A 57671-nucleotide genomic window follows, 5' to 3' on the forward strand; every position below is an offset into this window, starting at 1 on the left:
TGCAACGTTGTGTACCAGTTCCTTCTCAAGACGCTCAAGGATGTTACGTGACGTTACGAACTTACCTTCTTTACCCGCGAATGGGGACGTGTTTACTTGGAACGTCATCGTTACTGTTGGTTCATCAACAGACAATGGTGGTAATGCTTCTACTGCGTTTTGTGCACAGATAGTGTCAGAAATTTTCAGCTCGCCAAGACCAGTGATTGCGATGATATCACCCGCGTTAGCTTGTTCCACTTCGTGACGCTCTAGGCCAAGGTAGCCCATTACTGTACCCACTTTACCGTTGCGAGTTTTACCGTCAGCACCAATAATGGTTACCTGCTGGTTTGGTTTAACGCTACCACGAGTTACGCGAGCCACGCCGATAACACCAACGTAAGAGCTGTAGTCTAGCTGAGAAACTTGCATCTGTAGTGGACCATCAAGGTCAACATTTGGCGCGTCAACAACATCAACGATAGTTTGGAATAGTGGTTCCATGTTCTCGCCAGTTTCGCCTTCTTCTAGAGAAGCCCAACCGTTAAGTGCTGATGCGTAAACTACTTTAAAGTCTAGCTGGTCATCAGTTGCACCTAGGTTGTCGAACAGGTCGAACACTTGGTCCATAACCCAATCAGGACGTGCGCCAGGGCGGTCAATCTTGTTGATTACAACGATTGGTTTTAGACCGTGAGCAAACGCTTTTTGTGTTACGAAACGCGTTTGAGGCATTGGACCATCAACTGCGTCAACGATAAGTAGTACAGAGTCTACCATCGACATGATACGCTCAACTTCACCACCGAAGTCCGCGTGTCCCGGAGTATCTACGATGTTGATACGGTAATCGTTCCAGTCGATTGCTGTGTTTTTAGCAAGAATGGTAATACCGCGCTCTTTCTCGATGTCGTTCGAGTCCATGACTCGCTCTTCAGCTTCACCGCGAGACTCAAGCGTGCCTGATTGTTGTAGCAGCTTGTCAACCAACGTGGTTTTACCGTGGTCAACGTGCGCGATGATCGCGATATTTCTTAATTTATCAATCTGTGGAGTAGCCATGGATATTGATTCACTTAGATAGATGAAATGCCCCCACGCTGAGAACGGGTGCTCTCTGGCGACATTTGCTGATTAAAAAAACGGCCATAATGTACCAGATTTTAGCAAAAAGCCTAGAAATATGTGATCTACTCCCGAGCATTTCTGCGATTTTTACGCTTAATGCCCATTTTCTTCCTCAGAACGAATTGATTAAACGCAACTTTATTCCAATCGATGCATAATTCAAATTGACTCTTGCTCAAAAACTGGGCTGAATACGCAATGTACCTGTCACATTATGGTGCAACAATGATTTTTGGCACCATAATAGTGCAAGCAAAGATCATTTTGGTGCAAGCAAGTGCACCAAACTAGCATTCAAAAACACAATTGCTTGAAATTAATGGAATATTTTTTTTGGCACGGTTTTGGCTTTAGTTAAAACAGCATCGATTAATGAAAAGTCAAATTGATTAATCAATGCCAGGTTTCATGAATAATTCATAAATCGAGCTTTTACCGCTTATTAACACTGGAGGTTATCCAAGATGTCAGTAGAAAACGTTCTATCGCTGATCCAAGAAAACGAAGTTAAGTTTGTTGACCTACGCTTCACTGATACAAAAGGTAAAGAGCAGCACATTTCGATCCCTGCTCACCAAATCGACGCAGACTTCTTCGAAGAAGGTAAAATGTTCGATGGTTCATCAGTTGCTGGCTGGAAAGGTATCAACGAATCAGACATGGTAATGATGCCTGACGCATCTTCTGCTGTGCTTGACCCATTCACGGAAGACGCAACACTAAATATCCGTTGTGACATCTTAGAGCCTGCAACAATGCAAGGCTACGACCGTGACCCACGCTCTATCGCAAAACGCGCTGAAGACTTCATGCGTTCTACTGGTGTTGCAGATACTGTACTTATCGGTCCTGAGCCAGAATTCTTCCTATTTGATGACGTGAAGTTCTCGACAGACATGTCAGGCTCTTTCTTCAAGATCGACGACGTAGAAGCGGCATGGAACACAGGTTCTGACTACGAAGAAGGTAACAAAGGTCACCGTCCAGGCGTTAAAGGTGGTTACTTCCCAGTAGCTCCAGTAGATTCATCTCAAGACATCCGTTCTGCTATGTGTCTAGTAATGGAAGAAATGGGTCTTGTTGTTGAAGCGCACCACCACGAAGTGGCAACGGCGGGTCAAAACGAAATCGCAACTCGTTTCAACACGCTAACAACCAAAGCTGACGAAATCCAAATCTACAAGTACGTTGTACACAACGTTGCTCACGCGTTTGGTAAAACAGCGACGTTTATGCCTAAACCACTTGTTGGCGACAACGGCAGCGGTATGCACGTTCACCAGTCTCTAGCAAAAGATGGCGTAAACCTATTTGCTGGTGACAAGTACGGCGGTCTATCTGAAATGGCGCTTTACTACATCGGTGGTATCATCAAACACGCTCGTGCAATCAACGCATTCGCTAACCCATCAACAAACTCGTACAAACGTCTTGTACCAGGCTTCGAAGCACCAGTAATGCTAGCTTACTCAGCGCGTAACCGCTCTGCTTCAATCCGTATCCCAGTGGTACCAAGCCCGAAAGCACGTCGTATCGAAGTTCGTTTCGGTGACCCAGCGGCGAACCCATACCTATGTTTCGCAGCAATGCTTATGGCTGGTCTTGACGGTATCAAGAATAAGATCCACCCAGGCGAAGCGATGGATAAAGACCTTTACGATCTTCCAGCTGAAGAAGCAGCAGAAATCCCAACTGTTGCATACTCACTAAAAGACGCGCTAGCAGAGCTAGATGCTGATCGTGAGTTCTTAACAGCGGGCGGCGTATTCTCTGACGACTTCATCGATTCATACATCGACCTTAAGTCTCAGGACGTAGAACGTGTGAACATGACAACTCACCCTGTTGAGTTCGAACTTTACTACTCTGTGTAAGGTCGACACTGTGTAAAATGTAAACACAGCAATAAAATATTAGGCTCGCCTCGCAGGCGGGCCTTTTTTGTATTCGCCAGTCAAGCTTCGACGTTTAACATGAGGGGATAATAAAAATACACTTAGAATTTTTCCTTACAGGTCAAAGAGCTAAGCCATTAAAACGTGAAATCATCGAACAAGAGAAGGTGAGCAATGAAAGTTCAGCTTATTCCATCACTGTGTGCCCTCAGCGGATTGTTAATCGCCTCTATCGCCTTCGCGCAGGTCGCGTATACGTGGGTAGATGAAAATGGCGTGGTTCACTTTAGTGATACGCCAAACAAAGGAGCAAAAGCGATCGCACTGCCAAACCTTGAAGCCAGCGCACCAGCTCCTGAGGTAGAAAGTACTGAATCGCTCGCACCTCAGACTACGCCATCTACTGCATCACAAAACAAGCCAGATAAAACAACCGAGAAACCTCTCCCATTACAACTCTCGATGCTGACTCCCAAGCACAACGAGACCATCCGCAGTAATCGAGGCATCATCAATATTCAATTAGAAACCAATCGCAAGCTTGGTATCGGTGAGCAATTGCAATTGTTACTCGATGGAAAACCTTATGGTGCACCACAAAACCATATAGTGTGGCAGTTAAACAATATTGACCGAGGCACTCACACACTTGCTGTGCACGCGAAAAGAAGCGGCAAGCTTATTGCATCTACTAGCCCTATAACGGTGCATTTACATAGAGCAAGTGTTAAGCCGACCGTAAAAGGGGCAAAATAGAATATCTGGTGAAAAAAATCACATCACAGCGATGCTTTTCACTTTTTCTTCTAAGATTTATTCGCCATACTTAACGTTCAATTGCACCATTATTGTGCATCGCACAATCTTAAAGCAAAACAAGGACGTAATGTGGATACCAGTCTTCCTAGTGCCATTCTCAACAATATGGTGACAGCAACGCTGATTCTTGATGATGGATTGGCCATCCGTTATGCCAATCCGGCTGCCGAATTGCTGTTTTCTCAAAGCGCCAAACGAATTATTGAACAATCACTTTCTCAATTGATTCAGCATGCGTCGCTGGATCTCGCGCTGCTCACTCAACCGTTGCAAAGTGGCCAAAGCATCACCGACAGTGACGTCACTTTCGTTGTTGATGGCCGCCCTTTAATGCTAGAGGTGACGGTTAGCCCTATCACTTGGCAAAAGCAGTTAATGCTTCTGGTCGAGATGCGCAAAATTGATCAGCAGCGCCGACTCTCTCAAGAACTGAACCAACACGCCCAACAACAAGCGGCGAAGCTGTTAGTCCGAGGGCTTGCACATGAGATCAAAAATCCGCTTGGCGGCTTACGCGGTGCGGCGCAATTGTTAGAAAAAATGCTGCCAGAGCCCTCTCTCACCGAATATACACACATCATCATTGAGCAAGCAGACCGTTTAAGGGCGCTCGTGGATCGATTACTAGGACCTCAGAAGCCAGGTAAGAAGACACAAGAGAATCTGCACCAAATTCTTGAAAAGGTTCGCCAACTGGTTGAATTAGAGTCACAACGCTCAATCATCATTGAACGAGATTATGACCCAAGCTTGCCAGAGATTTTGATGGATACAGACCAAATCGAGCAGGCAATGCTTAATATCGTCAGCAACGCCGCACAAATTCTTAGCCATCAAGAACACGGGAAAATAACCATTCGCACCAGAACGGTGCATCAAGCCAATATTCACGGCAAACGCTGTAAACTCGCTGCTCGTGTCGAAATCACAGACAACGGCCCAGGTATTCCACCGGAACTACAAGACACGCTGTTCTATCCCATGGTCAGTGGCCGCGAGGGAGGAACTGGATTAGGGCTATCTATTTCGCAAAATTTGATCGACCAGCACAATGGAAAAATAGACGTAGAAAGCTGGCCTGGTCACACAACATTTACTATTTATCTGCCGATCTGAGTGCGCTAATGGACTTCAAGTCGCGTCAGTTTTTCGGTTTGCTGCAAGGATTACTACATGAGTAAAGGATATGTTTGGGTCGTTGATGACGACAGTTCAATTCGCTGGGTAATGGAGAAAACGCTCTCCTCTGCCAACATCAAATGTGAAACCTATGCCGATGGAGAAAGCGTGTTAATGGCGCTCGAACGCGAAGTGCCGGATGTTCTAGTATCAGACATTCGCATGCCAGGTATTGATGGGTTGGAGCTACTAAAGCAAGTACAGCGCGATTACCCAGACCTTCCCGTGATTATCATGACCGCGCATTCAGATTTAGATGCGGCAGTGAATGCGTACCAAAAAGGTGCTTTTGAATATTTACCAAAACCTTTTGATATTGATGAAACTTTAACTCTGGTTGAACGAGCCATTGCACACAGCCACGAACACAAACGCGAGCAGCTCTCTCCAGAAGACATTCCAGCAGAAACGCCTGAAATTATCGGTGAAGCACCAGCGATGCAAGAGGTGTTTCGCGCCATTGGTCGTCTTTCTCGCTCCTCTATTTCAGTCTTGATTAACGGTGAATCGGGCACGGGTAAAGAACTCGTTGCTCATGCACTGCACCGTCACAGTCCACGTGCTAACAAACCTTTCATTGCGCTCAATATGGCGGCGATTCCCAAAGACTTGATTGAATCGGAACTGTTTGGCCACGAAAAAGGCGCGTTTACGGGGGCAAACAATGTTCGTCAAGGACGATTCGAACAAGCCAATGGCGGCACTCTATTTTTAGACGAAATCGGCGACATGCCATTGGACATTCAAACTCGTTTACTACGCGTTCTAGCTGACGGGCAGTTTTATCGAGTGGGCGGTCACTCTCCGATCAGTGTCGATGTACGAATTGTCGCGGCAACACACCAGAACTTAGAAAAGCTGGTGCACGAAGGTGACTTCCGTGAGGACCTATTTCATCGCTTAAACGTGATTCGCGTTCAGATCCCGGCACTGCGTGAGCGTAAGCAAGACATTGAAAAGCTTACACAGCATTTTCTTATCCGTGCGGCTGATGAGCTTGGTGTGGAAACAAAAACTCTCCACCCGTCGACCGTGGAGATTCTTAACCGCCTTGATTGGCCTGGCAACGTTCGTCAATTAGAGAATATTTGCCGTTGGTTAACCGTTATGGCCAGTGGTAGCGAAGTGTTACCAAATGACTTGCCAAGCGAACTACTCGAAGAGAAAAAATCCATTTCAGACTCTGCACATGGTAGTTGGCAAGAACAATTGGCGGATTGGGCACGGCATTCACTCGCAGCAGGAGATAAAGAACTACTTTCTTACGCTTTACCAGAATTTGAACGCATTTTATTAGAAGCAGCCTTAGAGCACACTAAAGGTCATAAGCAAGATGCCGCTAAAGTATTAGGCTGGGGGCGAAATACACTCACCAGAAAATTAAAAGAATTGTACTGACAATCACTTACGTGGTGCGTTAACAACGAGCGTCGTTTGTCACTCGATATTAATAAAAACATCAGTACAATTGTGGCGCACCACCATCTATGTGATTAGGCGATGTCTACTGCTACGACTCAAATTACACTGCGTACTGCTGTTCTGATTCCATTTGTCATGATCTTCTTACTGGCGATCGGTGTCATTGTCTACGTCCAAAAACAAAGTTACGAAGAAGTGGTCACGGATATCAGTGACAAGCAACTTTCCGTGTTAACCGAAAGCGTCCACGACCACCTCAATAGCTATCTACGTAAGCCTTTTACTGCGGTTATGGCTCTCGCGCACAACGTCAGCTATCACAACCTTTATCGCCCTCACGATACCTCAGACATTCAAAACTACCTGCTGAGTGCATTCAAAAATCTTTACCAATCGATACCGCAGTTGGATGTAATCGCATTTGGTTCAGAAAACGGCGACTTTGCAGGCTTTCGCCGCGAGCTTTCCGACGATTACACCTTAATGGTGCAAGATCGCCACACCGATGGTGATCTGGTTATTTATGGAACCAACCATGTGAGTAACAACATTCGAACGGTTATCTCCCAATACGATCCTCGCACTCGCCCATGGTATAAGCCCGTTGCAGATAGCCAAAACGCCACTTGGTCTGAAATTTATACCAACGCTGATGAACGCCAGGATATTACGCTATCAGCCATGACGCCGGTGTACAAACACGACCAATTTGCTGGTGTTTTGGTGACAGACATTCGTATCAATACATTCAACGAGTTCCTGCGCGAGTTAAAATACAACACTAAAGCGTCGGTCTACATCATGGACCCAGATCATCGTTTAATCGCTCACTCAGGCCCGGGAAGCGTCATCTCATGGGGCACAAAATTTTCGGATAAAGGGCAGCGTTTGCTTGCCGCTGAAAACGCAGACCCGATCATCAAAATCAGTGCGAGCCGCGTCCGGTCTTTCGATCTCAACAACACCAAGCAACCTTATACTTTTTCATTTGAACATGATGGCCAACGTATTTTCAGTCGGCTAACCCCGTATCGAGACCAAGATGGCTTAACATGGTTTATTGGCACCTCCATTTCGGAGTCCGAGCTTCTCGGCCTGTTACCGAAAAGCCAGCAAGAGAGTTGGCTCGTTGGCATTATTGTAAGCCTATTTGGGATCGCCATCAGTTGGATCATTTTCAACCGAGTTACTAGACCAATTAACGCGACGGCCGCCGCCGCTCAGCACCTGGCAAATGGGGATTGGGATAGCGGCATGCCAAAGCCTGGTTATGTATATGAGACAACCGTACTGGTTCATGCTTTTAATGAAATGGCGAACAATCTAAGAGCGTCATTCAAAGCATTGCGTGAACAGTTGGTTTATGACTCTCTGACACGCTTATATAGTCGTCAGGGTTTGGTCGAAATCTGTGAAAATCAGTCTCATCTTTGTCACGGCAGTTTATTTTTACTTGGCATCAACAAATTTAGAGATATCAACGACAGTGTGGGTCATCACAACGGCGACCAGTTGTTGGTCAGCATCGCTAAAAGGTTAAAACAGCAGTTTCGTGACAACGCATTATTGGCTCGGATTGGTGGTGACGAATTCGCGGTGTTTCTCTCAAATGTCGACACGGAAACCAAAATTAAACAAACCGAGCGTCGATTACAGCAACTCTTTTCCACCCCATTTATGGTGGAAGGCGAGAATGTAGTGATGAAGATTTCACTTGGTATTGTACAAACCCAGCCAAACGAAACCATGCCTTTATGGTTACGCAACGCCAGCATCGCATTAAGTTACGCCAAACAAGACTCACTGACTGGTGTTTGTCACTACAGCCCAGAACTAGCGAGCGCTTCAAAGTTTCGTACACAAATGCTGACCAAGATCCAAACTGGCATTGAAAACCGAGAGTTTATTCCTCATTACCAACCGATTGTGGATCTCGACAGTGGCACAGTGTGTGGCGCCGAAGCACTTGCGCGTTGGCATAGCGACTCAGGTATGGTGTCACCATTAGATTTTATCCCAATCGCGGAAGAAAGCGGCATGATCAAAGCCATCGGCCAACAGATTCTGTTACAAGCTTGTCGCGACACTTACCAAGCGATCGAAAGCAAACAGTGGCCGTCGGACTTCCAACTGCATGTGAATATCTCCGTTAATCAACTATCTTGCCCAAGTTTTGTTGATACGGTGACAAGCGTATTGGATATCACGAAATTACCAGCAAGTAACCTCACACTAGAGATCACAGAATCACGCATCATTGATAGCGCACCGACCACACTAGAAAACATGACTAAACTGCGTGAAATGGGTATTGGTATCGCGATAGATGACTTTGGCACCGGCTACTCATCACTGGGTTACCTCCACTCTCTGCCGTTTACCTGCTTGAAGATTGATCGCACCTTCATCAATCAACTCACACAAGAAAACTTAAACAGTTCAGTCGTCGCTGCCGTCATCAATATCACAGCAGGTCTCAAAACTAATGTCGTCGCGGAAGGTGTCGAGGATAGCAATCAAGCACAATTACTGCGCTCTTTAGGCTGTAATCAGGTGCAAGGCTTCTACTACAGCCGCCCTATGCCACTAGAAGAATGGCCAACACATTTGGTGAACATGAAGTAGAAAAGAGCGAGAATCGTTGATTTCCTAGTCATCCTCTACTGACAATCTACCCAACTGTTATTTATACTTAACTGCAAATCTTACCCATGTATTGTCACAGATGATGTTTGGGCCCTGTTCCAGTTCATAACTATCCGGATCGACAAAATGATAACGAAGAACCTTCCTCTTACTGATTTGCACCGTCACCTCGACGGTAACATTCGTACTAAAACGATTCTTGAGCTAGGCCAAAAGTTTGGCATTGCCCTACCAGCGTACGATATTGAGTCTCTCACTCCTCACGTTCAAATTGTCGAAGCGGAACCCTCTCTTGTTGCTTTCCTTTCTAAGCTCGACTGGGGTGTTGCTGTACTGGGCGATCTAGATGCATGTCGTCGTGTCGCGTACGAAAACGTAGAAGACGCGCTAAACGCGCAAATCGATTACGCTGAGCTGCGTTTCTCTCCTTACTACATGGCGATGAAACACAAGCTACCAGTAGCGGGGGTTGTTGAAGCCGTCGTGGACGGTGTGCAAGCAGGTATGCGCGATTTTGGCGTGAAAGCCAACCTGATCGGTATCATGAGTCGCACATTTGGCACTGACGCATGTCAACAAGAACTGGACGGCATTCTGAGCCAGAAAGATCACATCGTTGCCGTCGACCTTGCGGGTGACGAGCTAGGCCAACCGGGTGATCGTTTTGTGTCTCACTTCAAGCAAGTACGCGATGCTGGCCTTGGGGTAACGGTCCATGCTGGTGAAGCAGCAGGTGCAGAGAGCATGTGGCAAGCAATCAATGAGCTGGGCGCAACTCGTATCGGTCACGGCGTAAAAGCGATTCACGATCCAAAACTGATGGATTACCTAGCAGAAAACCGCATTGGTATTGAATCTTGCCTGACGTCAAACTACCAAACAAGTACGGTAGAAACGCTAGAAAACCACCCTCTCAAGCAGTTCCTAGAGCATGGCGTTCTTGCGTGTTTGAACACTGACGATCCAGCGGTTGAAGGCATCGAACTGCCATACGAATACGAAGTAGCGGCACCAGCCGCTGGCCTGAGCCAAGACCAGATTCGCCAAGCGCAAATCAATGGCCTTGAGATTGCGTTCCTTTCAGAAGCAGAAAAATCGGAACTGAGAGAAAAAGTAAAAGATCGCGCTTAAATCCAGCGAAAACATAAAAAAATGCCAGCATCTGCTGGCATTTTTTATATCTTGAATCTGTATCTCTGATTAAATAACACGAGAGAACTGTTGCTGACGTGCCTTTGCTCGTAGGTATTTATCGAAGCTCATACAAATATTACGGATCAACAAACGACCTCGCAGCGTCACACGAATTTCATTATCATCCACTTCCACCAGCTCATCGTTAATAAAGGTCTGAAGTAGCTGCAAATCTTCTTTAAAGTACTGTTCAAACCTCACTTTAAACTCAGACTCAATGGCTTTCTTGTCTAACTTGAAGTTACAAATCAGCTGCTTAATCACTTCGCGACGGAGCAAATCATCAGAGTCCAGCGAGACCCCTTTCCATAGAGCGTGACGAAGTTCGTTGACTTGAGCGTAGTATTTCTTCAGCTCTTTCTGGTTTTGCGCGTACGCATCGCCGATCATCGAGATTGCAGAAACACCAAAGCCAACCAAGTCACATTCACCTTGTGTGGTGTAGCCTTGGAAATTGCGATGCAAAATACCTTCGCGCTGGGCAACAGCAAGTTCATCGTCCGGCAAAGCAAAGTGGTCCATACCGATAAATTGGTAGCCAGCACCAGTCAGTGTCGCGATGGTGTCTTGCAGAATCGCCATCTTCTCCTCTGCTTTTGGCAGGTCTTCGTCTTTAATCTTACGCTGCGCTGCAAATAGCTGTGGCATGTGCGCGTAGTTAAACACGGATAGACGGCCCGGCTGCATCTCTAGCACTTGTTCTAGAGTCTTGGCAAAAGATTCTTTGGTCTGCTTCGGTAAACCGTAAATCAAATCTAGGTTCGTCGAACGAAAGCCTAACTCTTTTGCGCGCGCAACCATCGCAACGATGAACTCTTCATCTTGCTCACGATTCACCAGTTTTTGCACTTCTTTGTTGAAGTCCTGCACACCGATGCTCAAGCGATTGAAGCCTTCACTACGCAGATGATCCAGCATGGTCAGCTCGATTTCACGCGGGTCAACCTCGATACTGATTTCAGCATCGCTACTAAAAGTAAACTCTTGGCGTAGCAGGCTCATTACACGCGTGATTTGCTTTTCAGAGAGAAACGTCGGTGTACCACCACCAAAATGCAATTGCGTCACGGTGCGACCCACAAGTAATGCAGCACGTTGACGAATTTCGTGTTCAAGCACGTCGAGGTATTCATCCGCTTTGTGCGAGTGGCGCGTAATGACTTTATTACATCCACAGTAGTAACAAAGCTTGTGACAGAACGGAATGTGTACGTACAGCGATAATGGGCGTTCTGGGTATTGAGTGCATGCCATATCATAATCAGAAATGGTGAACGCTTCATGAAACTCCAGCGCCGTTGGGTACGACGTATAACGAGGCCCGGAATAGTTGTACTTATCCAATACCGCTTGATCCCAGACGATTTGCTGTTTCGATTCAGTGTGTTGATTCGACATGGTGGTACTTTCCGTTAAATGCTAGGGCAACGAAAGCCGTCACCCGATATTCAGAGCCGCTATTTTGCCATACGACGATGACAAGCGTGGCAACGCCGACTGGCTTTTTAAGTATAAAACTAAAGAAGTGCTAGCGTGATCACGATACCCCCATTAGCCATAAGGAGACTATTGGAGGTCGCGCTTAAATCATCTGAATATTGATTTGATTATTCAGTGGCTGGACGTTTTTCTGCAACACTTTGAGCTCCTCAATAATCGCATCAGTGAGGCGGCTTTCCGCTTTATGACGCGTCAAGTTCTGTTGCATACGCTCTTTCTTGGCAAGTTGTTGGCGTTCTTCGCCACGCGCCATATCTTTCACGATGTGGTAAAGCTCAGAAATCGCAGGGTACGTTTTATCGAAATCAACGCGGTCTTCACCTTGTACATAATCCATGATGTTATACACACGGATACTGATTTCAGATAAATCGCACTGGCCTTGAATGCCCGCCTGACACAAGGTATGCACATTCTCAAAAATGTTGGCGTTACGTTTGTCTATCGCCAATTTTTGATGCTTCAGCTGCAATTCCTTTTGCTTTTTCAACTGAAGCAGAAGGTAACCTGCATAAGAAGCGAGTGCGATGATAATCACAACACCAGCAATAGCTAATAAGGTTACATTCATAGCTTAATTATCCTTTATAGTCGTCGAAATTAATGTCGTCGAAATCTGCCAGCAAGTCATCATCGTTGCGCGTGCTTTTCTTAGCAGGTGCAGTGAAATCTTCCTCTTCTTCAGGTTCCAACAAGCCTAGTTGGTCCATTAGCTTCTCAATGCGATCGAGTTTCTCATCGACGAATTTCTGTAGACCTGTGCCCAGGTTTTCACCCGCTTCAATACGGTCTAGCAACACGTTCAATTGCGCGTCATTTTCTAGCATCTCTAGTTCTTGCTCTGCCGACAAACGACGCTCTTGCTTCGTCATTTTCTTCGCAGGTTCAACAATCAGAGGTATTTTCTTTTTGCTGCCTAAGCGCGGGTCGCGATTTTGTGCAGCAGCTTGCTTTTTCTGCTCGTTAACTTCTGAGTTACGGTTACCCGTTTTCAGACCTTTACGCTTTTTAGCACGCTTGCGTAAGCGGCCTTCCACATCAGATTCTGTACGGTTACGAGTTACAACAAACTCAGGTGCACCAGCGGCACCCGGTTTTCTAGATTTTTTACTACGGCTCATTACTGGGGTTTCCTCAGTAAAATTACATCATTACCAATAAATTCGAGTTCGAGCTTATCCCGCTCTGCTAGGAACTGGAACGTGTCACGACTAAAGAACACTACGTGAGTGAGATCGTTCTTATAATGCCATGATTTGAAAGCCTCCACGTCGATGACCATTTTCGTCATCAGGCCTATCCAGCCCCCTGGCTTAACTAAATTCAACCATTGCTTCCACACCAAATCTGGGTGGTAGAGGTGCTCTATCACCTCTGTTGCTGTCATGAAGTCGTACGTTTTTTCTAAAACCGACGTATCAGGGTGGTAGTAGAGATCGTACAACGCCATGTTGTGCCCCGCCTCTTCCAGCATCAAGGAGAGCGTTGGGCCAGGACCACAACCAAAGTCAATACCATTTGATTGTGGAGAAATTCGCTCTGTGATCGGGTCAGCAATACGCGACAAAAAGCGTCGGTAACCCAAATCATCGGGGTTGTTCTCATGCAAATCATAGTGAGCTTTTTCGCTTTCCGCATCCAAACGTTGGTCTGGATTTACGAATACCAAGCTGCACTGCTCACATTGAAGATATTCACGACGCTTATCTTCAAAATAATGGTGAGTGCGCTGATTTTGGCATAAAGGACAGGTATGCATGCTGACTTCCTCAAACAGGGATGCGAAACATACCAGAAAGTGAACTCGGATTGGAGTGTTGTTGAGTATTTTTTCAGCAATTTTTGTTAAAAAACTTTGTTTACAACCTATAAAGCTAAATAAGTGCAGTAATATCAATTCAAGTTACGACTGAGCAAGTCAACGGATATAAAAAAAGCGACAGTCAGACTGTCGCTTTCTAAGTGCCATCAATTGGCGAAACTGTGTTGCACACATTTGGTGCACCAATGATCCCTTTGTTTTTAGAGCTTTCCCTGCCAAAAAGAGTTGTTTTTCATCTTCCTGATGAATTTTGGCTATCCGTTTACTTCCTGTCTACTGAGCAACTTCCTGTGCCTGATCCGTTTCACTGTCTTAACCGTCAGACGAGATGACCATCCTTATCTGATAGGCTCCCTACCTATCTAAATCCCTTTCTAAATCACCAAGCATCCGAGCTACATCCTTGGAGACCTAAACCGTGGTCTTAAATCCTTACATTCACCCCCTGTGAACGACTTCTACTTTACGCCATCCCGTTATACTCACAAGTAATGGGTTGAAAAAAAATCCGCCTATTTTTCTAAAAAATCAAAATTATCATTTAATCAAAAACTTAAAAACACTAACAAGAAAAAGTCAACATCAAGTATGGCAAATGTCTCACAAACTGCCGAGCCAACTATCGCTTTCGTATCCACACTCGACTGTGATATCTATCACGAACAAAAATGCCCTAGTGGATTTACTAGGGCATTTTTGTACAAGTTGCTCGAACGATGTAGGGACATCTACCCAACCAGCTCAAGATGCAGGATCTTGAGCGATTTAGGTATATTAGTGCAGACCGCCAACGTATTTAGACAGCACTTCGATATCTTCGTCTGTCATTTTCTTCGCGATGTCGCGCATCATGGCATTCATATCATTACCACGGTCGCCATCACGGAATTTTTCTAGCTGAGCTTTGATGTAGTCAGCATGCTGACCAGAAATTTTCGGGAAACCTGAAAGCTCAGTACCATTGCCACGAGGACCATGACATGCAATACATGCGGTTAGGCCACGCTCGGCATCACCAGCGGTATAAAGCGTTTTGCCTTTTGCTACTACATCTTCAGGTGTTGAGTTTTCTGAAACTGGTAGCGAAGCGTAGTAAGCAGATAGGTCTGCGATATCTTCATCGCTCAGTGGCATTGCCATACCACTCATTACAGGATCGTAACGACCTTGTTTACCACCACTTGTCATGCCTAGCTTAAGTTCTTTTAACTGCTTCTCAAGATACTTAGCGTGTTGGCCTGCGAGTTTCGGGTACGTTGTTATTGCACTGTTGCCATCTGCTCCGTGACAGGCGACACAGGTTTGTGATTTTGCTTTACCAGCCTCAATATTACCTTGGGCCCATACTGAGCAACTGGCTAAAAGACTCAAAATTAGCGCTAATTTCTTCATGACATTCCATTATAATTATCAAGCTTCCAGTACCACGGAATGTGAACATACCGCGTACACTCATGGTACAATAGGCGACCTTATGCCGAGCACGGTTATTTTACACATTTTCACAAAAAAGTAATCAATCGACTACACAAAGTCGAGATGGAGTTAACAGTGAGCGTAAAAATTCATTACCAAAATACGCATTTCATCACCAGCGCACCCGATATTCGTCACCTGCCGGAAGACGAAGGTGTCGAAATTGCGTTTGCAGGACGCTCAAACGCTGGTAAATCGAGTGCACTTAACCGTCTAACTAATCAAAAAAGCTTAGCCAAGACATCAAAGACACCTGGTCGTACGCAATTAATCAACCTTTTCAAAGTAGAAGAAGGTTGTCACATTGTCGATCTACCTGGATACGGTTTTGCTCAAGTACCGGTAGAGATGAAAAACAAATGGCAGAAATCTTTGGGTGAATACCTACAGAAACGCGAGTGCCTAAAAGGCTTAGTGGTTCTAATGGACATTCGTCATCCAATGAAAGATCTCGACCAACAAATGATTTTCTGGGCCATCGATAGCCACATTCCTGTGCAGGTTTTGCTAACCAAAGCAGATAAACTAAAAAGTGGTGCACGCAAACAAACTCTACTGAAAGTTCGTAAGCAAGTAGAAACTTTCGGTGGTGACGTTTCTGTTGATGTGTTCTCTTCACTGAAAGGATTAGGTGTCGATCAGCTACGTGCAAAACTGGATACCTGGTTTGCACCAGCACTAGCGCACCTGATAGAAGAAGACGAACAAGAGATACCAGCGAGCGATGAAGAATAATTAACAATATTTGTTAAATTTCTTCGACACGGCCCTGCCATTTGGTGGGGCTTTTGTTTATCTGAACTAAATAACAGGCAATAAAAATCCCCGCCTTCCTGGCAGGGATAACGGGAGAGAAAAATTGGTAATTATTGTTATGTGACGAAGCATTGCTGAACTGAGATTCGATTTCAATAGGTTAAAAAGCGCTCTTGTTTCCTGTGCATCACCAAACATTCACTCGAAAAACACCCAATAGCTTTACAATTCAGACAGTTAAGCCAAGCAAAGCTTCAAAAAAGATGTAACTTAGTTTCCTTCAAGAAAAAATAATAGTGTGACTGGCGTAAATTTACAGGATGAATAACGCGATAAATTTGAAGGAAAAATCGAGATTTTGCAGTGATTTAGAAAGGTCAAAAAAGAAGGTTTCTGAAGGATTACTTTAAGCTACTGATCCAAAAGAATAATTTTCTTTCGTCCAATAAAAAACGCCCCAGTCAAAAACTGACTGGGGCGGCTGAATCAGCCTAATCCAATAACGTGAAACAAAAGGTCTGAAAGATAGAACATCTTACCTCTGTACCCTACGAGTATTAATGTACAACAATTGGTCAGAATTGCAAAGAATTTTTGTAGTTTTTTTTCATGAAATTTTTATTAAGCAACATCAAAGTTAACTTTGCGCTAGCTTTTTTAATCTCAAAAAAAAGCCAGCGTTTGTGCGCTGGCTCATAATTAATTGGTTATTTTGGTCTAAAAGTGACTAATGAGCTTGATCCCAGTTATCACCGTGACCTGCTTCTGCAACCAACGGTACTTTTAGCTCTGCTGCAGATTCCATCAATTTCTGTACTTTACTTTCAATTTCGGACAATGATGACTCTTCAACTTCAAAGACCAATTCATCGTGTACTTGCATTAATAACTTCACACGACCATTGCCTTCTTCCTGAATCCACTGATCAACCAACAGCATCGCTTTCTTAATGATGTCCGCAGCCGTACCTTGCATTGGTGCGTTGATTGCCGCACGTTCAGCAGCTTTACGACGCATCCCGTTGCGCGATTTGATTTCTGGTAAATGCAAACGTCGACCAAAAATCGTTTCAACATACCCTTTATCTGCTGCCGTGCTGCGTGTGTCTTCCATGTACTGCATCACGCCTGGGTAACGTTCAAAGTATGTATCCATGTACGCTTGAGCCTCACCACGAGGAATGCCTAATTGCTTCGCCAAACCAAACGCACTCATGCCGTAAATAAGACCGAAATTAACCGCTTTCGCACGACGACGTTGCTCACTTGAAACGTCTTCAATAGAAACACCCATGATTTCTGCTGCGGTTGCCGCGTGGATATCTTTGCCATCACGGAATGCATCCAATAACGCTTGGTCACCAGAAAGGTGCGCCATGATACGAAGTTCGATTTGCGAGTAGTCGACCGCTAAGATTTTATGCCCTGATGGCGCGACAAACGCTTGACGAATACGACGGCCAGCTTCGTTACGAATTGGAATGTTCTGTAAGTTCGGATCAGTAGAAGATAGACGACCCGTTGCAGTCACTGCTTGGTGGTAAGAAGTATGCACGCGCCCCGTTGATGGGTTGATCATCTTCGGCAGTTTGTCGGTGTAAGTTGATTTTAGCTTCGCCAAACCACGGTATTCCAAAATCAGTTTTGGTAGTGGGTAGTCTAGCGCGAGTTCTTGCAGAACTTCTTCATTCGTCGATGGTGTGCCTGATGGCGTTTTCTTCACAACCGGTAAACCCATTTTTTCAAATAGGATGGCTTGTAATTGCTTTGGCGAGTTCATGTTAAACTCTTGCTCTGCAATTTCGTACGCTTTCTTTTCAAGCTCATCAAGGCGAGCGGTAATCTCGACCGACTGCGCACTCAGCTTCATTTCATCGATAAAGACCCCAGTGCGTTCAATGCGCGAAAGAACTGGCACCAACGGCATTTCAATCTCTTCGTAAACTGTCTTCAGGCTTTCATCCTGCTCGATATTAGCAAACAAGCGATTGTGCAGACGAAGGGTCACATCCGCATCTTCTGCCGCGTATGGCGATGCTTGTTCCAGTTCGATTTGGTTAAACGTAAGCTGATTTTTGCCTTTACCTGCAATTTGCTCAAAAGAAATGCAGCTGTGCTGTAGGAAGCGAAGCGCCAAGCTGTCCATATCGTGTTTACCGCCGACACTGTTGTAGATATACGATTCCAACATCGTGTCGTGCTTGATACCTTTTAGCTCAATGTCGTAACGAGCGAGTACAGACGCATCATACTTTAAGTTTTGACCGACTTTTGCTTTCGCTGCATCTTCAAGAATTGGCTTCAGCTGTTCTAGTACCCAATCACGATCAAGCTGTTCAGGCGCATCTAAATAGTCATGTGCAACTGGCACATAAGCCGCAATACCTTCATCGACAGCGAATGACAAACCAACTAGATTCGCTAGCATGTAATCTAGGTTATCGGTCTCCGTATCAAATGCAAACAGCTCAGCCGTTTGAAGTTTATCTAGCCAAGCATTGAAGGTTTCTTTATCCAGAATTGTTTCATATTGGCTGCGATCGATTGTTACCGCAGAAGTTTCCATCTCGGCTTGAGAAGAAGAAGCTTGTGAAGATCCTGCAAGCTCTACGGCCTCCACTGATCCAGAACCGCCTTCAAGTAGTTCATTCAACCAAGATTTAAACGTCAGTTGGCCATACAGCTTCACTAATTCGTCTTTATTTGGTTCCGCTTTCAGCAATGATTCTGGCGTTTCCTCAAGCTCAACATCCAATTTGATGGTCGCGAGCTCATACGAAAGCATGGCATTTTCTTTGTTGTCGATGAGCTTTTTCGCCATGGTTTTAGAACCACGGAAACCAAGCCCTGCAATATCATCGAGGTTTTCATACAACTTCGTCAGACCACCAATACCTTGCAGTAGTGCGGTCGCTGTTTTATCACCGACACCCGGTACACCAGGAATGTTATCTACTTTATCGCCCATCAGTGCTAAGTAGTCGATGATCAACTCAGGTGGAATGCCAAACTTTTCAACCACACCTTCACGATCCATTACGACGTTCGTCATGGTGTTGATCAAGGTAATGTTATCATCCACTAGCTGCGCCATGTCTTTATCACCAGTACTGATCAATACAGGCATGCCCTTTTGTGATGCTTGGTATGCTAACGTACCGATGACGTCATCCGCCTCGACGCCAGGAACACAGATCAGCGGCAAACCCATTGCACGAATAACATTGTGTAATGGTTCAATTTGACAACGCAGGTCATCCGGCATTGGCGGACGATTAGCTTTGTATTCTGCATACATATCATCACGAAAGGTTTTTCCCTTTGCATCGAAAACCACCGCGATGCGCTCAGACGCAAACTGACGCATCATGCTGCGTAACATGTTCACGACGCCGTAAACGGCATTAGTTGGAATTTCACCATTGCTCATGGTGCCCGGGTAGGCGTGAAAAGCGCGATATAGGTAAGAAGAGCCGTCGATAAGGATCAACGGATTTTCAGGAATACTTGCCATAATTGTCTGTATCCAATTCAGTACTTGAGAGATCTGCCTAGGATGCCATGACTGCTGATCCGAATCTATCTTGTTCGCTCGATCTAGGTCGCGTAAATTTTTCCGACTTTATTCACGAAAACACCAACCCCTGTGGATAACTCTGTTTATAGAAATTATCCACTGGTTATCCAATAACAAAAACACAAGAAAACATCGACTCAAACCATTGATTTATAATAACAAATTCGCACAACGGCGAGAAGATCAACGTTCCTAAAATGATCATCGCATGTGGAAAAGATATTAATAGTGACGTCAAATAGAAATCGTAGAAAAGAAAAAAGCGACCCGAATGGGGTCGCCTAGCAGAAGTGGTAAAGCAAATTCTGTAAATAGAGCAGCTTAACCAAGAAGCTATAAATTACACTGGAAGCAATGTGAGCAATGTCGTGTCAAAAAGAATTCGTGCAAGTTCTCGGAAAAATGTTTCATCACTTCTCAACTTTCAGTTAATTAACTTCTGTTAATAAGTCACTCAACGTCCTTGTGAACTTTCCTCATTCCCTAAGACAGGTTTAATAATAATGATTCTCATTTCGTAGTCAACAGTTAAATGAGAAAAAATCTCATTTATTTTCACATTGCTTTAATGAAATGCACTCGAGATTCTCGAAGATTTACTTTTTCTTCAAATTTTTCAATGATGTAGCCATTTCTCAATAACAAACGAAGCATAGCAGGAAACTGGTTTCGAGATTTCACTTTTAATGTGTTGTAGCCTTGTTCTGCCACCCAATCCTCTTGAGCTTCCAAAAGCAGTTGTGCCACGCCTTCATTTCGAGCTTCAGGGACAACACCACCTAACCAGCTATAGAAAACACCATCCTCTAATTCGTAACCTATTTTGAAGCCGACAATCGTGCCATTTTTTTCTGCAACGAGGATTAAACTGTTTTTCTCTTCTAAACGTTGAGTCATGGAGTCTACCGTTTCTCCTTTCGAAAACTCGGTAACACGTGCCACAACTTGAAGTGCTTCTTCCAATGTGCCTTCACGAATCAGCATTGTCATTATTCTCTTCTCCAAAATAAAAATACCCAAGCACCTTGGATTGTTACTGTTGTAATCCGCCTGAGGTTACTTGGGTATATACAGACGAACAACTCTTGTTGGTCTGGTATTTCTCACTGAGCGATAATTACTCTTCTGTCGCTTCCGGAGTACGATTTAGGTGTTGAGCAGTTTGTGCATTCTCTTCTGCCAACCACTCAGCAACGTCTTTCGCAAAGTACGTTAAGATGCCATCTGCACCTGCACGTTTGAAGCACAATAGTGATTCCATCACAATTTCACGCTCTTTGAGCCAGCCATTCATGATCGCCGCTTTATGCATCGCGTACTCGCCAGAGACTTGATAAGCAAATGTCGGTACTTGAAGTTCAGTTTTTACTCGGCGAACTACATCTAAGTATGGCATACCAGGTTTAACCATCACCATGTCCGCACCTTCATTGATGTCTAGCGCCACTTCGTGAATCGCTTCATCAATGTTTGCTGGGTCCATTTGGTAGTTTTTCTTGTTGCCGCCTTTTAGATTTGAAGAAGAGCCAACCGCATCACGGAATGGTCCGTAGTAGTTCGATGCGTACTTAGCCGAGTAAGCCATGATTTGAGTATGAATGTAGCCCGCGTTTTCTAATGCTTCGCGGATCTTACCAATTCGGCCATCCATCATGTCTGAAGGCGCGACTACGTCAGCACCCGCTTCTGCATGAGACAAAGCCTGCTTAACCAATACTTCTGTGGTTTCATCATTCATTACGTAGCCATCTTCATCGATGATGCCGTCTTGGCCATGTGTCGTGAATGGGTCGAGTGCCACGTCTGTGATTACACCAATTTGAGGAATGTGTTCTTTAAGTGCTCGTACTGCTCGCTGAACCAAACCTTCTGGGTTGTAGGCTTCAGTAGCACATAAGCTTTTAGCGTCTTGGTTTACGACAGGGAAAAGCGCGATTGCTGGAACGCCTAGATTTGCAAGGTATTGTGCTTCTTCTAGCATTAAATCAATCGACAAACGCTCTACACCCGGCATGGACTCCACGCTCTCACGACGATCTTTACCCATAAGAATGAACATTGGGTAAATCAGATCATTAACAGAAAGTTGGTTCTCAGCCATCAAACGACGACTAAAATCGTGCTTACGTAAACGACGCATACGGCGTGCAGGGAATGGACCTTGAATTGATACAGACACCATTTTCTCCTTGTCTGGACGGTTATGATGATCAAATCATCTGGTGAACAAAATCATATCACTCTTGATGCATGTTGCGAGTGACAATCTGGAAAAAGGTAATGAAAAAAACTGAAAATGACCCAGCACTCACACTCAAGTATACTTCGAATACGAAACCAACCATGAAGCACAGAGAGTAACGATGATCGATACCCACGCGCACATCTATGCCAGCGAATTTGATAACGACCGCGATGAAGTAGTACAACGCGCCTTAACGCAAGGCATTAATAAAATCCTGTTGCCAAACATCGATCTGGACTCAATTGAGCCCATGCTAAAAACCGAAGCGGCGTATCCAGACGTGTGCCACTCAATGATGGGGCTGCACCCTTGCTATGTGGATAACAACGTTGAGCAAACGTTGGAGATCATCCGCGGCTGGTTTGAGAAACACAAGTTTATTGCGGTGGGCGAAATCGGTATCGACCTGTATTGGGATAAAACCTATCGTGCTGAGCAAGAAATGGCGTTCGTAGCTCAACTTAACTGGGCAAAAGAGATGGACTTACCAGTCGTTATCCACACTCGTGATTCAATTGAAGAAACACTCACTTTGCTAAGACAAGAGCAAGATGGTCGTCTGCGTGGTGTATTCCACTGTTTTGGAGGCAGCTTAGAAGAAGCGCAAGCAATCAATGAGCTAGGCTTCCACTTAGGCTTGGGTGGCGTATCGACCTTTAAGAATGGCGGGATGGATAAAGTCATTCCACATTTGGATATGCAGTGGGTCATTTTAGAAACCGACTGTCCATATTTAGCGCCTGTGCCACACCGTGGTAAACGTAATGAACCAGCCTACACTTCTCTCGTTGCACAACGTGTTGCCGACTTGCGTGATGTCGACATCGCAACCATCGATGCCATAACGACTGAGAATGCCAAAAAGCTGTTTAATATTTAATTCACGAGAATTGAAAAAAGCGACGAAATCAACGTCGCTTTTTTATCACCTAAACTATTGAATGAACGATTCAACCCGTTGAAATAGTAGAACAATCCATACAAAATTATTGATAAACATAATAATTAACTAGCAACTCTACTTACTTCTCATATCGTCACTTTACTTCGTCCGCTTTGCAAAACTGTCGACAACTCGACACATTATTTTTCTATACTGATTTACGCCCATTAATTAGCACAAATGTAAAACAGCATGAATATGGAAGTTGAAGTGTGTACACATGGTGCTTACTTACAACGCGTACCGCGCAGTTTTTTTCAAAAGCTGCTGGGCATCAAGGAAGTATACGTATGCACAAAATGTGGTTACGTCATGAAAGTTAAGTAATTAGCCCAAGAAAAAACCAACCGCAAAAAAAGCGGCTCAATTGAGCCGCTTTTCACATCTAGATTAGCCTTATTCTTCGGTTTCCGCTTCTACTTCTTCGCTTCGACGAGTATAAAAACGCGCGAAGAACAAACCGACTTCAAACAGTAAACACATCGGAATAGCGAGTAAGGTTTGCGAGATCATGTCTGGTGGCGTTAACACCATACCTACGACAAACGCAGCCACTATAATATAAGGACGTTTCTGTCTTAAATCTTCTGGTGTAGTGGCCCCAGTCCAACACAACAAAATAATCGCAACAGGCACCTCAAATGCGATACCAAACGCCATAAATAGCGCCAGCACAAAGTCGAGATAACTCGAGATATCAGTTGCAAACTCTACTCCACCAAGAGAGATGGCGGTAAAGAAGCCAAACACCAATGGAAATACCACGAAGTAGGCAAATGCCACTCCACAGTAGAACAATAGCGAACTAGAGAACAGCAGTGGCATGATCAATCGACGTTCATGCTTGTACAAACCTGGCGCTACAAAGGCCCACACTTGATACAAAATAAACGGCACCGCAATAAATACCGAAGCAATTAACGTCAGCTTAAGTGGCGTAAAAAAAGGTGACGCTACATCCGTAGCAATCATGGTCGCGCCTTCAGGTAGACGTTCTACTAAAGGTGCGGAAACAAACTCGTAAATGTGGTTAGAGAAATAAATTAGTCCGACAAACACGACCAACACTGCGAGGATTGAACGCAGTAGTCGGTTGCGAAGCTCCAACAAATGACTAATTAAAGGTTGTGTCTGCTCGACGGTAGACATGGCAAACCTCTTATTAAAAACCAGATCAAAAAGGAGCTACCAATCACTAGTAGCTCCTCCTAATGAGACTATTCGGCTTTCTTATCTGCCGCTGTAACCTTGCTCTCTTGCGCTTTCACGGCCTCTTCGACTGCTGGCTCTGTTTTTACAGGCTCAGCCTCTGAATCGGTGTTCTTTGCGTAAGGACGATTTACAGATTGCGCTGCCTTCTTCAACTCTTCAACTGAAGATTTCAACTCAGGGGACAAATCATCCATCCCCATTTGTTCTGCTTTGCGCAAGTTTTCTTGCAGCTCTTGGACTTTCAGCTCGTGTGACAATTCGTCTTTGACGCTATTTGCCATACTCTTAGCGGCACCGATAAAGCGAGACACGCTGCGAATAGCATGAGGCAAACGCTCCGGCCCAAGAACGACCAGACCAACAACAGATATTAATACCAGTTCCCAAAAACCGATATCAAACACGTTTTACGCCTGCTCTTTGTCTTTTTTCGTTTCAGGAGCAGCTTCTTTTTTCTGCTGCTCTTCTAGACTTTTTGGTTCGAAGTCTGCGTCTTTGTCATTTTTCGCAGGTTCATCTTCGCTCATCGCTTTTTTGAAGCCCTTAACGGCACCACCCAGATCGCCACCGATACCGCGTAGTTTCTTTGTTCCGAATAGCAATACAACAATTACAGCAATGATTAGAAGTTGCCAAACACTGATACCACCCATTCTCTTTACCTCGGGTCTTTAAACAAACAAAAATATTTCAAGAGTTTAACGTCTATTGACGATAAGCTCGCCAACTAAGCAGCCAAAATGTGACACCTGCGATACCGCAGGCCAACGAAAGCTGCTCAAAAGCATCGTTCACCAATATTGCCGAGCATACGACTAAAGTCGCGCCAACGCCAAACAAAAACTTTCCTGTCGCCTGCTGGCGCTTGCTCTGGCGATACCCTTGATAAAGCTGATCCATACGTTGATTCATCGCTTTACCTTGTTTCAGGCTATCGTAAAGTAGCTCTGGCAGTTCAGGTAATTTCTCTGCCCAAAATGGTGCGCGGTCTTTAATCGCATTCACTAGAGCTTGCGGCCCAACTTGATTCATCATCCATTCCTCCAGGAATGGTTTTGCGGTCTCCCACAAATCAAGTTGAGGATATAGCTGCCTACCAAGCCCTTCCACGTACAACAGCGTTTTTTGCAACAGTACAAGCTGTGGCTGAACCTCCATATTGAATCGACGTGCCGTGTTGAACAAATTCAACAACACATGACCAAAGGAGATTTCGCACAATGGCTTAGCAAAAATAGGCTCACACACAATGCGAATCGCGAACTCAAACTCATCGACATTGGTATCCGCAGGCACCCACCCTGAATCCACATGTAACTCCGCCACTCGGCGGTAGTCACGATTGAAAAACGCCAGGAAGTTTTCCGCCAGATAACGCTTGTCTTCGCTATTAAGTGTACCAACGATTCCGCAATCTAGCCCTATCCACATTGGGTTCTCTGGATGTTCGGGTTTGACGAACACATTACCCGGATGCATATCGGCATGGAAAAAGCTGTCTCGGAACACCTGAGTGAAGAACACACTCACACCGCGTTCCGCGAGCAATTTCATATTGGTGCCATTTGCTTTCAAGCCTTCAATATCAGAGACTTGAATGCCATATATTCGCTCAGAAACCATGACAGTTTCATTACTGAAGTCGGGAAAAACTTCAGGAACATACAATTCTTCGCTGCCCTCAAAGTTGCGGCGCAACTGAATGGCATTCGCCGCCTCACGTCGCAAGTCGAGTTCATCAAGCAGGGTTTTCTCGTACTCACGCACGACTTCAACTGGTTTTAAACGACGTGCTTCAGGCATCGCTCCGGCGACTATACGCGCCATTCGGTGCATCAGTTTTAGATCTGAATCAATGACTGGGCGAATATCTGGGCGGATAACCTTTAATACCACTTCTTGGTTAGTGTCTTTTATGCGCGCAGTATGTACCTGAGCAATCGACGCAGACGCCAGTGGTTTGATATCAAACTCGGTAAACCATTTTTCTAACGGACCACCTAATGCTTGCTCCATCTGCTTTTTTGCCAACTCGCCATCAAAAGGCGCGACTTGGTCTTGAAGTAAAGCTAGGGGATCAGCGATATGCGGAGGAAATAAGTCACGGCGCGTCGACATCATCTGACCGAACTTAATCCAAACCGGCCCCAGCTCTTGCAGTGCTAAACGCAGACGTTCACCGAGTGGTTTTTCTGGGTGCTTGTTCTTAATCCAAAACAAGCTTTTGCGCAGTAAAAGCGGAGCTTTGGTCAGTTGGTGATCGGGAAGCAGCTCATCTAAGCCGTATTCCAGTTGTACTTTGGCGATGTGGTATAAGCGCTTTAGTTCTGCTGGCGTCATGGTTTCTCCAATGCAGGCTTATCTGCATCCAGCTTATTCAGCAAAGCCGTTAAACGAGCTTCAATGCGAGAAGCCTGGCTGCGAACCTCATCAACTTGGTCGCAGAAATAGGCCACTTCTAACGGAGCGGGAGCCAGTTTCCATTCTTCAGTCACTACTTGCGCAAGATGACGTTGGTGTTTTTCTGCTTGAGACGCAAGAAAGTTGCCGATGTTTTTTGAGCCTTGCACAAAGGTATGTGCGGCGACATCGCCAGTCACGCGAGACAACCACTCTTCAACATCTGGTTTGCAATCCACCATCAACTGAGAGAATTTCTGCGCCAATTGAATATCGCCTTCGAGTTCAAGTTTATCTTGTTTAATAAGACGAGTGATGTTGGCCTGATCGCGCAGCTCTGGTAACACACTCAAGTTGAGCGATAGATAGCAGTTAGGCTGCCCTTCGTAATGACCAAGCACATCAATTTGCTGACTAAAAACAAATGTCAGTGTTTTATTGATCTCTTTCAGGTGAACTTGAATAACTTGACCTTTTAGACGCGCTAAACGACGGCCCAATGCAGGGTCGTCTTTGATCAGTGTATTCAGTGACGTTTCAATCACAGCGGTGATAAGTGGTTCAAATGGCATGCCGTTAACCCTTAGAATTTATAACCGCGATGCAAAGCCACAATACCACCAGTTAAGTTGTAGTATTTGGTGTTTTCAAAACCTGCGTCTTGCATCATGCCTTCCAGCGTTTCTTGGTCTGGATGCATACGGATTGACTCCGCTAGGTAGCGGTAACTCTCTGAGTCATTCGCAACTAGCTCACCGATTCTCGGCAACAAGTGGAATGAATATGCGTCGTATACTTTCGATAACGGCTCTAGCACTGGTTTTGAAAATTCCAACACCAATAGACGGCCGCCTGGCTTCAGTACGCGGAACATTGAACGAAGCGCTTTGTCTTTGTCTGTCACATTACGCAAACAAAAACTGATGGTGATGACATCAAAATAATCATCAGGGAACGGCAGTTCTTCTGCGTTGGCTTGAACGTAATGCACGTTACCCACAATACCGTTGTCACGCAGTTTATCGCGACCAACGTTAAGCATTGAGTTATTGATATCGGCAAGGATGACATGGCCTTCATCGCCAACAATGCGCGAGAATTTCGCCGTCAAATCACCCGTACCACCACCTAGGTCAAGAATACGTTGGCCAGGGCGAGCACCACTACAATCGATAGTGAAGCGCTTCCAAAGGCGGTGAATACCACCAGACATCAGGTCATTCATGATGTCGTATTTTGTTGCCACGGAGTGGAATACTTCGGCAACCTTAGTCACTTTTTCGTCTTTTGCCACTGTAGAGAAACCAAAGTGAGTGGTTTCATTCTCTAACGCTGTATTGGATTGCAAACTTGTGTCCGTCATTCTAATTCCTCTTAGGCAGCGCTTTCCTCTACGGGGCGTTTGTTGACAAATAAAATCGCCCACTGCACTGCGGGCGATTAGTTTACTTTATCCTCAGCCGGATGTCTTTCTACTAACGGGTCATTTTCTGAAAATGCATCACTCTGCGCTAACTGCGCGAGGTCGGAAGAAATCGGTCGTTTAATTTCAACTCCCAAGTGTTTAAAGCTTTCGGCTTGGCGAATCACATTTCCGCGCCCTGTGGCAAGCTTGTTCATCGCACCTTGATAGCTTTGATTCGCCTTATCCAGCGCACCACCGAGCCCCTCCATGTCGTCTACAAACAATCGTAATTTGTCGTAGAGTTTTGTCGCACGCTGCGCAATCATTTTGGCGCTTTCATTTTGGCGTTCATTGCGCCATAGATTATCAATGGTGCGCAGTGCCACCAGCAACGTTGTTGGGCTCACCAAAATGATGTTTTGCTCCATCGCGTCTTTGATCAAACTTGGATCGGCTTGAATCGCGACTTGGAACGCCGGCTCAACCGGGATAAACATCAGAACATAGTCCAAACTCTGAATACCTTTGAGTTTGTGGTAGTCCTTCATGCTTAACCCTTTGATATGTGCACGTAGAGCGGCTAAATGCGCATTCAAAGCCTGATCGCGCTCAGCATCAGTTTCAGCGTTGAAGTAGCGCTCATAGGCAACCAGCGCCATTTTAGAATCCACAACCACTTGTTTGTTTTGTGGGAGATGAACAATGACATCAGGTTGGTAACGCTTGCCTGCTTCATTTTGTAAGTTCACCTGAGTCTGATATTCGTGCCCTTCACGCAAGCCAGATTCGGCAAGTACCCTAGCGAGCACCACTTCGCCCCAGTTACCTTGTTGTTTGTTGTCCCCTTTCAACGCTTGGGTCAAATTAACCGCTTCGCGCGTCATTTGCTCGTTCAAACGTTGCAGGTTTTTCAGCTCATGCACTAGGGTATGGCGCTCTTTAGCTTCTTGGCTAAAGCTGTCATTAACGTGCTTTTTGAACCCTTCTAACTGTTCTCTAAGCGGTGACAACAAGCCTTCTAAACTCTGACGGTTTTGCAAATCGACCTTCGCGGTTTTTTCTTCAAACAGTTGATTTGCCAAGTGCTCAAATTGTTGTTTCAAGCGTGCTTCCGCTTGTTCTAAAATTTGCAGTTTTTCGGCATTAGCTTGGTTAATTTGCTCATGGCGAGCTTGCTGTTCACGCAGTTGCGTTTCTAGACGTGATTTGTGTTCACGCATTTGACCAAGCTCATCAAAGTATTGCTGGCGCTCTTGCTTTACGGCCTCGAAGTAACGCAGTTTTTCCATAGCTGCCATCAGCTTTCCGTGCGTTTGACGCACTTCAAACGCGGCTTTATCGCGCTCATCATCTAATTCATCCAACTCTTGCTGGGCATCGGCAAGGCTTTGCTTGACCTGTTCAAGTTGCTGTTGATGAAGCTGTTTTTCTGAAACAAGTTGTTGCTCGAGAAGCTGAGTTTGGGTGATAAAACGCTGTTTCACCCACCAACCGGCAGCGACACCACTAAGCGTGGCAGCACAAAGAGAAGAGAGAATGAGAGATTGGTACTCAAGAATCCATTGCATAATAGCGAGTTAGCCTGTGTTTTGTATCTATAACAATGGTATTTAGACACTGGATAAATGTCCAGTTTGTTGGATGAAAAATCCTCGCATACACTAGGCCTTCCTATAATATTCTTTCTTCCGCTCAAATTATCCAAACCGAGCGGCACATCATCACGCAGAGGCATCATGAACGAGCGTCGCGCCCTAGGATTTGGGCTCTCAGCAGTATTACTTTGGTCTACCGTTGCAACCGCATTTAAACTCACGTTGGCAGAATTTACGCCGATTCAAATGCTATGCATTGCCAGCATCGTCTCTGCGATTGCGCTAACAGTAATCTGTGGTGTGCAAGGTAAACTGGGCCAGTTAAGCGCTACATTTTTCTCAAACCCTTGGTATTACCTACTGCTTGGGTTGATTAACCCTTTGGCGTATTACGTTATTCTGTTCAAAGCATATGACTTGCTGCCCGCATCTCAGGCTCAAGCGATCAACTACAGCTGGGCCATCACCTTAACGCTAATGGCCGCTGTTTTCTTAGGACAAAAGATCCGTGGTAAGGACTGGCTGGCTTGCGGTTTTAGTTATGTCGGCGTGATAGTGATTGCCACACAAGGAAATCTTTTAGGCATGGAATTTGAGAGCCCGTTGGGTGTTGGTCTTGCGCTGCTATCAACGCTGCTGTGGGCCGGTTACTGGATTTTAAATACCAAAAATAAGGCCGACCCTGTGGTTGGCGTTCTGCTCGGCTTTTTGGTCGCTATTCCATTCGCCATTGGTTTAAGTCTTTATGAAGGTGCGAGCTGGCAGGCAATCTCAATTAAAGGCTGGGCAGCGGTGACGTATGTCGGACTGTTTGAAATGGGGATCACTTTCGTTTTGTGGCTGAGCGCACTCAAATCAACGCAAAACACCGCGCGTATCAGTAATCTGATCTTTGCTTCTCCATTTATCTCACTCATGTTGTTAGCTACCATCATCGGCGAAGAAATTCATCCTTCAACCTTGATTGGCCTGGTATTGATCATCAGTGGCTTAGTCATTCAGCAAGTCTCATGGGGCAAGAAAACCAAAGCGGTAAACGCTTCTTAATCACCTATCCAAAGCCCTAAAAAACGATGCAATAAGTTGGATAAAAAAGAGATATAGATAACATTTTAATGATAGAAAGCACTTTACGCTGCTAGGATTTAGCTACGCGTTGGATACGATACTCACAAAGCCCAATAGCTTACGCTAGATTCTAATATAATTACCTTTGGGCGATTTAGGACTCGTTATTAATTATGTTTCGCTTCGCTATTCCTTCGCCTTTGATGGCAGACTGGCAACACGTTCTGCGACAATGCTGTGATGTAACTCAAGCTCAGGGACAGCTTTATACTCTGAGCGATACTCAGCAGTGGCTATCGACTGAGGTGTCCACCTCAACCCAAAATCATCGTGCTATCATCGATGTGATAACGCAAGTTGTCGATCACTTTACGCCGACAGATTTTACAGTTAGCCATACCCCCTTTGAAGAGCAAACCTTGAGCATTGGACCGATTTGGCTACCTAATGGCGAATTGCTTGCCGTACTGACACTGACTCACCCTAATGATCAATCAACGGTTGTTTCGGCATGGCTAAGCGCAATCGCGGGGCGGATCAGCTTTGATATCAACTTGCACTGTCAGCAAGAACAAACGCGACATCAAAGCGCGGAAATAAAGCCAACACCAACACTACAAGAGTTTATCGACTGCCTTGAAGACCACGTATGGATAAAAGGCATGGATGGTCTTTATTCGATGACCAATCGAAGCGTAGAAAACGCGTGGCAAAAAACCAACAGTGAAATCATTGGAAAAGACGATTTTGCCCTGTTTAGCCATGAACGTGCGGAAAAATTCATTGATGCCGATAAATTGGTGGTAGCCACTGGCACGCAAAATATTGTTGAAGAATGCCGTCAAATTGATGACAACAATAACCCCACTTGGCTAGAAACCATTAAGTCTCCTGTCCGTGATCATGCGGGAAACTTAATCGGCATTCTGGGGATGACACGTAACATCACCCGCCGAAAAATGGTAGAAACGCAGCTCTCCTTAGCGTCCCAAATTTTCAACAATTCGCAAGAAGGCATGGTCATTACAGACCGCAATGCCAACATCATTGATGTAAACACGGCTTTTACCCAAATTACAGGTTACCGCTCTGAAGAGGTGATAGGAAAAAACCCACGAATTCTGCGCTCAGGCCATCATGATCAAGGTTTCTATCAACAGTTGTGGCATCAACTCGAAAACAAAGGCCAATGGAAAGGCGAATTCATCAACAGAAAGAAAGATGGCAGCATTTATCCGCAATTAGCGACCATTAGCGCCGTAATGGACGATAAAAACCACCTTATTAACTACATTTGTGTGTTTGAAGATATCTCTGTGCGTAAGGCACACGAAGAAAAGCTGCAGCGCATGGCTTTTTACGATCCATTAACCAATCTACCTAATCGCACCCATTTACTCAGCTTACTCGAACAACACATCGAAACCGGACACAAAAACCAGCAGACGTTTGCCACCCTATTCTTAGATATCGACCATTTCAAACACATCAACGATAGCATGGGCCACTTCTGTGGTGACCAATTGCTGTCTAAGTTAGCGATTCGTCTGCAAGATGTTCTTCACCTCAATGCGCATGTGGCTCGCATTGGCGGCGATGAATTTGTGATTATTTTGCCAGACATCCATAGTGATGTTGCCTTACTGGAAACCGTCGGCGATATTCTAGGCGTATTCCAGCAACCATTCGACTTGGCAAACCACGACTCACTTCGTGTCTCGACAAGTATTGGTATTGCCTTGTACCCAAGAGACGGTCAAGACAGTGAAACCTTACTGAAAAACGCAGACACCGCGATGTACTTAGCGAAGAAAAATGGACGCAACGGCTACGCGTTTTACTCACCGGATTTGACCGATAAATCCGTATCCCATGTACGCATTCAATCCGCTTTGCATCAAGCAATAGAAAAACAACAACTCCGGTTAGAATTCCAACCGCAATACAATTTGGAACAAAATACGATTGTCGGCGTGGAAGCTTTATTACGCTGGCAGCATCCAGAGTTTGGCCTTGTACCACCAGCAGACTTTATTCCAATTGCAGAAAAAACAGGGCTGATTCAAAGCATTGGTGAGTGGGTGTTACAACAAGCTTGTTTGCAAGGTAATGCTTGGCTGGACCAAGGCATCGAGTTTGGCAAAATCGCCGTCAATGTTTCTGCGTTGCAGCTTCAGCAGTCAAATTTCATTCAGCGATTAAGTACTATCCTCGATAACACCGGATACCCTGCCCAACGGTTAGATTTGGAGATCACAGAGAGCTTTTTACTGATCGACCCTCAACAAGCCATTGCATCGTTAAATCAATTACGAGAACTGGGTATTGAGATTTCTCTGGATGACTTTGGAACTGGCTATTCGTCTTTGTCTTACTTGAAAGGTTTGCCAATCAACAAACTGAAAATTGACCGCTCATTTGTCAGTGATGTCCCAAGTAATAGCGACAGCAACGCGATTGTGAATGCCATTATTGCCATGGGAAAAACGCTGTCGTTGAAAGTCGTCGCGGAAGGGATAGAAACTCGGGAACAAGCCGATTATTTATTCGAAAAAGGCTGTATTTATGGTCAGGGATATTTATTTAGTCAGCCAGTGAGCGCTGAAAAACTGTTTCGTTGAACCAGCTTGACCCTCAAGTCACTCTCGCGGTGCCACGTCCGCGGAGGTGATTTGCTTTGCTTGATTTTGGGTTGATTGGCATAGCTCTAGGCGATCAACCAAAATATTGATACAAACCAGTAACGGCACACCGATCAATAGTCCCATTCCGCCCCAAAGCCAGCCCCAAAAAACAAGCCAAACAAAAATCACTAACGGGTTTAAGTTAAACCTTTTCCCCAATAGTGTTGGTGTAACAAACTGACTTTCAATCAAATTGAGCAGTAAATAGATAGACACCACCGTCAGCATAAAACTGACCGACTCCAACTGAAGATAAGCAACAAAGCCAAAGCTCACCATGGATATGACAGGGCCGAGGTACGGCGCAAAATTCATCACGCCTGCAAATGCGCCCCATAGAAATGGATCTTCAAGGCCTAGAACAAAAAACACGGCCCCGACACTCAACCCCAGCCCAGCATTCACTAAAGTGATGGTGCCAATGTATCGAGATAGGTCTTTCTGTAGCGCTTTGACCAACTCAATCGCTTGGCGCTGTTTGGCGAACCCATGTAAGTAAGACACTGACTTTCGAAATAAGCTTCGTCCATGATTGAGCATAAAGTAAACCATAAACAGCACGATCATCGCTTGTGTCAAAATCGTCGGCGTAGTGGTCGCGAGCGTTTTTACCAAAGAAAATACGGTGTTGTTCCCGACCTCATCCATACTCATATCGTTGGCGATATTCAATGGAGTATTAAGGTGATCAGCCGAAGCTTTAGTAACTTCGCTTACTTCTTGCGACACATTTTTCACGATACTGGGCAGCTCAGACCACCATTGCTTGGCGGGCTCCGACATGGCGGCAAGACCAATAATTGAGGCGCCAACGAGGAATGACAGCGTCAACACGACGGTAATAGCACGTGGTAAACCTTTGTCTTCAAGATAATTAATGAAAGGGCTGCACAGCAGAGAAATAAAGGTGCTAAGCACAATAGGTAACAATATTGGCTTGGCAAAATACAGCCCTGGGACGAGTAACAGGACGAGAAGCGTTGCACCAATCGCAGTGTTGGCAGGAATGTTCAATTTCGCTGTCATAATAAGCTCAGAATCGGTAAGAAAATTTGCGGTGAAATCCGCTATTAGAGTGGTTCGCCCTCTGTCGTCGCAGCGTTGCTTACTTGTGTTGCTGCATTTCCATTTTGCTCCGCACCTGACTCATCCAGAGAAGCTGCCGCGACCGGCTTTGTGAGCGAATCGGTAATATCAGACACGCTGCTAACCAATAGCCCCATTGACGAAATAGAAGAAGTCAGTCGAGACAATCGACCTGCTTTTGCTGCGGTAACGGCAACGACAGCACTAATGCCTAATGTCGTCCAAGGGTTTTCTCTCACAAACTTCTTGGTGGTAAACGTGAACATTTCCATCGACAAACAGCATTGCTCTAGAGACGCTTTACCTTCCATCCGCTTGATCCGCATGGCTCGATTGAGCTTTTGTAGCGAGCGCATCCCACCCCTCCTGTAATTGTTCTGTCGTATTTTTGAATCCAAGAAATCCAACTAAACGCTTCTGCCACCAGGCTAAAGCAAATAATGCCAAGCCTAATGATGTGATAAATACACCCACGGCAACATACACGTTGGCAGTTAACTGATAAGCCACCACCCCAGAGGCAAGGCACAAACTGAATACGAACAATACCGACAATAGAGTAAAAACAACGGTACACAGCAAAATCTGACGCACTGCGGACACGTTAACTTTCATCTCCAAGAGGAACAAATCCAACGTTGAACCTGACCATACTTTTAGCGATTTCGTCAGTTGGTCCAATTGCGCAAGAATGCTGCTCAAACCATTAATGGTTTGTTGGATATCCTGTTCTTCTGCCCCATCAGGGGCTCGGCCGCTGTCTGAAGCCGCCGAGCCTGATTGCTGATTGGTAACTTGCCCTGAGTTATTCATGTGAAGCCTCGCCTTTCTGTTGTGTGGCTTAATCCTTGGTGACCACTATTATTTGATCAGCTTCGAAACCGCCCAACCAGCAAGGAAGGCACAACCTATGCTCAGCAATGGGCGCTCCTTGATTACATTTTCTGCCGACTTAGTCGCCTGCTGAACTTGCTGCGCACCTACATCCAGCTTCTCTTTGGCTTGGTCTTTCATCGTGCCAACAGCTTCCGTCGTGGCTTGCTCCGCTAAGTGATATGCTTCTTCTAACTGCTCTTGAGGTTTTACTGTGCTTTCTTTTGTAGTAGCCATAACTAGCCTCCATTAATGAGTTGAGTAGTGAATCAAGTGAAACAATGTTTGACCTCACTTACTCCCTACAAAGCCATATCCATGCCAGAATTTTAAGTTATTGTTTTTTTTTGATTTTATTTTTATTTCGATAAAAAGCCGTATCTGTACGTGTAATTCTTTCCAGGCTTTCCCGCCATTCTTGTAATTTTTTCTTAGCGCCTTACCGACTGTTAGCAAGTTATTGCAAAACAAGATATTAAGTCACTGATTAATAAGACTTAAAATTCATTGGCATACAACCTGCAACTGAAGACGAAACATCGTGTTTGTATTCCATACGCTCAAACACCCCTATCACCAGTAAATAAGGAGTGGCATATGAAAAATGAAAACATCGCCTCAATCATTGAGCTTATCGAAAGCGGAAATGAAATTTACAACAAGGCCATCGAGAACATTGACAACACTTCTTTGAATAATGTGTTGGTAGAACTGCTCAGAGTACGTGAGCGTGCAGTCATTGAGCTCACTCCCTACTCTCTAGCAAGTAACAATGAAGAATCTGCCGACGACACTCCGGTTTCCTACACCATCAAGGCGCGTGAGGTCTACAGCGACGTGATGAAGGAAGTGTCCTCTGACAAAGAGTCTATGTATTTAGAACAGCTTGAAGGTGTCGAAAGCAAGGTACTCAAAGAGATTGAGAATTTGATTACTTCCCACCCAGAGCAGGCGGATAACTCGGTTCTGCTGAAAGTTCGTAGCGATATAAAAAGCTGCAAAGAAAAACTCAGCAGCATCAGCCTTATTAGCTAAAACTTGGTGGTCGCCTTTGCAATAAAGCTCGGTATTGATCAAAGAAATGGCCAACTTGCTTTGGCCATTTCTGACAAGCCCACAGGCGCATTAACATAACCATCACGAGAAATGTCCCACGACAATAGTCATAAATAAAGAGGTCACTATGACATTGGATAACAATCGAGTAAGGGAGCTACTCGTAAAAATGACACACCATCGCCAAACGTGTTTGCCTCTCGTTAACCCGCAATCACATATGACACTCGCAAGAGCGGCATATCGATTCGTGAAAATAGAAAAAGTGATGATCAAAAAGATGGCGAAGCTGTTTTTCGATCAAGATGGTGAACAATTCATTGCAGAAAATGCCACCGAATACGGCGTTGCCGAGTTAGGTAATTACAAAGAAATGCATTTTATGAATAAATTACTGTTAGATGATTTAAAAGCCCTGCTTAGAGCCATTGACGACACCAACTTAACCGCACTTGTTTCTTATTGGTTAGCTGCTTTACAAGTTGAAAACGATGAAATTGAAAAGCACTTACCTCAGGGTGAGTAATTATACTCGCCCTTCTTTCTTCACTTTGTTTAACCCTCATCCCCAATCAACCTAGTAAAAGGTACAGATAGAAAAAAGCTGCTGCATCTACTACGCAGCGACCTTAATAGCCTTTTTTACGACGCACACCAAATCATCAAACAACACAGAAAAAGCGCCATGTAGAATACGAAGCAAATGGCGCGTTATCCGCGGATTTCTGTGTTAAAGCGAAGCTGATTTACGTCTCTGGCTTGGAACAAATACGTTCAATGACTTTGGACGCAGCTTGATTGCCAGTTGCTCATCAGAATACAGTTCACCATCAATCACATATTCAATCGGTTTATTCGCAGAAATAGTGACGCTCTGAGCCGTCGCGTATTGAAAATGTGTCGATTCTTCCTGTGCGCCTACGCTCGTTAATGTCAGATCCGACAATGCGATAAGACGTCCGCCTAAAGACTCGGTGTTATCTAAATATGTGATATGCAGCTTGCCATCATCAGGCTGCGGCGCATCACCACCTTGGGCAAGCAACGTACTAAATGGAGCGATATTCGCAACGACAAAGCTATGGACTTCAAGCGTTTGTGTATTATTGTCGTGGTTTCCATCTTCAGTTGGATCGTCTAACGAAACGGTTAAAGCTTGCGTTTCTTCCGCCACTACAGCATTAAAAAAGCCGGTGAGGTAAGCGAGTTGTCCAAAAACATTTTTCTCTTCTCGCTGAGCGTGCTCGATCATTTTCTGTTCTAGCCCAATACCTAAGACCAACAAAATAAGCCGCTGATTACATTCCGCAGTATCAATACGTTGGCAGTGTCCGCCAAGCAACGCTTCACACGCTTTTTCGACCGGTGAGAATTTTGCGCCAACGCCATAGAGCACATGACATAACGCATTGGCAGTTCCGAGCGGAACAATACCGAGTTTTAGGTCGGTATCCACCAATTGGCTCGCCACCTCTGTTACTGTGCCATCGCCACCAGCTACGATGATTTGCTTAGCTCCACTTTCTTTTGCCTGTTGTGTTAGCTGCTCGGCGCTGAGGTTTGTGGTGGTTTGATGAATACTCAAGCGATATTTTTTGGTTAGTTCACGAATCAAGTGCTGTTCGTTTTCCTCCCATTTGCCGCCACCTGCAACAGGGTTAACCACCATCCAAGTGGATTGATCCAGCCCCAGTACGCCTTTTTCACTGATCGCTTGTAACGTTCTAACCTGTAATTTATTCAATCTCGCGGTACTGCGTACGTCATTGATTTTTTTCATCACGGATTCAACCGTCAGTGACGGGTCTTTGCTCAGTAAATACGCCGCCACAACAAACACTGAACGACCGCGCCCTAACGCACAATGCACAACCACAGCCCGCGAGCACGAGATTTGAGTATCAATCCAGTTAATCGCATGGCGCAGGCGCTCTAGCGTTGGGGCTTTGTGGTCGAGTACCGGAATCGAAAGGTAATGAAACTGCTTGTCGGTCATCGCGCTTTCAAGGCCTGCAAATTCTGCGGTGACATCGACAATACAAGAGATTTCATTGGATTCGAGAAAATCTAAGTCACTCTGAAACAAACGGCGAGATAGGTATAAATTGTCGCTGACTTTTTGGATTGGAGGCACTGTATCACGCCGTCTTTCCCAGGCGTTATACGCTCTAGCCCCCAATAGAAATGGGATGAATGCCCAGCGAATCCACCTGACAATCTTGCCATCTTGGTTTTTTCTAAAAATAGAGGGAATGTCGAATACGTAGGCTACGCTGACCAACGCTAAAGAAAGCGATATCCATAAGAACAGCAAACTAACGATAATTTGAGGCGTATAGATAGCGGCCAATAAACTGATCAGAGCGCCAAGAATATAATATTTGATGATAAACATTCGCTCTCCTTGCCTTCAGCGAGTGCACTTTTTAGTGGAAGTTAGAATACGCGGGGGATTGAGCTTGGATACATGAACTTTAGTAAACGCCTTGATTGAGTGCCTTCCCGTGCCGAAATGGCACGAAAAGGTCCAACACTCTACCTAGCTTACCATCTCTTCAACATAACCATCCGCTAGTTTCATTTTCTGCTTATCGGTCATTACCTTACCGGCTAACTGGAAGAAACGCTGCTCTTCTTCCTCAAGATGGTGCAACACTTTGTGACGCAAGGTTTTCATTAGGTTGAGCCACGCTGGCGAGCTCATATCGGTTGCATCAAGCTGTGCAATCACTTTATCAATTTCATGATGCTCTGCGATGCCATGGCGAGTGAGATCAATGGTCTTATCACTATCTATTAAAGGCGCGTAGAAAAACCGCTCTTCTGCCGCTGCGTGCTGTTCGAGTTCCTCTTTAAGGTTGTGATAAAACTCTTCACGAGCGGGGGAATCTCCAGACGTTTCCATCAGAGCATCGAGTAAAAGGCGTTGCTTTTCATGACTCTCTTTCAGTACATCAAATATGTTTTTCATCTTTGACTCCTTATCTGATTGTAAACAATTGGGACAAAAGGAAGGGCGGTGATTGACCGCCCCTCTCTTACATAGCTATGCGTAAAAAACCTAACCTAATTCGGCTAACAGTCTTGGTCTTCAGCGTTTAGGTTTTCTTTAATGTTTTCACATTCATCTTCAATCGCATTTTGGGTTTCTTCGGCGGCTTCATCTATCTTTTTGCCGGCCTGTTCCATTGGCCCTTCTTCACTACAAGCTGCCAACGCAAACACCAAACCGAATACTGCGGCGATACGGTAAATAAATGACGTAAGTCGCATGGAATCTCCTATCTATTTACGTTTTTTCTTCCCAGTAGAACAATCACTATTGATACAATTAATGACAGTAGGAATAGGTAAAATATCACTTGCGCGATAGAGGCAGCAGCTCCTGCAATACCGGTAAAGCCTAATAGTGCAGAAATTAGTGCCAGTGCCAGAAAAATAAACATCCAACGAACCATAGTGTTACCTCCTAATAAAAGTGGGTTAAATCACTCGGCTCGCTATTATTGAACCACTTCTAGCTTATCAATCACCTTATTTACGTCATTGGTGTTATTTGCAATTGAAATTGCAAGATCATGCTCCGCATCTGAATTAACTTTACCTGCCAACGTTACCGTTTTGCGTTCTGTCGTTACATCAATATCCGTACCACTCACATTGGTATCCATTAGTAGGCGCGTTTTAACTATAGTCGTGATTTTAGAATCGGTCAGTGTAGCTAAAGCTTCTGAATCAGTTTCTTTCTTGCCTTCATTCACTACTGACAATTCGTTGTTTACTTTTTTCACACCATCAAGACCAGTAACAAGCTCTTCGGCAAGTGATTTTTCAAGATCATTGTTTACCGAACCAGAAAGGGTAACGACCTGATTCTCTACATCGGTATTGATATCAAAAGAGTTGAGATTGCTGTTTAGCAGTAGTGTGGTTTCAGCTTTACCATCTAGCCAAGCGTCCATGGATTCTTTTTCCCATTTATCACTCGCTAAGACTGCTGTAGATGAAGTAGCAAGAACTGACGTAAGTACAATTTTAGCTGCGATGTTATTCATGGTAATTCTCCTTTATTGACGTTGCACTTCCCTAGGAGCAAACCATGTGCCAACTTTATAACTCATTGTTTTTAAGTGACTAATAAAGGAAAGAGGTAAAAATGAGATGAGCAATAAAGTATAAGCATGAATTATTTACACGTAAAAAATGTAATTTTTAATCGGTGATAAAGCCTCCGCCACTTGTGCAGAAATAACCTGATAAAACAGAAAGGCTATTTCTCCAGAATCAATTAATAGCAAAATTATTATTTTAAAAATAAAAATCTGAACAAAAGGAAATATCTACTGATGGCTCTCACCGATATATATCAAAAAGGGGCTAACAACATAAAAATACCGAACAAATCCTTAAATCTATGCTGACAATATTTTGTCTTGTGAAGTGAGAATAATCCACGTACATTGTTTCTGTCATAGTAAAGAGGACATTTCTATGTCGATGCCAAGCCTGTTTCTAAGAATACAAGATCCATCACTTAAAAATGCCATCGCTTCTTGCCAGGAACTGAACAAATTTCGTCTGCATGACATCGATGCCGCAGACCAATGGATTGAAGATTTCCTACAACTCAAACCGGAAGTTGCGATTGTTGAAGTCGCCCACTTTACTAGTGCAGATTATCAACGTCTTTCTAATATCGAAGACATCTACGATATGGACTTGATCATCATTAGCTCAGGCGCTCCAAACGAGAACTTGGATAAGCTGATGAACTTGGGTGCTATTTTTCACTACAGAAAGCCCGTTGATATTGCCATTCTGACGGACACCCTGAGCGAAGTCAGCCAGTACTATCAACACAAACAAGATCAAGGGCGTAAAGTGTCCACCAGCGATCTTGACCAATTTGGTCTTTTGGTCGGCTCTTCCTCTCCGATGCATCAGCTCTATCGTATGATCAGGCGCGTTGCTAAAACAGAAGCCAACGTCCTTATTGTCGGTGAAAGTGGATCAGGCAAAGAACTGGTGGCGCAGACCATCCACTTAGCGAGTGAGCGTAAACAACAGCCCTTTATAGCGATTAACTGTGGTGCCATTAGCCCTGAATTGGTTGATAGTGAACTGTTTGGCCATGAGAAAGGCGCTTTTACCGGAGCAAATAAAACTCACCAAGGTGTATTTAAGCAGGCAGAGGGCGGCACCCTATTTTTAGATGAAATCACCGAGATGCCTATCGAGCATCAAGTGAAGCTATTGCGGGTGCTAGAAACCGGAGAGTATCGCCCAGTTGGCAGTAATACGGTTCATATCGCTAATACTCGCATCATTGCTGCTACAAACCGTGATCCTAAAATCGCCATTGAGGAGCAGTTCCTGCGTGAAGATCTGTTTTTCCGGTTATCGCATTTCCCATTAACGATACCGCCACTGCGAGAACGAGGCGGTGATATCGTCGGTCTGGCCAAGCACTTTATCGCGCACCGCAACGCCAATGAGGCAAAAACCAAAACGATTCTTGACTCTGCGATCCAAAAAATCGCTGCACACGACTGGCCAGGTAATGTCCGTGAGCTCAAACACACGATCGAGCGTGCATTCATTTTGGCTGATGACACCATCCGAGATGAACACCTTATCTTCGACACACCACCATTGGAAACAGGCACCAGCATCGAAGACCTTGTTCCGGCGGGCGTTTCGCTAGAAGAGCTAGAAAAAGCCGCCATTCTCAATACCCTTGAAGAGAATCAAGGCAATAAAACGGAATCAGCGCAGGAGTTAGGCATTAGCGTGAAAACGCTCTATAACAAACTCGAAAAGTATCAAGACGAGTAACTCGCTATGGGAATACAAAAAGAGCACTGACTTTTATTCAGTGCTCTTTTTGTATCTTATCTTTTATGCAGTTAGGCTGCGTTTGGTGTTTGATTAAACCCACTGCCCCGCAACAAAGCCGCTCGACCAGCACCACTGAAAATTGTAGCCCCCTAGCCAACCAGTCACATCCATCACTTCACCAATAAAATAAAGCCCTTTAATGTCTTTGCATTCCATGGTTTTCGAGGATAAGTGATCAGTATCGACACCGCCGAGTGTCACTTCCGCAGTTCGGTAGCCTTCAGTGCCATTCGGGGCGATATCCCAATGCTCTAGACGCTCCACAATCGCCGCAAGCTCCTTTTGATTGAACTGTTTTAGCGGTTTATCGACTAGCTCTTTACGTTCAATTAAGACTTCAACCAGACGCTTAGGCAGCACTTTGGCAAGCGTATTCTTGAGTGACTGATTTGGATGCTTCTCACGACTGCGTTCTAATAACTCAGCAACATCATCGTTTGGCACAAGATTGATCAACACCTTTTGTCCGGCCCGCCAGAATGAAGAAATCTGTAACACTGCTGGACCAGATAAACCACGATGTGTGAACAACAGGGCTTCTTTGAACATGGTGCCATCTTCAGCCGTAATTTCCGCAGGTACCGCGATACCAGATAACTCAGCAAAGTCTTCTTTGTCTTCTTTATGCAGAGTAAATGGTACAAGACCTGCCGTGGTTGGGATAACTCGAAGACCAAATTGTTCCGCGACTTTATAACCAAATGGTGTCGCTCCCAGTTTTGGCATCGACAAGCCACCTGTTGCGATAACTAAAGACTCACATTCGACAATCTCAGTACCAGCATGCAAACGAAAGCCTTCATCAATTTTTTCAATCGAATGAACATCGCATTGGTAACGCTGCTCGATGTTCGGCATGTCACACTCAGCTAACAACATCTTCACGATATCTTTGGCCGTAAATGCATCGACACAAAACAACTGGCCGTGATCACGCTCTTCGAACTCAATGCCATGTTTACACACCATCGAGATGAAATCCCAGTTAGTGTATTGGGAGAGCGCCGACTTAACAAAGTGCGGGTTTTGACACAAATAGTGATTAGCTGAAACGTCGTAGTTAGTGAAGTTACAACGACCACCGCCCGAGATAAGGATTTTACGTCCTGGCTTTTTAGCATGATCGAGCACCAAAACACGGCGGCCTCGCTTGCCTGCTTCTGCAGCACACATTAAACCTGCTGCGCCTGCGCCAATTACAACAACATCAAATTTCTTACTCATCGGTAGCTCTTAGACTGATTGGTATCGAATCAAAATAAAAAAGGATGTGCACATTGCACATCCTTGCTTTCTAGGCGCGACATTCTACCGACAAATACCGAAAGGGAAAAGCGCTTAAACTCTAAGCGCTCTGTATGTCCGCAAAATCTCAGACAGAACAACTTCTGGATTATTGACTCTTAGAGAATGAAGGCCGCAAGTAGCGTCACGCCGAGCAACGCGGTCGATAGAACAAACAATTCACGCACTCTTTCACACTTACCAGTAAAAATTTCATCGTGGTGATGATGATATTCTTTACTTTTAATGTAGTGATACAACCTCACCTGCTTGGTGACATTTCCATGAGTGGTAAAAAAACCATTACCATCAACTTGCTGATATAGCAGCGGATGCGCTTCACGCATGATATAAATTAGAGAACGAAGAGCGGTGAGATACCGGACCATATTAACTCCAGTTACCACCATTAGCGCAAATAAGATTGTGTCTCCACTGATCATCTTTTCCTCCCTACATCTTCAACAATGCTCAAGAGAAAAAGACGATCAACACTTCGTCTTTACCCGCTACTTACAACGTCCCAAAACGCGTTTACGCAGCTGGAGCATCCATGATTGAAGATGAACCTTCTTTCGCCATTTGTGCTAGATCTTTGTCGATGAAGAACAACGCTTTACCGTCTTCACCTACCAGTTCGATCTTATCTAAAATCCCTTTAAACAACTTCTCTTCTTCGTGCTGTTCTGACACGTACCACTGTAGGAAGTTAAACGTTGAGTAGTCTTGGCTAGTAAATGCAACGTGCGCCAGTTTGTTGATTTTTTCCGTGATCATTTGCTCATGTTCAAATGTCTCGCGGAAAACGTCACCTAGGCTCGCAAAGTCATGCTTTGGCGCATCAATAGCGCCTAAGATTGGCATTGAGCCAGTTTCACTCACGTAAGTGAATAGGCGTTGCATGTGCTCCATTTCTTCTACGGCGTGAGCGCGTAAAAACTCAGCCGCACCTTCAAAACCTTTGTCTTCACACCAAGCACTCATTTGTAAGTATAGATTGGATGAGAAAAATTCTAGGTTAATTTGCTCATTCAATTGTTCGACCATAGTTTGAGACAGCATGTTAACTCCTATTATTGTGCATGCAATATACTCAAGTAACCTCGAAATAAGTGACGCTGCGAGAATAGCTTGGTCTGGCAGACACGGCGAAGTTTCACTTCAACTCTAGTCAGTAACACTACGCTTATTTCAGCATATCAAAGTCACTTGGGTATAACGCCACTATAACATGATTACTGAGACAAGACTTTGTACCTACGGCACCGATATGAGATCACTTCAGCAAATTTTTTTTGGGGTTGGTGCTAATCTAAAACTATGACCTTACAAGGAGATAGCAATATGAGTTACAAACACATACTTGTGGCAGTCGACCTTTCAGACGACAGTAAAGTGTTGATTAAGAAAGCCGTATCACTGGCTAAACCTCTGGATGCGAAAGTCTCTTTTATTCACATCGACGTGAACTACGCAGAACTCTACACCGGGCTTATCGATATCAATATGGCAGAAGCGCAACATCAAGCAATGGAAGCATCGCGCACACAATTGGCAAACTTCGCAGAATATGCGCAATACCCAATTGCCCATACTTTAGTCGGTAGTGGCGATTTGAGTAATGAGCTGTGCGATACCATTCAAGACTACAGCATTGATTTGGTGGTTTGTGGTCATCACCAAGATTTCTGGAGCAAGATTCTATCTTCGACTCGACAGCTGATTAACTGCTCACCAGTCGATATGCTGGTCGTACCGCTAAAAGACTGATTGGCGCAACGATAAAACTTGGTTAGACTGCGGGCACATTTGTTGTTGATAAAGATTCTCATCCATGGCTTATCTATCCGCAGTTACCCTACTTTGGGCATTCTCATTTAGCCTGATCGGCGTTTACCTCGCCGGTCAGGTTGATTCTTGGTTCTCGGTGTTCATGCGCGTGGCACTGGCGAGTTTGGTTTTCATTCCCTTTTTGAAATTCCGTGGCGTTAGCAAATCCCTAATTGCGAAACTGATGACCGTCGGTGGCTTCCAGCTCGGCTTGATGTATTGCTTCTACTACCAATCTTTTTTGCTCCTTTCCGTGCCAGAAGTATTGCTGTTCACCGTATTCACACCCATTTACGTCACGCTAATCTATGACTTCTTGAAAGGTCGCTTTTCACCTTGGTACTTAGTTACCGCTGCAATAGCCGTATTTGGTGCCGCCTGGATTAAATTTGCAGGCATTAATGAAGATTTCCTACTGGGCTTTTTGGTCGTACAAGGAGCAAACCTCTGCTTTGCCATCGGTCAGGTGGGCTACAAATATATCATGGAGAGTGAACCCGTCGATTTGCCACAACACACCGTGTTTGGCTACTTCTACTTAGGTGCACTTTGTGTAGCAACCGTGGCTTTCGCGCTCATGGGTAACCTCGACAAACTACCAACCACTACAACGCAATGGGGCATTCTGACATACCTTGGGTTGATTGCTTCTGGTTTTGGTTACTTTGCTTGGAACAAAGGCGCGACTATGGTGAACGCAGGTGCACTGGCAGTAATGAACAATGCATTGGTTCCGGCGGGCTTGATTGTAAACATTGTGATTTGGAACCGCGATGTTGATGTCATGCGACTCGCCATTGGCGGTGCGATCATCATGCTATCCCTATGGATTAACGAAACCTGGGTGAAAAAGCGCGTCGAAATGAGCTACGCCAATAAGTAACGCCATCGCTACTAACAAATATTCCAGCAATAAAAAACGCTCTCCGACTGGAGAGCGTTTTTTGTTTGATTAATGCACTTTGGCTTGTGAGATTGCGTTCATCAAAGTATTAGGTGGCGTTGGCAGCAACACTTCTAGTTTCGCATTGCGCGCTTCAAGCTTGCGCTGACGCTTAAGTAACTTTTGTTGTTTTTTCACCACTTTTAATAACTTCTTTTGCTGCTTATAGTGCTTTTTCAGTGCTTTTTTCGCTTTCTTGAGCGATTTTTTATCCGCTAAATCAAACCATACTGGTGCGTCGGCTCTTACTGGCTCCAGAGATTTTTCGGCTTGTTTTTTCTCTTTCACACGCTCAACAACACGCTTCACAATCGCGGCTTTTTCGTTGCTTTGTTTAGTGGTCACTGGAATCGCTTGTGATGGCAGAGCTTCAACCAATAAGCCACATGCTTGTTGCTCACTCAATGGCTTGTCTTGGCATTTTTGTGGAGGAATTGCGGCTGGCTTACAAAGGGTATCTTTGGCCGATGAAGAGCGTGCGCAAGAACGACAAACGAATTTTGGTGCGACAACTAAACGATGGATATCACCAAGTTCTGCCGCGATCTGTTTGCGACTCATTTTACATAAACGTTTAGCCATTCTACTACTCCAGCTTCCCAGTTATCGACCGCATCACAACAAGTGAAATAATAATAATTCTTAGTTAGATATACAGTCAGGGAAGGGAATTAGCAAGAGAAAACTATCAATAGAGACGAGGAAAGAGAGGCTGAGTCACAGCACGATACACCATACTGTGACAAGAAAAGTTGAGCCGTCAGGAAGTTATGCCATCGATGCTTTAACGTAGACATCGAAGCGATTTTTTTTCGTTTCAATCGCCATGGTCGGTTTTTTCTCGTTCAGCCAGTTAGCATAGTCTGGGCGTTTAACTACTACACGCTTTGTGGCTAACGCCATGGCTGGTTCTAGTAGGCCATCGGCGTCCAAATCGGCGCCAACCAACGATTGGAAAACGCGCATTTCTTTTTTTACGAGCGCCGACTTCTTTTTATTTTCTGGGTGCGGATACATCGGGTCAAGATACACCACATCAGGCTGGACAAAGTCTTTATCTTGCGCCAATTGTTCCAGCGCATCATGGCTAGAAGCATGGATTAGCGACATGCGCTCAGATACCCAGGTGCCGATTTCTGGGTCTTGTTTCGCTCGATCCAAGCCATCATCTAACAAAGCCGCTACGACTGGATGACGCTCGACCATCTGCACTTTACAACCTAGCGAGGCGAGCACAAACGCATCACGACCAAGACCTGCCGTGCCGTCTAACACGGTTGGCGTTGCCCCTTTGTTCAACCCCGCAGCTTTCGCAATTGCTTGGCCTTTACCACCACCGAACTTGCGACGATGACCTACCGCACCACCAATCAAATCCACAAAGATTGCACCCAGCTTTGGCTCATCCACTTTACGTAGCTCCAAACGCTCGGTGGTTAGCACCAAAGCAAAATCGCTATCGTCAGTGTGAGAAAGCTGCCAACGCGCAGCGAGTTCATCAAGATGAGATTGTTGAGACGGGTTTTCACAGATCAATTGCAGTTGCAAAAGGAGGCTCCAATAAAAATCGAGGTAACTGGCGCTGAGTGTATACCTAAGTTACCTATTAATGCTAGGTTGAGCTTGCTACGCAGAGGTTATACAACCGTCAGTTGCTCCACTAGCTCAGAAAGCGGCTTAGGATGACCAATACCGTAGCCTTGACCGTAGTCCACACCGAGGTCTATCAAATGCTGCATAACCTGGTCATTTTCGACAAACTCCGCCACCGTCACTTTACCTAGTTGCTTCGCCAAGTCATTGATTGAACGAACCATCACGCGGTCCATTTCATTTACGTTGATATCTTGCACGAAAAGACCATCAATTTTCACGATATCGACAGGAAGTTTCTTTAAGTAGCCAAATGAAGACAATCCAGATCCGAAATCATCCAATGCAATCATACAACCCAAAGCCTTTAGCTTGGTAAACAGCTCAATGGCTTGATCCAGATTGCTCATCGCCGCTGTCTCGGTGATTTCTAAGCAGATTTTTTCACACGGCAGAGTCGAACTTTCCAATCGCTCCAATAAGAAGTCAATAAACTCTTGATTCCCCATAGATTGACCTGAAAGGTTTATCGAACAGCGACCAAGCTGTTCAACCACCTCAGGACGCTGTTCAAACCACTCTAGTGTTTGAGTAATAACCTGCTTATCAATCCAATGGGCAATGTTGTAACGCTCGGAAGCAGGGATAAACAGCGCAGGAGAAACATAATCACCGTACCCATTGCGAATACGCACCAAAATCTCAAAATACATTTGAGTCTCGTGCTTTTGTAAGCTTTTTATCGGTTGAGCAAACAGTTCTAAACGTTGATTCGACAATGCCTCATGCACCAAATTGACGCTCTGCATTTCCATCTGACGACGCTGCAACTCTTCGTTATCTAAGCTGAATAGATTATAGCGGTTACGGCCTTGCTCTTTAGCGGCGTGACAAGCAGAGTCTGCTTGAGCGTGCACCATTTGTGGCGTATCAGCGGTATGATCGATGATACGGATACCAATTGAGCAACTGATGAACAGGCGTGTGTCTTCCCAAATAAAGAGGTGTTCGCTTAGTGTTGAGATGATCAGTTTGGCAATATTGATGGCGCCATATTCGTCACAGTCTTTGAGTAACACCGCAAACTCATCGCCTCCCATTCGAGCCAAGATGGAATTGTACGGCAGAACGCCTTCCAGCATACTGGCGCAGAATTGAATCGCCGCATCACCTGCATCATGCCCAACCGTATCATTGAGGACTTTTAGTTGATCTAAGTCGAGGTACAACATGGCGTGGACTCGACGATGGCTGTCCACTTCGCACAGTGCGGTCTTAAGCTCTAGTTCAAAATGGTTTCTGTTGTAAGTCCCCGTCAGTAAGTCATAGCGAGCTTGGTATTCCAATTTCTCGGAAAGCAGTTTGGTTTCGGTAATATCTTCGCCCACAATCAGTAGTTGCTCAGATTCACTCAGCGGACGAATATTCTCGCGCACCCAAACACGATGACCATTTGCATGACGATACTCGACTTCACGTCGCCAAACACCATGCACTTGCTGGTTGGGTTGCAATAACACTTGGCGAGGGAACAGCACTTTGTCATCAAAATAGAACTCCCTCAGGCGATGTCCGAGCATGTCCATCGGTTTGTAGCCAAGAAGTAGTTGAGCAAATCGATTCACTTCTTGAATTCGGTTATTACTATCAAGCGTCACCATCATCACGGGCTGCTGCTCATAATAGTTGCGTAGGGTTGACTCACGTTGGTAGAGCTTGTCCTCCATCAATTTACGACTGGTAATATCGCGCGCTTCAAACAAGTATTGCTTATGATTCCCTACTTGCTGAGAAAAAGGCTTGAGCGAAACTTCTAATACCAAGGCGCCGTGTTCTTTACTCCAAATTTCAGCTTCAAACGTCGACACTTGATGGTGAGGCGCATGGAAATACTCCTCAAGCAACGCTTGTGCTTTTTCACTCCAGTTGGGGTGAAACCAAAGTGGTCGGTCTAAGCGCAGTCCTTGGTGATAAAGTAAGGATTGAAGGTGATCGTTGCCCGATTTAAGCACACCGTTGGCATCCAAAATGCCCATATACTGCATGCTCTGATCGAAAATCGATTCTAGAATAGCCTGGCTTTCTCGCGCAGCGCTCTCACTTCGACGCATCCGCTGTAAATAATAACCCATCAGCAAAATGACCACCGACATCACCACAAACAGGCTACCAAACAGGCGAATTTCCTTGGCAAAACGTTCAGAAAGCTTCATTGGCTTATTAAAAAATACCGCAGAAACCTCTTGTTCAGCCCCCAATCCCCAACGCGCTACCGCTTGGTAATCGAGCTTTATTTCAGAATCACTTTTTTTCACCGCAGGCAGAGGCTGATCAGGGTTATCCAAAACGAACTCAAGCATCTCTGCACTCTCAATACCATGCCGATAACCACTTTGAATAACCCCTCCAACTGCGCCATGACCCAAACCAATGTCATGCACCATAAACAGCGGCGCGTTTGAGACTTTGTTGACACCAACCCAGTCACGCTCGCTGCCAACCATACCTTGTTTATCTCGGTAATAGGTCCAGAACAAGACGACTTTATCGGAACTCAGTTTTGCGACTTGTTGTTTTAGATCGATGATACTGTCTGGGACAACTTGTACGATTTTGTCTCGATATTGCGGGAACTTGAGGACAAAATTGTCGATTTGATAACGCAACACCTCACCGGTCACCGAGTGGTCACTGACGATGAGAACTTGTGTGTAGTTCGGATGTAAGCGCTCAATAAGAGCGAGATTCGCTTCCAAATCGACATCTTCCATGACTCCGGTTGCATTCAGAGAACGATGTAAAGAAGGATGGTAGTTATTAATGCCGTTAAATATAACTGGGGTGTCTTTGATGATTGGGGCTAAACGCTGCATGAGTTCAAGTGCATTGTTATCGCTCACTAAAATGGCATCGAATCGCTCTTTGCGTAATTTCGTAAGATACAAGGATTTTAGTTGCGCAAAAAACTGCTCACTCTGGTTACGTTTCGAGTCTAGATAGAGCACACGCATGTCCAGCGCTCGATCGCCCAGCTGTTGCTCGATGCCTCGCTGTATGGAGTCCGTCCAGAAAAAACCCTGATGATAGGAGTGCACGACCAACACCTTCGGATCTGAGGCCGTAGCAAACGCGCTCCAACATAGCGCGGCAATAACCAGAAAACGCTGCACATTATCTCCATAGCTCGGAGTTAACCCGCAGTTACTCCTGCCAAACCTTGTGAATCCTATCCGCTATGAGTATAAAAGGGAGGTAAAACTCTATCCCTAACGGAAATCATAGTATGAATACGAGCCTGCCGAAACTCGACGACCTTGACCGCGCAATATTAAAAACACTGATGGCTGACGCCAGAACGCCCTACGCAGAAATGGCAAAGCAGTTCGATGTCAGCCCTGCCACTATCCATGTGCGTATCGAGAAGATGAAGTCGGCGGACATCATCGAGGGAACGGAGGTGATCATCAATACCAAAAAGCTTGGCTACGATGTGTGCTGCTTTATTGGTATTAACCTCAATGCAGCTCGTGATTACCACTCCGCGTTAGAAAAACTCAACGCGCTCGACGAAGTCGTTGAAGCTTACTACACCACGGGCGCGTATAACATATTCGTCAAATTGATGTGCAAATCGATTGAAGAGCTGCAATTTGTACTGATCGACAAGCTGCAAGCCATTGATGAGGTTCAGTCCACGGAGACATTGATATCGTTGCAGAACCCGATCAACCGAAACGTAAATCCGTAAAATTTTTTATAAAAACTGTACAAAAAAGGCCAACCGAACGGTTGGCCTTGATGTTTTTTGCTCAATTTACGCCGCAATACCCGAATGGCGCAACAGTGCATCGATTTGTGGCTCGCGGCCACGGAAGCGCTTAAACAGCTCCATTGGCTCTTCACTGCCCCCCATTTCTAGGATGTTGTTCAGGAAGCTTAGACCCGTCTCTTTGTTGAAGATGCCTTCTTCTTCAAAGCGAGAGTACGCGTCTGACGACAGCACTTCAGCCCATAGGTAGCTGTAGTAACCCGCACTGTAGCCACCAGCAAAAATATGGCCGAAGCTGTGTGAGAAACGCGCCCACTCAACCGCAGGAACTACCGCGACTTTCTCTTTCACTTTCGCCAGAGTTTCCAGTACACGCGCACCCACTTCTGGGTCATATTCAGTGTGAAGCGTGAAATCGAACAAGCCGAATTCTAGCTGACGCAAAATACCCATCGCAGATTGGAAGTTTTTCGCTGCGAGCATTTTATCTAGCATCGCTTTCGGTAGCGGCTCACCTGTCTCATAGTGACCAGAAATGAACGCCAGCGCATCCTCTTCCCAACACCAGTTTTCTAGGAACTGACTTGGGAGCTCAACCGCATCCCAAGGCACGCCATTAATACCTGAAACAGCACCTGTATCAACTTGCGTCAACATGTGGTGGATTCCATGACCAAACTCATGGAATAGCGTCACGACTTCATCGTGCGTGAACAGTGCTGGTTTGTCGCCCACTGGACGGTTGAAGTTACACGTTAGATACGCAACCGGCGTTTGCAGCTCGCCAGATAGCGTAACGCGACGACCACGACAATCATCCATCCACGCGCCGCCACGTTTGTGTTCACGAGCGTAGAGATCTAGGTAGAAGCTGCCACGGAGTGTGCCTTCAGCATCAAAGATATCGAAAAAGCGCACGGACTCATGCCAAGTGTCTACGCCTTCGCGCTCAGTAACGGTCATTCCAAACACGCGGTTTAGCACTTCAAACAGACCGCTCACGACTTTTGACTCTGGGAAGTATGGGCGCAGTTCTTCATCCGAAATTTGGAACAGGTGCTGCTTTTGTTTCTCGCTGTAGTAAGCGATATCCCAAACGTTCAGCTCTTCAACACCAAACTCACTTTTCGCAAACTGACGTAACTCTTCGACTTCACGTTCACCTTGCGGTTTCGCTCGTGTCGCTAGGTCATTCAGGAAGCCCAGCACTTGATCCGGCGTTTCAGCCATCTTTGTTGCTAACGACTTTTCACTGTAAGTATTGAAACCTAGCATACGTGAAATTTCATGGCGCAGTTTTAGCTGCTCAGTAATGATTTCTGAGTTATCCCATTTGCCTGCGTTTGGACCTCGATCAGAAGCGCGCGTCACGTACGCTTCGTACACTTCTTTACGCAACTCTTGGTCATCGCAGTACGTCATGACAGGTAGGTAAGATGGGATATCTAGCGTAATGAGGTAACCATCTAACTCTTTTGCTTCTGCGGCAGCTTTCGCTGCTGCCAGCGCCGATTCTGGCATACCTGCTAGGTCTTTCTCGTCTGTGATGTGCTTGGTCCAACCCATGGTGGCATCCAGCACATTGTTAGAGAATTTAGAGCTCAGCTCAGACATACGTTTGCTGATCTCGCCGTAACGGTGCTGCTCATCGGATGGCAAACCAATGCCTGATAACTCGAAATCACGCAGTGCATCAGTGATGGTTTTCTGCTGGGCACGAGTTAACGTTGCAAATTCTTCGCTCGCTTTGATGGTTTTGTACGCTTCGTACAACCCTTTGTGCTGACCAACCCAAGTGCCGTACTCTGACAAAATTGGTAGGCAACTTTCGTAAGCTTCACGTAGCTCTTCGCTGTTCACTACCGAGTTCATGTGACCCACTGGCGACCAGATGCGGCTCAAGCGATCATCCGCTTCTTCAATTGGCGCAATCACACTGTCCCAAGTTGGGTGAGCGTTGTCTTGTAGAACTTCATCGATTTTTGCTCGGCAGTCAGCAATCGCTTGCTCAACGGCAGGCTTGATGTGTTCTGGTTTAATTTGAGAAAACGGAGGTAGGTCCGTAAACGTCAGAAGAGGATTAGACATGAATAATTCCTTTTGTGTTTTGACTCTGTGATTGCCTGTCTATTTTGTGTAGATAGGCCAACTCAATGTACAGACGAGCCAGCAACATGGATTGGGGGAGCTCCGTTCCCTTTCTCTATGCCGCGATGACCATCATATAGTCAACCAGCGCTACTCTGTCCTTGAGTCTTGTTATACCTAAATGAAATTTCACACCCTTTTGAGTGCGAGAAACTCACCTAGTTCAATTCGATTACCAATAGTAAGTGTGGGTGACTTAAAGAAATTTCAATAGCGTCCCCTTATCAGAGGAACAGATTTGATTGGAAGTTCTACATCTTTAAGTTACTTGAGTATAATACCGCCATAGAGTGAAAATCACAGACCACACTCAGCCAAAGAGTGTTTCGAGAGTTTAATTTGTTAAGTTACCGCCACAGCTTCCACGCTGGCAACCATGCCGACGTGGTCAAACACATCGTTCAAAGCCTCATTCTTGATGCGCTGAAACAAAAAGATAAGCCATTCGTTTATCACGATACCCACTCGGGTGTGGGCCGTTACGATCTGACTCACGAATGGTCTGAAAAAACGGGCGAATACAAACAAGGCATCGCACGTATTTGGGATAACCCAAGCATTCCTGAAGACATCAAAAGCTACATCGATGCCATTAAAGTGCTCAACAACGGCGAGAAGCTGCGTTACTACCCAGGCTCACCACGTGTGGCGCGCGCGCAAATCCGCCCACAAGATCGCATGGTGCTGACCGAGTTGCACCCGGCCGATCACCCATTGTTAGAGCAAGAATTCCATCGTGATCGCCAAGTGAGCATCTTCAAAGAAGACGGATTCCAACGCCTCAAAGCAAGCTTACCGCCACAAGAGCGTCGTGGTTTGGTGCTGATTGACCCACCATACGAACTCGCGAAAGAGTACCGCGATGTGGTGCGAGCGATTCATCAGAGCCATAAACGTTGGGCAACCGGTATCTACGCGATTTGGTACCCAGTGGTAAACCGCCACGACATCGAAGATATGATCGAAGGCTTGGAAGCACTGGGCATTCGTAAAATTCTGCAAATCGAGTTAGGTGTTGCACCCGATACCAACGAGCGCGGCATGACGGCATCCGGCATGATTGTGATTAACCCGCCATGGAAACTGGAAAGCCAGATGAAAGAGATTCTGCCATTCCTGCAAGACGCGATCGCACCAGCAACTGGCCACTGGAAAGTGGACTGGATTGTGCCAGAGTAAGCACTTCAGTACTGATATCTTCAAGCGCAACGATATTCTCGTTGCGCTTTTTTATGCTCTCAACTGCGCCGTCCAATCGTGCTTATTCTTCTTTTTGTGCCTCTCATCGCTATTTGTCATAAGTATTGTCGCTTTTTCCCATTTAGGAATTAGTCGAATTCGATTTATGATAGTGGGATAACGGTGGCATTGAGTTCGGGCAAGGTCATCCCAATCTATCTATGTACCAGATAAAATTTATAAGCTCTTGGAGAAAGTAATGGCGACTCATTTTGACTATATCTGTATCGGTGGCGGCAGTGGCGGCATCGCATCTGCAAACCGTGCGGCGATGTACGGCGCGAAAGTTGCGCTAATCGAAGCTCAAGACCTTGGCGGTACCTGTGTAAACGTAGGTTGTGTACCGAAAAAAGTGATGTGGCATGGCGCGCAAATCGCAGAAGCAATGAACCTGTACGCAGAAGATTACGGTTTTGATGTCGACGTGAAAGGTTTCGACTGGAGCAAACTGGTTGAGAGCCGTCAGGCGTACATTGGTCGTATTCACCAATCTTACGATCGCGTTCTTGGCAACAATAAAGTAAACGTGATTAAAGGCTTTGCTAAGTTTGTTGACGAAAAAACTGTCGAAGTAAACGGTGAACACTACACAGCAGATCACATCCTGATCGCGGTTGGTGGTCGTCCTACTATTCCAAACATTCCAGGCGCTGAATACGGCATCGATTCAAACGGCTTCTTCGACCTAGCAGAGCAACCAAAACGCGTTGCGGTTGTTGGCGCAGGCTACATCGCAGTTGAAATTGCTGGCGTACTGCACGCGCTAGGTACAGAAACGCACCTGTTCGTACGTAAAGAGTCACCACTGCGTAGCTTCGATCCAATGATCATCGATACATTGGTTGAAGTGATGGACGCAGAAGGTCCAAAACTGCACACCCACTCTGTACCAAAAGAAGTGGTAAAAGAAGCCGATGGCAGCCTAACTCTGCACCTAGAAAACGGTGAAAGCCAAAACGTTGACCAACTGATTTGGGCAATCGGTCGTCACCCAGCGACAGACGCAATCAACCTAGCGTCAACTGGTGTTGCAACGAACGAAAAAGGTTACATTAAGGTAGACGAATACCAAGAAACCAACGTGAAAGGCATCTACTGTGTGGGTGACATCATGGAAGGCGGTATCGAGCTAACACCAGTAGCAGTGAAAGCGGGTCGTCAACTTTCTGAGCGTTTGTTCAACAACAAACCAAACGCGAAGATGGACTACGATTTGGTACCAACTGTGGTATTTAGCCACCCACCAATCGGCACTATCGGTCTTACAACGCAAGAAGCGGAAGAGAAGTACGGCAAAGACAACATCAAAGTCTACACATCTGGCTTCACGGCGATGTACACCGCCGTTACTAAGCACCGTCAACCATGTAAGATGAAGCTTGTATGTGCGGGTGAAGAAGAAACGGTTGTTGGTCTACACGGCATCGGTTTCACGGTAGATGAAATGATCCAAGGCTTCGGCGTAGCAATGAAGATGGGCGCAACCAAAGCAGACTTCGACTCTGTTGTGGCTATCCACCCGACGGGCTCAGAAGAGTTCGTAACGATGCGTTAATTGCGCGCTAATCGCATTGCTGATTTCAGCGAATCATTTGAAAAGGTCATCTTAGGATGACCTTTTTTTGTTTGCCCATGCTTAACTCGCATTCTCCAATAACGTGCGAATAAACTCGGCTTTGATAGCACTCTCCTGCTTACCGTCATGAATCAGGCATAAGTCTGCACGCAGTGATTCTTTCAGCTTGATAAAACGAATCCCATGCCAATGATGCTGAGAAAACGTCGACGGCACCAACGTCACGGTATTGCTGTTTGCTACATACGCCATCAAGGTGCTTGGCTCCACCACTTGTTTGCCAATATGGGGTGAAAAGCCTTCTTGCAGACAGGCATTAATGATGAAGTTTGCCGAGGCAGAATTCGCCAAACTCATAAACGCAAACTCACACGTCTTTAAATCTTGGAGTCGCAGCAAAGATTTGCTGGCTAACTCATGTTGCTCCGACACCGCCACCACAAACACATCTTTGCCCAAAGACACCGACTGATACGGATAAATGTTGAGTGCATCGGCAAAACGCACAATGCCCACATCGATTTTCTTCTCGCTCAGGTGCTTCTTTTGCGTCTCTGGGTTAAGGTCAAAAATGTCGGCGTGATAAGTGTCATGCTCAGCATGGAAGCGCTGTAACAGACGATCAAATCCGCCCCAAAATGCGCTACTTACCACACCAACTCGCAAGATGTTTCTCTGGTTCAAACCCACTTGCTGCACTTGATTGAGCGAGACATCTAAGGTCTGAAAAATCAGTTGGCATTTGGACTCCAACAATCGCCCGGCCTCCGTTAGCATGACGTTTCTTGAATCACGCTCAAACAGTTTGACGTTAAGCACCTCTTCCAACTCTTTGATGCGATTGCTCAACGGCGAATTGGTGATATTAAGGTTCTCGGCGGCCTTAGTGAAATGCTTGGTTTGTGCGACCTCGTAAAAGTAACGCAGCATCTTCAGCGTCACGCGCTCAAATGGTTCTGACTTCATGCATTGAGTCCTAGCGAATTTCATCATCCTCTTTTTAAGGATGATAGTAGCGAATAAAGCAAAGATAACCAGCGCAGAAAGTCACACAATGGAATCAACACACAACCAGAAGGTGACTAACATGAATCACGATCCAGTAATCGGCGCGCTACAAACCATTCACGAACGCAAACCAAACTTCCAACCTAAAGCGGCGTTTATTTTAGGCTCTGGCTTAGGCGTATTGGCAGACGAGCTACAAGACAAAGTGGTCATTCCATACGAAGAGCTCGAAGGCTTTCCGGTTAGCACCGTGCAAGGCCACTCTGGTGAGTTGGTACTTGGCACCATGGGCGGCGTAGACGTAGTGTGCATGAAAGGTCGCGGTCACTACTACGAACACGGCTCAATGAAGGTCATGACAACACCAGTACGCACCTTTAAAAAGCTGGGCTGTGAGTTTTTGCTCGTCACCAACGCGGC

At 45.4% G+C, this 57671-nt stretch carries 52 protein-coding genes (2 of these 52 only partly in view); 19 read left to right on the forward strand and 33 right to left on the reverse strand.

All coding sequences use genetic code 11. The features are described from left to right. Positions 1–1044, reverse strand: partial view of a translational GTPase TypA gene (gene typA / locus R7Z78_RS14165; protein WP_005379276.1) — the 5' portion only. Its footprint begins 786 nt before the window's first position; only the first 1044 of its 1830 coding nucleotides appear in the window; the start codon lies at positions 1042–1044; the stop codon falls past the left edge of the window. 530 nt (positions 1045–1574) lie between these two features. Between typA and glnA the strand changes: the two genes are divergently transcribed. From glnA to add, 6 genes are all read left to right on the forward strand, one after another. Then, positions 1575–2984 carry a glutamate--ammonia ligase gene (gene glnA, locus R7Z78_RS14170; RefSeq protein ID WP_005379275.1) on the forward strand — a complete coding sequence of 470 codons (1410 nt, stop codon included), beginning with the start codon at positions 1575–1577 and terminating at the stop codon, positions 2982–2984. A 195-nt stretch (positions 2985–3179) separates the two neighbouring features. Beyond that, the gene (locus tag R7Z78_RS14175) at positions 3180–3761 is read left to right on the forward strand and encodes a DUF4124 domain-containing protein (protein ID WP_130544867.1); all 582 of its coding nucleotides are present in this window, start codon (positions 3180–3182) and stop codon (positions 3759–3761) included. A gap of 132 nt (positions 3762–3893) precedes the next feature. Continuing rightward, positions 3894–4940, forward strand: coding sequence for a nitrogen regulation protein NR(II) (glnL, locus tag R7Z78_RS14180; RefSeq protein WP_017821940.1), 1047 nt, complete (start codon positions 3894–3896; stop codon positions 4938–4940). A 57-nt stretch (positions 4941–4997) separates the two neighbouring features. Beyond that, a complete protein-coding gene (glnG, locus tag R7Z78_RS14185; protein WP_005382967.1) occupies positions 4998–6401 on the forward strand; it encodes a nitrogen regulation protein NR(I) in 1404 nt (467 codons plus the stop codon). A 102-nt stretch (positions 6402–6503) separates the two neighbouring features. Further along, positions 6504–9050, forward strand: coding sequence for an EAL domain-containing protein (locus tag R7Z78_RS14190; protein ID WP_085569733.1), 2547 nt, complete (start codon positions 6504–6506; stop codon positions 9048–9050). Between the two features lie 147 nt (positions 9051–9197). Beyond that, positions 9198–10202, forward strand: a complete 1005-nt coding sequence (add, locus tag R7Z78_RS14195) for an adenosine deaminase (protein ID WP_005382965.1) — start codon at positions 9198–9200, stop codon at positions 10200–10202. A 69-nt stretch (positions 10203–10271) separates the two neighbouring features. Here add and hemN read toward each other — a convergent pair whose 3' ends face one another. The 5 genes from hemN to R7Z78_RS14220 all read right to left on the reverse strand — a co-directional run bounded on the left by hemN (position 10272) and on the right by R7Z78_RS14220 (position 14979). Beyond that, entirely contained in the window at positions 10272–11663 is a 1392-nt protein-coding gene (hemN, locus tag R7Z78_RS14200; protein WP_025768296.1) for an oxygen-independent coproporphyrinogen III oxidase, read from the reverse strand. Between the two features lie 184 nt (positions 11664–11847). Further along, on the reverse strand, positions 11848–12336 hold the full coding sequence (locus tag R7Z78_RS14205; RefSeq protein WP_005379254.1) for a DUF2489 domain-containing protein: 489 nt from the start codon (positions 12334–12336) through the stop codon (positions 11848–11850). A gap of 7 nt (positions 12337–12343) precedes the next feature. Next, a complete protein-coding gene (yihI, locus tag R7Z78_RS14210; RefSeq protein WP_025768295.1) occupies positions 12344–12886 on the reverse strand; it encodes a Der GTPase-activating protein YihI in 543 nt (180 codons plus the stop codon). Then, positions 12886–13524 (reverse strand): class I SAM-dependent methyltransferase, encoded by a 639-nt coding sequence (locus R7Z78_RS14215; RefSeq protein ID WP_005379250.1) that lies wholly within the window; start codon positions 13522–13524, stop codon positions 12886–12888. The genes yihI and R7Z78_RS14215 overlap by 1 nt, the downstream gene beginning before the upstream one ends. A gap of 837 nt (positions 13525–14361) precedes the next feature. Next, positions 14362–14979, reverse strand: coding sequence for a c-type cytochrome (locus R7Z78_RS14220; RefSeq protein ID WP_005379248.1), 618 nt, complete (start codon positions 14977–14979; stop codon positions 14362–14364). 159 nt (positions 14980–15138) lie between these two features. Here R7Z78_RS14220 and yihA point away from each other — a divergent pair, with 159 nt between their 5' ends. Continuing rightward, entirely contained in the window at positions 15139–15798 is a 660-nt protein-coding gene (gene yihA / locus R7Z78_RS14225; RefSeq protein ID WP_017635019.1) for a ribosome biogenesis GTP-binding protein YihA/YsxC, read from the forward strand. A gap of 748 nt (positions 15799–16546) precedes the next feature. Here yihA and polA read toward each other — a convergent pair. From polA to hemB, 3 genes are all read right to left on the reverse strand, one after another. Continuing rightward, the gene (gene polA / locus R7Z78_RS14230) at positions 16547–19333 is read right to left on the reverse strand and encodes a DNA polymerase I (RefSeq protein WP_005379246.1); all 2787 of its coding nucleotides are present in this window, start codon (positions 19331–19333) and stop codon (positions 16547–16549) included. A gap of 618 nt (positions 19334–19951) precedes the next feature. Then, a complete protein-coding gene (locus tag R7Z78_RS14235; RefSeq protein WP_005379245.1) occupies positions 19952–20386 on the reverse strand; it encodes a GNAT family N-acetyltransferase in 435 nt (144 codons plus the stop codon). Between the two features lie 127 nt (positions 20387–20513). Continuing rightward, a complete protein-coding gene (gene hemB / locus R7Z78_RS14240) occupies positions 20514–21575 on the reverse strand; it encodes a porphobilinogen synthase (RefSeq protein ID WP_031777176.1) in 1062 nt (353 codons plus the stop codon). A 184-nt stretch (positions 21576–21759) separates the two neighbouring features. Between hemB and R7Z78_RS14245 the strand changes: the two genes are divergently transcribed. Continuing rightward, a complete protein-coding gene (locus tag R7Z78_RS14245) occupies positions 21760–22521 on the forward strand; it encodes a TatD family hydrolase (RefSeq protein WP_005379240.1) in 762 nt (253 codons plus the stop codon). Positions 22522–22980: 459 nt separating this feature from the next. On the opposite strand, the gene tatC is transcribed toward R7Z78_RS14245, so the two are convergent. The 7 genes from tatC to rmuC all read right to left on the reverse strand — a co-directional run bounded on the left by tatC (position 22981) and on the right by rmuC (position 29169). Beyond that, positions 22981–23733 (reverse strand): twin-arginine translocase subunit TatC, encoded by a 753-nt coding sequence (tatC, locus tag R7Z78_RS14250; protein ID WP_005379234.1) that lies wholly within the window; start codon positions 23731–23733, stop codon positions 22981–22983. 68 nt (positions 23734–23801) lie between these two features. After that, positions 23802–24200: a Sec-independent protein translocase protein TatB gene (gene tatB, locus R7Z78_RS14255; protein WP_017635021.1), complete on the reverse strand. Its 399-nt coding sequence runs from the start codon at positions 24198–24200 to the stop codon at positions 23802–23804. Positions 24201–24203: 3 nt separating this feature from the next. Then, positions 24204–24449: a Sec-independent protein translocase subunit TatA gene (gene tatA / locus R7Z78_RS14260; RefSeq protein WP_005382958.1), complete on the reverse strand. Its 246-nt coding sequence runs from the start codon at positions 24447–24449 to the stop codon at positions 24204–24206. A gap of 52 nt (positions 24450–24501) precedes the next feature. Then, on the reverse strand, positions 24502–26136 hold the full coding sequence (gene ubiB, locus R7Z78_RS14265; RefSeq protein WP_005379226.1) for a ubiquinone biosynthesis regulatory protein kinase UbiB: 1635 nt from the start codon (positions 26134–26136) through the stop codon (positions 24502–24504). Further along, the gene (locus tag R7Z78_RS14270) at positions 26133–26768 is read right to left on the reverse strand and encodes an SCP2 domain-containing protein (RefSeq protein ID WP_005379213.1); all 636 of its coding nucleotides are present in this window, start codon (positions 26766–26768) and stop codon (positions 26133–26135) included. Before R7Z78_RS14270 ends, ubiB begins: the two co-directional genes overlap by 4 nt. Before the next feature lie 11 nt (positions 26769–26779). Continuing rightward, positions 26780–27559, reverse strand: a complete 780-nt coding sequence (ubiE, locus tag R7Z78_RS14275; protein WP_005379210.1) for a bifunctional demethylmenaquinone methyltransferase/2-methoxy-6-polyprenyl-1,4-benzoquinol methylase UbiE — start codon at positions 27557–27559, stop codon at positions 26780–26782. 77 nt (positions 27560–27636) lie between these two features. Then, entirely contained in the window at positions 27637–29169 is a 1533-nt protein-coding gene (gene rmuC / locus R7Z78_RS14280; protein WP_169644342.1) for a DNA recombination protein RmuC, read from the reverse strand. A gap of 168 nt (positions 29170–29337) precedes the next feature. Here rmuC and R7Z78_RS14285 point away from each other — a divergent pair, with 168 nt between their 5' ends. Both R7Z78_RS14285 and R7Z78_RS14290 read left to right on the forward strand, forming a co-directional pair. Next, positions 29338–30243 carry a DMT family transporter gene (locus R7Z78_RS14285; protein WP_025768291.1) on the forward strand — a complete coding sequence of 302 codons (906 nt, stop codon included), beginning with the start codon at positions 29338–29340 and terminating at the stop codon, positions 30241–30243. Between the two features lie 194 nt (positions 30244–30437). Further along, complete coding sequence (locus R7Z78_RS14290; protein WP_169644343.1) at positions 30438–32885, forward strand: EAL domain-containing protein; 2448 nt, start codon at positions 30438–30440, stop codon at positions 32883–32885. 18 nt (positions 32886–32903) lie between these two features. On the opposite strand, the gene R7Z78_RS14295 is transcribed toward R7Z78_RS14290, so the two are convergent. The 4 genes from R7Z78_RS14295 to R7Z78_RS14310 are packed head-to-tail and all read right to left on the reverse strand — an operon-like array spanning position 32904 to position 35144. After that, positions 32904–33974, reverse strand: a complete 1071-nt coding sequence (locus R7Z78_RS14295; protein ID WP_005379202.1) for an AI-2E family transporter — start codon at positions 33972–33974, stop codon at positions 32904–32906. Positions 33975–34018: 44 nt separating this feature from the next. Continuing rightward, positions 34019–34345: a hypothetical protein gene (locus tag R7Z78_RS14300; protein WP_086046426.1), complete on the reverse strand. Its 327-nt coding sequence runs from the start codon at positions 34343–34345 to the stop codon at positions 34019–34021. After that, on the reverse strand, positions 34335–34847 hold the full coding sequence (locus R7Z78_RS14305) for a hypothetical protein (protein WP_033905884.1): 513 nt from the start codon (positions 34845–34847) through the stop codon (positions 34335–34337). Before R7Z78_RS14305 ends, R7Z78_RS14300 begins: the two co-directional genes overlap by 11 nt. Before the next feature lie 48 nt (positions 34848–34895). Next, positions 34896–35144, reverse strand: a complete 249-nt coding sequence (locus R7Z78_RS14310; protein WP_169644344.1) for a hypothetical protein — start codon at positions 35142–35144, stop codon at positions 34896–34898. Positions 35145–35504: 360 nt separating this feature from the next. Here R7Z78_RS14310 and R7Z78_RS14315 point away from each other — a divergent pair, with 360 nt between their 5' ends. Next, complete coding sequence (locus tag R7Z78_RS14315) at positions 35505–35942, forward strand: DUF2383 domain-containing protein (protein WP_005379194.1); 438 nt, start codon at positions 35505–35507, stop codon at positions 35940–35942. A gap of 148 nt (positions 35943–36090) precedes the next feature. Then, positions 36091–36489, forward strand: coding sequence for a hypothetical protein (locus tag R7Z78_RS14320; protein WP_005379193.1), 399 nt, complete (start codon positions 36091–36093; stop codon positions 36487–36489). A 204-nt stretch (positions 36490–36693) separates the two neighbouring features. Here R7Z78_RS14320 and R7Z78_RS14325 read toward each other — a convergent pair whose 3' ends face one another. The 5 genes from R7Z78_RS14325 to R7Z78_RS14345 all read right to left on the reverse strand — a co-directional run bounded on the left by R7Z78_RS14325 (position 36694) and on the right by R7Z78_RS14345 (position 40018). Then, on the reverse strand, positions 36694–38358 hold the full coding sequence (locus R7Z78_RS14325) for a diacylglycerol kinase family protein (protein ID WP_169644345.1): 1665 nt from the start codon (positions 38356–38358) through the stop codon (positions 36694–36696). A gap of 144 nt (positions 38359–38502) precedes the next feature. Further along, positions 38503–38934, reverse strand: a complete 432-nt coding sequence (locus R7Z78_RS14330) for a hemerythrin domain-containing protein (RefSeq protein WP_017821107.1) — start codon at positions 38932–38934, stop codon at positions 38503–38505. Positions 38935–39038: 104 nt separating this feature from the next. Beyond that, entirely contained in the window at positions 39039–39236 is a 198-nt protein-coding gene (locus R7Z78_RS14335) for a hypothetical protein (RefSeq protein WP_005379178.1), read from the reverse strand. 8 nt (positions 39237–39244) lie between these two features. Then, positions 39245–39421 (reverse strand): DUF1328 family protein, encoded by a 177-nt coding sequence (locus tag R7Z78_RS14340; RefSeq protein WP_005379177.1) that lies wholly within the window; start codon positions 39419–39421, stop codon positions 39245–39247. A 45-nt stretch (positions 39422–39466) separates the two neighbouring features. Continuing rightward, positions 39467–40018, reverse strand: coding sequence for a BON domain-containing protein (locus tag R7Z78_RS14345; RefSeq protein WP_005379174.1), 552 nt, complete (start codon positions 40016–40018; stop codon positions 39467–39469). Positions 40019–40454: 436 nt separating this feature from the next. Between R7Z78_RS14345 and R7Z78_RS14350 the strand changes: the two genes are divergently transcribed. Continuing rightward, positions 40455–41798: a sigma-54 interaction domain-containing protein gene (locus R7Z78_RS14350; RefSeq protein ID WP_005382945.1), complete on the forward strand. Its 1344-nt coding sequence runs from the start codon at positions 40455–40457 to the stop codon at positions 41796–41798. A 93-nt stretch (positions 41799–41891) separates the two neighbouring features. On the opposite strand, the gene R7Z78_RS14355 is transcribed toward R7Z78_RS14350, so the two are convergent. The 3 genes from R7Z78_RS14355 to ftnA form a co-directional block, all read right to left on the reverse strand. Beyond that, positions 41892–43085, reverse strand: coding sequence for an NAD(P)/FAD-dependent oxidoreductase (locus R7Z78_RS14355; protein WP_005382944.1), 1194 nt, complete (start codon positions 43083–43085; stop codon positions 41892–41894). A gap of 179 nt (positions 43086–43264) precedes the next feature. After that, a complete protein-coding gene (gene uspB / locus R7Z78_RS14360) occupies positions 43265–43588 on the reverse strand; it encodes a universal stress protein UspB (RefSeq protein WP_005379169.1) in 324 nt (107 codons plus the stop codon). A 91-nt stretch (positions 43589–43679) separates the two neighbouring features. After that, entirely contained in the window at positions 43680–44207 is a 528-nt protein-coding gene (gene ftnA / locus R7Z78_RS14365) for a non-heme ferritin (RefSeq protein WP_005379167.1), read from the reverse strand. Between the two features lie 282 nt (positions 44208–44489). Here ftnA and uspA point away from each other — a divergent pair, with 282 nt between their 5' ends. Continuing rightward, a complete protein-coding gene (uspA, locus tag R7Z78_RS14370; protein WP_005379165.1) occupies positions 44490–44915 on the forward strand; it encodes a universal stress protein UspA in 426 nt (141 codons plus the stop codon). Between the two features lie 64 nt (positions 44916–44979). Beyond that, positions 44980–45858, forward strand: coding sequence for a carboxylate/amino acid/amine transporter (locus R7Z78_RS14375; protein WP_025768287.1), 879 nt, complete (start codon positions 44980–44982; stop codon positions 45856–45858). Between the two features lie 69 nt (positions 45859–45927). Here R7Z78_RS14375 and R7Z78_RS14380 read toward each other — a convergent pair whose 3' ends face one another. From R7Z78_RS14380 to R7Z78_RS14390, 3 genes are all read right to left on the reverse strand, one after another. Continuing rightward, entirely contained in the window at positions 45928–46500 is a 573-nt protein-coding gene (locus R7Z78_RS14380; protein ID WP_169644346.1) for a hypothetical protein, read from the reverse strand. 186 nt (positions 46501–46686) lie between these two features. Further along, entirely contained in the window at positions 46687–47466 is a 780-nt protein-coding gene (locus R7Z78_RS14385; protein WP_005379162.1) for a class I SAM-dependent methyltransferase, read from the reverse strand. A gap of 89 nt (positions 47467–47555) precedes the next feature. Continuing rightward, the gene (locus R7Z78_RS14390) at positions 47556–50681 is read right to left on the reverse strand and encodes an EAL domain-containing protein (RefSeq protein ID WP_017821115.1); all 3126 of its coding nucleotides are present in this window, start codon (positions 50679–50681) and stop codon (positions 47556–47558) included. A 113-nt stretch (positions 50682–50794) separates the two neighbouring features. Between R7Z78_RS14390 and asnC the strand changes: the two genes are divergently transcribed. Continuing rightward, the gene (asnC, locus tag R7Z78_RS14395) at positions 50795–51259 is read left to right on the forward strand and encodes a transcriptional regulator AsnC (RefSeq protein ID WP_086046422.1); all 465 of its coding nucleotides are present in this window, start codon (positions 50795–50797) and stop codon (positions 51257–51259) included. Positions 51260–51325: 66 nt separating this feature from the next. Here the strand turns inward: asnC and prlC are convergent, their stop codons facing one another. Next, complete coding sequence (prlC, locus tag R7Z78_RS14400) at positions 51326–53368, reverse strand: oligopeptidase A (protein WP_169644347.1); 2043 nt, start codon at positions 53366–53368, stop codon at positions 51326–51328. Between the two features lie 399 nt (positions 53369–53767). On the opposite strand from prlC, the gene R7Z78_RS14405 reads away from it, so the two are divergent. Beyond that, a complete protein-coding gene (locus R7Z78_RS14405) occupies positions 53768–54607 on the forward strand; it encodes a 23S rRNA (adenine(2030)-N(6))-methyltransferase RlmJ (protein WP_005379158.1) in 840 nt (279 codons plus the stop codon). A gap of 259 nt (positions 54608–54866) precedes the next feature. Beyond that, positions 54867–56222, forward strand: a complete 1356-nt coding sequence (gene gorA / locus R7Z78_RS14410) for a glutathione-disulfide reductase (RefSeq protein ID WP_005379157.1) — start codon at positions 54867–54869, stop codon at positions 56220–56222. Positions 56223–56303: 81 nt separating this feature from the next. Here the strand turns inward: gorA and R7Z78_RS14415 are convergent, their stop codons facing one another. Further along, positions 56304–57209, reverse strand: coding sequence for a LysR family transcriptional regulator (locus R7Z78_RS14415; protein WP_005379156.1), 906 nt, complete (start codon positions 57207–57209; stop codon positions 56304–56306). Between the two features lie 121 nt (positions 57210–57330). On the opposite strand from R7Z78_RS14415, the gene xapA reads away from it, so the two are divergent. Further along, on the forward strand, positions 57331–57671 hold the beginning of the coding sequence (gene xapA, locus R7Z78_RS14420; RefSeq protein WP_169644349.1) for a xanthosine phosphorylase. 484 nt of this gene lie beyond the right edge of the window; 341 of the gene's 825 nt are visible here — the first part of the coding sequence; its start codon is at positions 57331–57333; its stop codon lies beyond the right edge, outside the window.

It is taken from the genome of Vibrio sp. 1167 (genome assembly GCF_033340375.1).
Classification (GTDB): domain Bacteria; phylum Pseudomonadota; class Gammaproteobacteria; order Enterobacterales; family Vibrionaceae; genus Vibrio; species Vibrio alginolyticus.

Coding starts and splice junctions, on each gene's coding strand:
- glnA (WP_005379275.1), top strand. CDS start 1,575: ATGTCAGTAGAAAACGTTCTATCGCTGATCCAAGAAAACGAAGTTAAG.
- R7Z78_RS14175 (WP_130544867.1), top strand. CDS start 3,180: ATGAAAGTTCAGCTTATTCCATCACTGTGTGCCCTCAGCGGATTGTTA.
- glnG (WP_005382967.1), top strand. CDS start 4,998: ATGAGTAAAGGATATGTTTGGGTCGTTGATGACGACAGTTCAATTCGC.
- R7Z78_RS14190 (WP_085569733.1), top strand. CDS start 6,504: ATGTCTACTGCTACGACTCAAATTACACTGCGTACTGCTGTTCTGATT.
- add (WP_005382965.1), top strand. CDS start 9,198: ATGATAACGAAGAACCTTCCTCTTACTGATTTGCACCGTCACCTCGAC.
- hemN (WP_025768296.1), bottom strand. CDS start 11,663: ATGTCGAATCAACACACTGAATCGAAACAGCAAATCGTCTGGGATCAA.
- R7Z78_RS14205 (WP_005379254.1), bottom strand. CDS start 12,336: ATGAATGTAACCTTATTAGCTATTGCTGGTGTTGTGATTATCATCGCA.
- yihI (WP_025768295.1), bottom strand. CDS start 12,886: ATGAGCCGTAGTAAAAAATCTAGAAAACCGGGTGCCGCTGGTGCACCT.
- R7Z78_RS14215 (WP_005379250.1), bottom strand. CDS start 13,524: ATGCATACCTGTCCTTTATGCCAAAATCAGCGCACTCACCATTATTTT.
- R7Z78_RS14220 (WP_005379248.1), bottom strand. CDS start 14,979: ATGAAGAAATTAGCGCTAATTTTGAGTCTTTTAGCCAGTTGCTCAGTA.
- polA (WP_005379246.1), bottom strand. CDS start 19,333: ATGGCAAGTATTCCTGAAAATCCGTTGATCCTTATCGACGGCTCTTCT.
- R7Z78_RS14235 (WP_005379245.1), bottom strand. CDS start 20,386: ATGACAATGCTGATTCGTGAAGGCACATTGGAAGAAGCACTTCAAGTT.
- R7Z78_RS14245 (WP_005379240.1), top strand. CDS start 21,760: ATGATCGATACCCACGCGCACATCTATGCCAGCGAATTTGATAACGAC.
- tatC (WP_005379234.1), bottom strand. CDS start 23,733: ATGTCTACCGTCGAGCAGACACAACCTTTAATTAGTCATTTGTTGGAG.
- tatA (WP_005382958.1), bottom strand. CDS start 24,449: ATGGGTGGTATCAGTGTTTGGCAACTTCTAATCATTGCTGTAATTGTT.
- ubiB (WP_005379226.1), bottom strand. CDS start 26,136: ATGACGCCAGCAGAACTAAAGCGCTTATACCACATCGCCAAAGTACAA.
- R7Z78_RS14270 (WP_005379213.1), bottom strand. CDS start 26,768: ATGCCATTTGAACCACTTATCACCGCTGTGATTGAAACGTCACTGAAT.
- ubiE (WP_005379210.1), bottom strand. CDS start 27,559: ATGACGGACACAAGTTTGCAATCCAATACAGCGTTAGAGAATGAAACC.
- rmuC (WP_169644342.1), bottom strand. CDS start 29,169: ATGCAATGGATTCTTGAGTACCAATCTCTCATTCTCTCTTCTCTTTGT.
- R7Z78_RS14285 (WP_025768291.1), top strand. CDS start 29,338: ATGAACGAGCGTCGCGCCCTAGGATTTGGGCTCTCAGCAGTATTACTT.
- R7Z78_RS14290 (WP_169644343.1), top strand. CDS start 30,438: ATGTTTCGCTTCGCTATTCCTTCGCCTTTGATGGCAGACTGGCAACAC.
- R7Z78_RS14295 (WP_005379202.1), bottom strand. CDS start 33,974: ATGACAGCGAAATTGAACATTCCTGCCAACACTGCGATTGGTGCAACG.
- R7Z78_RS14300 (WP_086046426.1), bottom strand. CDS start 34,345: ATGGAAGGTAAAGCGTCTCTAGAGCAATGCTGTTTGTCGATGGAAATG.
- R7Z78_RS14305 (WP_033905884.1), bottom strand. CDS start 34,847: ATGAATAACTCAGGGCAAGTTACCAATCAGCAATCAGGCTCGGCGGCT.
- R7Z78_RS14310 (WP_169644344.1), bottom strand. CDS start 35,144: ATGGCTACTACAAAAGAAAGCACAGTAAAACCTCAAGAGCAGTTAGAA.
- R7Z78_RS14315 (WP_005379194.1), top strand. CDS start 35,505: ATGAAAAATGAAAACATCGCCTCAATCATTGAGCTTATCGAAAGCGGA.
- R7Z78_RS14320 (WP_005379193.1), top strand. CDS start 36,091: ATGACATTGGATAACAATCGAGTAAGGGAGCTACTCGTAAAAATGACA.
- R7Z78_RS14325 (WP_169644345.1), bottom strand. CDS start 38,358: ATGTTTATCATCAAATATTATATTCTTGGCGCTCTGATCAGTTTATTG.
- R7Z78_RS14330 (WP_017821107.1), bottom strand. CDS start 38,934: ATGAAAAACATATTTGATGTACTGAAAGAGAGTCATGAAAAGCAACGC.
- R7Z78_RS14335 (WP_005379178.1), bottom strand. CDS start 39,236: ATGCGACTTACGTCATTTATTTACCGTATCGCCGCAGTATTCGGTTTG.
- R7Z78_RS14340 (WP_005379177.1), bottom strand. CDS start 39,421: ATGGTTCGTTGGATGTTTATTTTTCTGGCACTGGCACTAATTTCTGCA.
- R7Z78_RS14345 (WP_005379174.1), bottom strand. CDS start 40,018: ATGAATAACATCGCAGCTAAAATTGTACTTACGTCAGTTCTTGCTACT.
- R7Z78_RS14350 (WP_005382945.1), top strand. CDS start 40,455: ATGTCGATGCCAAGCCTGTTTCTAAGAATACAAGATCCATCACTTAAA.
- R7Z78_RS14355 (WP_005382944.1), bottom strand. CDS start 43,085: ATGAGTAAGAAATTTGATGTTGTTGTAATTGGCGCAGGCGCAGCAGGT.
- uspB (WP_005379169.1), bottom strand. CDS start 43,588: ATGATCAGTGGAGACACAATCTTATTTGCGCTAATGGTGGTAACTGGA.
- ftnA (WP_005379167.1), bottom strand. CDS start 44,207: ATGCTGTCTCAAACTATGGTCGAACAATTGAATGAGCAAATTAACCTA.
- uspA (WP_005379165.1), top strand. CDS start 44,490: ATGAGTTACAAACACATACTTGTGGCAGTCGACCTTTCAGACGACAGT.
- R7Z78_RS14375 (WP_025768287.1), top strand. CDS start 44,980: ATGGCTTATCTATCCGCAGTTACCCTACTTTGGGCATTCTCATTTAGC.
- R7Z78_RS14380 (WP_169644346.1), bottom strand. CDS start 46,500: ATGGCTAAACGTTTATGTAAAATGAGTCGCAAACAGATCGCGGCAGAA.
- asnC (WP_086046422.1), top strand. CDS start 50,795: ATGAATACGAGCCTGCCGAAACTCGACGACCTTGACCGCGCAATATTA.
- prlC (WP_169644347.1), bottom strand. CDS start 53,368: ATGTCTAATCCTCTTCTGACGTTTACGGACCTACCTCCGTTTTCTCAA.
- gorA (WP_005379157.1), top strand. CDS start 54,867: ATGGCGACTCATTTTGACTATATCTGTATCGGTGGCGGCAGTGGCGGC.
- R7Z78_RS14415 (WP_005379156.1), bottom strand. CDS start 57,209: ATGAAGTCAGAACCATTTGAGCGCGTGACGCTGAAGATGCTGCGTTAC.